49 protein-coding genes, 2 pseudogenes and 1 riboswitch are annotated in these 57,671 nt (G+C 40.7%); of the genes and pseudogenes, 31 read left to right on the top strand and 20 right to left on the bottom strand.

Going from position 1 to position 57,671, the window contains the following annotated elements:
* Nucleotides 1–26 precede the first annotated feature (26 nt).
* From NF418_RS06580 to serB, 5 genes are all read left to right on the top strand, one after another.
* The gene (locus tag NF418_RS06580) at nt 27–1,253 is read left to right on the top strand and encodes an FtsW/RodA/SpoVE family cell cycle protein (protein WP_256778923.1); all 1,227 of its coding nucleotides are present in this window, start codon (nt 27–29) and stop codon (nt 1,251–1,253) included.
* 6 nt (nt 1,254–1,259) lie between these two features.
* Nucleotides 1,260–1,799: a DJ-1 family glyoxalase III gene (locus NF418_RS06575; RefSeq protein ID WP_256778922.1), complete on the top strand. Its 540-nt coding sequence runs from the start codon at nt 1,260–1,262 to the stop codon at nt 1,797–1,799.
* Nucleotides 1,800–1,988: 189 nt separating this feature from the next.
* Nucleotides 1,989–3,941, top strand: coding sequence for a DNA topoisomerase (ATP-hydrolyzing) subunit B (gene gyrB, locus NF418_RS06570; RefSeq protein ID WP_256778921.1), 1,953 nt, complete (start codon nt 1,989–1,991; stop codon nt 3,939–3,941).
* Between the two features lie 89 nt (nt 3,942–4,030).
* Nucleotides 4,031–5,755 (top strand): septation ring formation regulator EzrA, encoded by a 1,725-nt coding sequence (ezrA, locus tag NF418_RS06565; protein WP_256778920.1) that lies wholly within the window; start codon nt 4,031–4,033, stop codon nt 5,753–5,755.
* Between the two features lie 49 nt (nt 5,756–5,804).
* Nucleotides 5,805–6,440: a phosphoserine phosphatase SerB gene (gene serB / locus NF418_RS06560; protein ID WP_256778919.1), complete on the top strand. Its 636-nt coding sequence runs from the start codon at nt 5,805–5,807 to the stop codon at nt 6,438–6,440.
* Nucleotides 6,441–6,823: 383 nt separating this feature from the next.
* Here serB and NF418_RS06555 read toward each other — a convergent pair.
* The 7 genes and pseudogenes from NF418_RS06555 to NF418_RS06525 form a co-directional block, all read right to left on the bottom strand.
* Nucleotides 6,824–7,006: pseudogene (locus NF418_RS06555) on the bottom strand (IS110 family transposase); the annotation flags it as partial.
* A 376-nt stretch (nt 7,007–7,382) separates the two neighbouring features.
* Nucleotides 7,383–8,873, bottom strand: coding sequence for a lysine--tRNA ligase (lysS, locus tag NF418_RS06550; RefSeq protein WP_256767901.1), 1,491 nt, complete (start codon nt 8,871–8,873; stop codon nt 7,383–7,385).
* Between the two features lie 88 nt (nt 8,874–8,961).
* The gene (locus NF418_RS06545; RefSeq protein WP_256778918.1) at nt 8,962–9,585 is read right to left on the bottom strand and encodes a histidine phosphatase family protein; all 624 of its coding nucleotides are present in this window, start codon (nt 9,583–9,585) and stop codon (nt 8,962–8,964) included.
* A 2-nt stretch (nt 9,586–9,587) separates the two neighbouring features.
* A complete protein-coding gene (locus NF418_RS06540; RefSeq protein ID WP_256778917.1) occupies nt 9,588–10,070 on the bottom strand; it encodes an aminoacyl-tRNA deacylase in 483 nt (160 codons plus the stop codon).
* Nucleotides 10,070–10,912 carry a DUF368 domain-containing protein gene (locus tag NF418_RS06535; RefSeq protein WP_256778916.1) on the bottom strand — a complete coding sequence of 281 codons (843 nt, stop codon included), beginning with the start codon at nt 10,910–10,912 and terminating at the stop codon, nt 10,070–10,072. The genes NF418_RS06540 and NF418_RS06535 overlap by 1 nt, the downstream gene beginning before the upstream one ends.
* Nucleotides 10,913–10,982: 70 nt before the next feature.
* Nucleotides 10,983–11,531 carry an energy-coupled thiamine transporter ThiT gene (gene thiT / locus NF418_RS06530; RefSeq protein ID WP_256778915.1) on the bottom strand — a complete coding sequence of 183 codons (549 nt, stop codon included), beginning with the start codon at nt 11,529–11,531 and terminating at the stop codon, nt 10,983–10,985.
* Between the two features lie 58 nt (nt 11,532–11,589).
* A riboswitch (TPP riboswitch) is annotated at nt 11,590–11,685 on the bottom strand.
* A gap of 16 nt (nt 11,686–11,701) precedes the next feature.
* The gene (locus NF418_RS06525) at nt 11,702–12,553 is read right to left on the bottom strand and encodes a glycoside hydrolase family 25 protein (protein ID WP_172000757.1); all 852 of its coding nucleotides are present in this window, start codon (nt 12,551–12,553) and stop codon (nt 11,702–11,704) included.
* 140 nt (nt 12,554–12,693) lie between these two features.
* On the opposite strand from NF418_RS06525, the gene NF418_RS06520 reads away from it, so the two are divergent.
* The 8 genes from NF418_RS06520 to tpiA all read left to right on the top strand — a co-directional run bounded on the left by NF418_RS06520 (nt 12,694) and on the right by tpiA (nt 21,510).
* Nucleotides 12,694–13,185, top strand: a complete 492-nt coding sequence (locus NF418_RS06520; protein WP_256778914.1) for a hypothetical protein — start codon at nt 12,694–12,696, stop codon at nt 13,183–13,185.
* Nucleotides 13,182–13,550, top strand: a complete 369-nt coding sequence (locus NF418_RS06515; protein ID WP_256778913.1) for a DUF4430 domain-containing protein — start codon at nt 13,182–13,184, stop codon at nt 13,548–13,550. Before NF418_RS06520 ends, NF418_RS06515 begins: the two co-directional genes overlap by 4 nt.
* Nucleotides 13,551–13,747: 197 nt before the next feature.
* A complete protein-coding gene (gene ftsW / locus NF418_RS06510; protein WP_256778912.1) occupies nt 13,748–14,959 on the top strand; it encodes a cell division peptidoglycan polymerase FtsW in 1,212 nt (403 codons plus the stop codon).
* A 20-nt stretch (nt 14,960–14,979) separates the two neighbouring features.
* Nucleotides 14,980–17,676 (top strand): phosphoenolpyruvate carboxylase, encoded by a 2,697-nt coding sequence (gene ppc, locus NF418_RS06505; protein ID WP_256778911.1) that lies wholly within the window; start codon nt 14,980–14,982, stop codon nt 17,674–17,676.
* Between the two features lie 115 nt (nt 17,677–17,791).
* Nucleotides 17,792–18,295, top strand: a complete 504-nt coding sequence (locus tag NF418_RS06500) for an RNA polymerase sigma factor (protein WP_256778910.1) — start codon at nt 17,792–17,794, stop codon at nt 18,293–18,295.
* Nucleotides 18,276–19,262: an anti sigma factor C-terminal domain-containing protein gene (locus NF418_RS06495; protein ID WP_256778909.1), complete on the top strand. Its 987-nt coding sequence runs from the start codon at nt 18,276–18,278 to the stop codon at nt 19,260–19,262. The genes NF418_RS06500 and NF418_RS06495 overlap by 20 nt, the downstream gene beginning before the upstream one ends.
* Before the next feature lie 123 nt (nt 19,263–19,385).
* Nucleotides 19,386–20,582: an elongation factor Tu gene (gene tuf, locus NF418_RS06490; protein WP_004298711.1), complete on the top strand. Its 1,197-nt coding sequence runs from the start codon at nt 19,386–19,388 to the stop codon at nt 20,580–20,582.
* Between the two features lie 175 nt (nt 20,583–20,757).
* Nucleotides 20,758–21,510, top strand: coding sequence for a triose-phosphate isomerase (gene tpiA / locus NF418_RS06485; protein WP_004298713.1), 753 nt, complete (start codon nt 20,758–20,760; stop codon nt 21,508–21,510).
* A gap of 565 nt (nt 21,511–22,075) precedes the next feature.
* Here the strand turns inward: tpiA and NF418_RS06480 are convergent.
* From NF418_RS06480 to NF418_RS06465, 4 genes are read right to left on the bottom strand one after another with little or no spacing between them, the layout of a single operon-like run.
* On the bottom strand, nt 22,076–23,053 hold the full coding sequence (locus tag NF418_RS06480; protein ID WP_256778908.1) for a FecCD family ABC transporter permease: 978 nt from the start codon (nt 23,051–23,053) through the stop codon (nt 22,076–22,078).
* Nucleotides 23,046–24,092 carry a FecCD family ABC transporter permease gene (locus NF418_RS06475; RefSeq protein WP_256778907.1) on the bottom strand — a complete coding sequence of 349 codons (1,047 nt, stop codon included), beginning with the start codon at nt 24,090–24,092 and terminating at the stop codon, nt 23,046–23,048. Before NF418_RS06475 ends, NF418_RS06480 begins: the two co-directional genes overlap by 8 nt.
* A 9-nt stretch (nt 24,093–24,101) precedes the next feature.
* Nucleotides 24,102–25,019, bottom strand: coding sequence for an iron-hydroxamate ABC transporter substrate-binding protein (locus tag NF418_RS06470; protein ID WP_256778906.1), 918 nt, complete (start codon nt 25,017–25,019; stop codon nt 24,102–24,104).
* A 20-nt stretch (nt 25,020–25,039) separates the two neighbouring features.
* Entirely contained in the window at nt 25,040–25,825 is a 786-nt protein-coding gene (locus NF418_RS06465; RefSeq protein WP_256778905.1) for an ABC transporter ATP-binding protein, read from the bottom strand.
* A 565-nt stretch (nt 25,826–26,390) separates the two neighbouring features.
* Between NF418_RS06465 and NF418_RS06460 the strand changes: the two genes are divergently transcribed.
* Both NF418_RS06460 and NF418_RS06455 read left to right on the top strand, forming a co-directional pair.
* Nucleotides 26,391–27,518, top strand: a complete 1,128-nt coding sequence (locus NF418_RS06460) for a glycerate kinase family protein (protein WP_256778904.1) — start codon at nt 26,391–26,393, stop codon at nt 27,516–27,518.
* Nucleotides 27,509–27,739, top strand: coding sequence for a hypothetical protein (locus NF418_RS06455; RefSeq protein WP_105117417.1), 231 nt, complete (start codon nt 27,509–27,511; stop codon nt 27,737–27,739). Before NF418_RS06460 ends, NF418_RS06455 begins: the two co-directional genes overlap by 10 nt.
* Before the next feature lie 6 nt (nt 27,740–27,745).
* On the opposite strand, the gene NF418_RS06450 is transcribed toward NF418_RS06455, so the two are convergent.
* Nucleotides 27,746–28,195 carry a DUF1694 domain-containing protein gene (locus tag NF418_RS06450; RefSeq protein ID WP_256778903.1) on the bottom strand — a complete coding sequence of 150 codons (450 nt, stop codon included), beginning with the start codon at nt 28,193–28,195 and terminating at the stop codon, nt 27,746–27,748.
* Between the two features lie 149 nt (nt 28,196–28,344).
* Between NF418_RS06450 and eno the strand changes: the two genes are divergently transcribed.
* Nucleotides 28,345–29,652, top strand: coding sequence for a surface-displayed alpha-enolase (eno, locus tag NF418_RS06445; RefSeq protein WP_099871461.1), 1,308 nt, complete (start codon nt 28,345–28,347; stop codon nt 29,650–29,652).
* A 423-nt stretch (nt 29,653–30,075) separates the two neighbouring features.
* Nucleotides 30,076–30,717, top strand: coding sequence for an HAD family hydrolase (locus NF418_RS06440; RefSeq protein ID WP_256778902.1), 642 nt, complete (start codon nt 30,076–30,078; stop codon nt 30,715–30,717).
* A gap of 32 nt (nt 30,718–30,749) precedes the next feature.
* Here NF418_RS06440 and NF418_RS06435 read toward each other — a convergent pair whose 3' ends face one another.
* The gene (locus NF418_RS06435) at nt 30,750–30,935 is read right to left on the bottom strand and encodes a hypothetical protein (RefSeq protein WP_105106809.1); all 186 of its coding nucleotides are present in this window, start codon (nt 30,933–30,935) and stop codon (nt 30,750–30,752) included.
* A gap of 55 nt (nt 30,936–30,990) precedes the next feature.
* Nucleotides 30,991–32,001 carry a lactonase family protein gene (locus NF418_RS06430; protein ID WP_256778901.1) on the bottom strand — a complete coding sequence of 337 codons (1,011 nt, stop codon included), beginning with the start codon at nt 31,999–32,001 and terminating at the stop codon, nt 30,991–30,993.
* 133 nt (nt 32,002–32,134) lie between these two features.
* Between NF418_RS06430 and NF418_RS06425 the strand changes: the two genes are divergently transcribed.
* From NF418_RS06425 to NF418_RS06410, 4 genes are all read left to right on the top strand, one after another.
* Nucleotides 32,135–33,304 (top strand): AI-2E family transporter, encoded by a 1,170-nt coding sequence (locus NF418_RS06425; protein WP_256778900.1) that lies wholly within the window; start codon nt 32,135–32,137, stop codon nt 33,302–33,304.
* On the top strand, nt 33,294–34,523 hold the full coding sequence (locus NF418_RS06420; protein WP_256778899.1) for a tetratricopeptide repeat protein: 1,230 nt from the start codon (nt 33,294–33,296) through the stop codon (nt 34,521–34,523). Before NF418_RS06425 ends, NF418_RS06420 begins: the two co-directional genes overlap by 11 nt.
* A gap of 3 nt (nt 34,524–34,526) precedes the next feature.
* Nucleotides 34,527–35,243, top strand: coding sequence for an acetolactate decarboxylase (gene budA / locus NF418_RS06415; RefSeq protein WP_256778898.1), 717 nt, complete (start codon nt 34,527–34,529; stop codon nt 35,241–35,243).
* A gap of 68 nt (nt 35,244–35,311) precedes the next feature.
* Complete coding sequence (locus NF418_RS06410; RefSeq protein ID WP_024413326.1) at nt 35,312–35,854, top strand: PASTA domain-containing protein; 543 nt, start codon at nt 35,312–35,314, stop codon at nt 35,852–35,854.
* Between the two features lie 37 nt (nt 35,855–35,891).
* On the opposite strand, the gene NF418_RS06405 is transcribed toward NF418_RS06410, so the two are convergent.
* Nucleotides 35,892–37,550 (bottom strand): Rqc2 family fibronectin-binding protein, encoded by a 1,659-nt coding sequence (locus NF418_RS06405; RefSeq protein WP_256778897.1) that lies wholly within the window; start codon nt 37,548–37,550, stop codon nt 35,892–35,894.
* Nucleotides 37,551–38,265: 715 nt separating this feature from the next.
* On the opposite strand from NF418_RS06405, the gene trpX reads away from it, so the two are divergent.
* The 3 genes from trpX to NF418_RS06390 are packed head-to-tail and all read left to right on the top strand — an operon-like array spanning nt 38,266 to nt 40,900.
* Nucleotides 38,266–39,264 carry a tryptophan ABC transporter substrate-binding protein gene (gene trpX / locus NF418_RS06400; RefSeq protein WP_306172681.1) on the top strand — a complete coding sequence of 333 codons (999 nt, stop codon included), beginning with the start codon at nt 38,266–38,268 and terminating at the stop codon, nt 39,262–39,264.
* Between the two features lie 14 nt (nt 39,265–39,278).
* Complete coding sequence (locus NF418_RS06395; protein ID WP_256778895.1) at nt 39,279–40,145, top strand: ABC transporter permease; 867 nt, start codon at nt 39,279–39,281, stop codon at nt 40,143–40,145.
* The gene (locus NF418_RS06390; protein ID WP_256778894.1) at nt 40,142–40,900 is read left to right on the top strand and encodes an ABC transporter ATP-binding protein; all 759 of its coding nucleotides are present in this window, start codon (nt 40,142–40,144) and stop codon (nt 40,898–40,900) included. Before NF418_RS06395 ends, NF418_RS06390 begins: the two co-directional genes overlap by 4 nt.
* Nucleotides 40,901–40,965: 65 nt before the next feature.
* Here the strand turns inward: NF418_RS06390 and NF418_RS06385 are convergent, their stop codons facing one another.
* Nucleotides 40,966–42,201 (bottom strand): DNA cytosine methyltransferase, encoded by a 1,236-nt coding sequence (locus tag NF418_RS06385; RefSeq protein ID WP_256778893.1) that lies wholly within the window; start codon nt 42,199–42,201, stop codon nt 40,966–40,968.
* 112 nt (nt 42,202–42,313) lie between these two features.
* Here NF418_RS06385 and NF418_RS06380 point away from each other — a divergent pair, with 112 nt between their 5' ends.
* The 5 genes from NF418_RS06380 (at nt 42,314) to NF418_RS06360 (ending at nt 47,303) form a co-directional block, all read left to right on the top strand.
* On the top strand, nt 42,314–43,297 hold the full coding sequence (locus NF418_RS06380) for a HaeIII family restriction endonuclease (protein ID WP_256778892.1): 984 nt from the start codon (nt 42,314–42,316) through the stop codon (nt 43,295–43,297).
* A 369-nt stretch (nt 43,298–43,666) separates the two neighbouring features.
* Complete coding sequence (locus NF418_RS06375; protein ID WP_172099689.1) at nt 43,667–45,328, top strand: ribonuclease J; 1,662 nt, start codon at nt 43,667–43,669, stop codon at nt 45,326–45,328.
* 59 nt (nt 45,329–45,387) lie between these two features.
* Nucleotides 45,388–46,164: an alpha/beta hydrolase gene (locus NF418_RS06370; RefSeq protein WP_256778891.1), complete on the top strand. Its 777-nt coding sequence runs from the start codon at nt 45,388–45,390 to the stop codon at nt 46,162–46,164.
* Nucleotides 46,165–46,229: 65 nt separating this feature from the next.
* On the top strand, nt 46,230–46,925 hold the full coding sequence (locus tag NF418_RS06365) for a M57 family metalloprotease (RefSeq protein WP_256778890.1): 696 nt from the start codon (nt 46,230–46,232) through the stop codon (nt 46,923–46,925).
* 9 nt (nt 46,926–46,934) lie between these two features.
* Nucleotides 46,935–47,303, top strand: coding sequence for a hypothetical protein (locus tag NF418_RS06360; RefSeq protein WP_256778889.1), 369 nt, complete (start codon nt 46,935–46,937; stop codon nt 47,301–47,303).
* 85 nt (nt 47,304–47,388) lie between these two features.
* Here the strand turns inward: NF418_RS06360 and NF418_RS06355 are convergent, their stop codons facing one another.
* Both NF418_RS06355 and NF418_RS10695 read right to left on the bottom strand, forming a co-directional pair.
* A complete protein-coding gene (locus NF418_RS06355) occupies nt 47,389–47,844 on the bottom strand; it encodes a helix-turn-helix transcriptional regulator (protein WP_256778888.1) in 456 nt (151 codons plus the stop codon).
* A gap of 132 nt (nt 47,845–47,976) precedes the next feature.
* Nucleotides 47,977–48,231: pseudogene (locus NF418_RS10695) on the bottom strand (cupin domain-containing protein); the annotation flags it as partial.
* Nucleotides 48,232–48,499: 268 nt separating this feature from the next.
* Between NF418_RS10695 and NF418_RS06350 the strand changes: the two are divergent.
* On the top strand, nt 48,500–49,414 hold the full coding sequence (locus NF418_RS06350) for a peptidylprolyl isomerase (protein ID WP_256778887.1): 915 nt from the start codon (nt 48,500–48,502) through the stop codon (nt 49,412–49,414).
* A gap of 13 nt (nt 49,415–49,427) precedes the next feature.
* The gene (locus NF418_RS06345) at nt 49,428–54,509 is read left to right on the top strand and encodes a discoidin domain-containing protein (protein WP_256778886.1); all 5,082 of its coding nucleotides are present in this window, start codon (nt 49,428–49,430) and stop codon (nt 54,507–54,509) included.
* A gap of 291 nt (nt 54,510–54,800) precedes the next feature.
* Here the strand turns inward: NF418_RS06345 and NF418_RS06340 are convergent, their stop codons facing one another.
* A complete protein-coding gene (locus NF418_RS06340) occupies nt 54,801–55,877 on the bottom strand; it encodes a hypothetical protein (RefSeq protein WP_256778885.1) in 1,077 nt (358 codons plus the stop codon).
* Nucleotides 55,878–55,985: 108 nt separating this feature from the next.
* On the bottom strand, nt 55,986–57,359 hold the full coding sequence (gene mnmE, locus NF418_RS06335) for a tRNA uridine-5-carboxymethylaminomethyl(34) synthesis GTPase MnmE (protein WP_256778884.1): 1,374 nt from the start codon (nt 57,357–57,359) through the stop codon (nt 55,986–55,988).
* Nucleotides 57,360–57,671: the final 312 nt, after the last annotated feature.

Raw genomic sequence — 57,671 nt, 5'->3', positions numbered from 1 at the left:
TCAATTTTGAAAGTTAGAGGTAAAGAATGAAGAATCGGGGTTCGATTGATAGTCGAATAGACTATGCATTGATATTACCAGTCTCTTTTTTATTAGCAATTGGTATAATATCTTTATATATTTCAGTAAACCAAGACTATCCTAATAGTGTATTCCAAATGGTGGGGCAGCAAGTGGCCTGGATTTGTATAGGAGTTATCCTTGCATTCTTAATAATGTTTTTTTCCACCAGATTTCTGTGGAAAGCAACTCCTTTCTTATACATATTGGGACTGGGGTTGATGATCTTGCCCTTATATTTCTATAGTCCAGAGTTGGTAGCTAGTACGGGTGCAAAAAACTGGGTAACGATTGCTGGAAAGACCTTGTTTCAACCTTCGGAATTTATGAAAATAGCATACATCGTTATGCTATCTAGGGTCATTGTCACCTATCATAAATTTAATCCGGTCAGAACCATAAAGCATGATTTTGCACTCATTGCTTATATGCTCCTGTTTACTGTGCCGATTTTGGGGCTGCTAGTTTTACAGAGTGACTTTGGAACTTCCATGGTGTTTTTGGCTATTTTCAGCGGAATGTTGCTCTTATCAGGTGTTTCCTGGAAAATTCTTCTACCAGCAGCTCTCACAGTGATTGTAGTTGTCGGTGGGTTTATGTTGATTTTTATTTCTCCAGGAGGAACAACATTCCTACATAATATGGGAATGGATACCTATAAAATCAATAGAATTTCTGCCTGGCTTGATCCATTTAAAAATGCACAATCAACGACTTATCAACAGGCACAAAGTTTGATTGCTATTGGTAGTGGCGGAGTGACAGGATTAGGATTTAATAAGACCAACTTGCTCATCCCTGTTCGTGAAAGTGATATGATTTTTACGGTCATTGCTGAGGACTTTGGATTTATCGGAAGTTCAATCCTTATCTTGCTTTACCTTTTGTTAATTTATAGGATGTTAAAAATTACACTGCTTTCGAATAACAGATACTATACCTACATTTCAACAGGTTACATTATGATGTTGTTATTTCATGTATTTGAAAATATTGGGGCGGCGACAGGTGTATTACCTCTAACTGGTATTCCATTGCCATTTATCTCGCAAGGGGGATCTTCAATGGTTTCAAATCTTATCGGTGTAGGTTTGATTTTATCAATGAGTTATCAGTATCATTTAGCAGATGAGAAAGAGCAGTTCAGAAAAAGAAGGCAGAAAAAAATTGTATTAAAAGGAATTGGGAGGTAGGTTTTGATGAAAAAGGTTGCAGTTCTATTTGCAGAAGGTTTTGAAGAAATTGAAGCATTGGTTCCAGTTGATATTTTTAGAAGAGCTGGATTTCAATGTGATATGATTGGCTTATCTGATTTAAAAGTGAACGGTTCGCATGCAATAACCATTTCGGTCGATAAGCTTTTTAATGGTGATTTATCAGAATATGATTTGATTGTTTTACCTGGGGGAATGCCTGGTTCGACTAATCTACGAGATGACGAGCGTTTGATTGCAGAATTGCAGAAAGCGGTAGCCAATGGTAAGCGGGTTGCAGCGATTTGTGCGGCGCCAATCGTTCTTGATAAAGCCGGGTTATTAGAAAATCGGAACTATACTTGTTTCCCAGGAAAGGAAAATGATATTCAATCCGGTATTCATTTGACAGATACAGTAGTTGTAGATGGTCAAATAATAACCAGTCGTGGTGCTGGTACTAGCTTTGATTTTGCCTATAAACTTGTAGAGTTACTTGGCGGTGATGGTGCTGGTCTTGCTAATGTCATGGTCTACAAAAGATAATTGAATGAAAATAAGGAGTTGAGTTGTTGAAATTCGGCTCCTTTTTTGGTGGGATTTTTGTTAAAAATATGGTATAATATTGGGTACGATTGTAGAGTTTTTAGGCTCTTTTTTCTTCAACAGTTTATCAATCTTTTGATAAAGTGTTGTGAAATTTTTAGTGCGTAGCTTAGAAATAAAGGATATAGAATGTCAGAAGAAATTAAAGATTTACAAGAAAAAGCACAGGAATATGACGCCAGTCAGATTCAGGTTTTGGAAGGTCTTGAAGCTGTTCGTATGCGTCCAGGTATGTATATCGGTTCGACATCTAAAGAGGGGCTTCACCACCTAGTTTGGGAAATTGTTGATAACTCTATTGATGAAGCGTTGGCAGGTTTTGCCAATAAGATTGAAGTTTTTATCGAACCAGATAATTCCATCACAGTTGTGGACAATGGACGGGGAATCCCAGTAGATATTCAAGAAAAAACGGGTCGTCCAGCTGTTGAAACAGTCTTTACAGTTCTCCATGCCGGAGGAAAATTTGGCGGTGGTGGTTATAAGGTGTCAGGTGGACTTCATGGCGTAGGTTCGTCAGTTGTAAACGCTCTGTCTACTCAATTAGACGTCCATGTTTATAAAAATGGTCAGGTTTATTTCCAAGAATACCGTCGTGGTGAAGTGGTTGCAGATTTGAAAGTTGTGGGTGAAACAGATCGCAATGGTACGACTGTTCATTTTACGCCGGATCCAGAAATTTTCACTGAGACGACAGAGTTTGATTTTGCGAAATTAAACAAGCGTATCCAAGAGTTGGCTTTCCTAAACCGTGGGTTAAATCTTTCAATCACGGATAAGCGTGAGGGAATGGAACAAACCAAAGAGTATCACTATGAAGGTGGTATTGCTTCTTACGTGGAATACCTCAATGAAAACAAGGATGTCATTTTTGAAACACCGATTTATACCGACGGTGAAATGGATGACATTACCGTTGAAGTTGCTATGCAATATACAACGAGTTACCATGAAAATGTGGTCAGCTTTGCCAACAATATCCATACCCATGAAGGAGGTACTCACGAACAAGGTTTCCGTACCGCATTGACGCGTGTCATTAATGACTACGCGAAGAAGAACAAAATCCTCAAGGAAAATGAAGATAATCTAACTGGTGAGGATGTTCGCGAAGGTTTGACAGCAGTTATTTCTGTTAAACACCCAGGCCCTCAGTTCGAAGGGCAAACAAAGACCAAGCTTGGAAATAGTGAAGTTGTTAAAATTACCAATAGACTTTTCTCAGATGCTTTTGGTGAATTTTTGTTGGAAAATCCTCAGATTGCTCGTCGTATTGTTGAAAAAGGGATTTTGGCAAGTAAGGCTCGTATTGCTGCCAAACGAGCGCGTGAGGTAACGCGTAAGAAATCAGGTCTTGAAATTTCTAACCTGCCAGGCAAGTTGGCAGACTGTTCATCCAACGATGCGACCAAGACAGAATTGTTCATCGTAGAGGGGGATTCAGCAGGTGGTTCAGCAAAATCTGGTCGTGACCGTGAGTTCCAAGCTATTTTGCCAATTCGTGGTAAGATTTTGAACGTGGAAAAAGCTAGCATGGATAAGATTTTGGCAAACGAGGAAATCCGTAGTCTCTTTACAGCTATGGGAACTGGCTTCGGCGCTGACTTTGATGTAACCAAGGCTCGTTATCAGAAATTGGTCATTATGACAGATGCTGATGTCGATGGAGCCCACATTCGTACCTTACTTTTGACACTCTTTTACCGTTACATGAGACCGATTGTTGAAGCCGGGTATGTTTATATTGCCCAACCACCAATTTACGGAGTAAAGGTTGGAAGTGAGATAAAGGAATATATCCAACCGGGTGCCAATCAAGAACAAGAATTGCAAGAAGCCTTAGAAAGACATAGTACAGGACGTTCTAAACCAACCATCCAACGATATAAGGGGTTGGGAGAAATGGATGACCATCAGTTGTGGGAAACAACGATGAATCCTGAGAATCGTCTGATGGCACGAGTTTCAGTAGATGATGCAGCTGAAGCAGATAAAATTTTTGACATGTTAATGGGGGATAAAGTAGAACCTCGTCGAGAATTTATTGAAGAAAATGCTGTTTATTCAACTCTGGATATCTAAAATCTAAAAAAACAAGTGCAAGAACTAGAGGAATATGGTATAATTAAGCGATATATTTCTAGTAATTACTATGATCTAAGGAGAATTACATGCCTACAGGAACAATCATCTTAATCGTTTCGATTGTTATTATTTTAATCATTGCCTATGTAGCTTGCTTGATTGTTCGCAAACGAAATGACAACCTTTTGGTTACACTTGAAGAACGTAAAGAAGAGCTATTTAACCTCCCTGTAAATGAAGAAGTTGAAGCGGTGAAATCCCTTCACTTGATTGGTCAAAGCCAGGTTTCTTTCCGCGAGTGGAATCAGAAATGGGTTGACCTGTCACTTAATTCATTTGCAGATATTGAAAATCATATTTTTGAAGCTGAGGGCTTCAACAATGCCTTTCGATTTATCAGTGCAAAAAATGCGATTGATAGCATAGAAAGTCAGATTGACTTAATCGAAGAAGATATTGATGCAATTCGACATGGCTTAATGGATTTGAAGGAGCAAGAAGAAAAGAATTCAGGTCGTGTGAAGCATGCATTGAATTTATTTGACAACTTGCAAGTGGCTGTTCATGAAAATGCCGATAGTTTTGGTGAAACATTACCTGAATTAGAGCGACAATTGAAGACAATCGAAGTAGAGTTTTCAGAGTTTGTCATGCTTAATTCTTCAGGTGATCCAATCGAAGCTTCTGAAATTCTTGATCGTGCAGAAGAACATATGATTGCTCTCAATCAAATTATGGAACGAATTCCAAGTTTGATTGAGAAAGTAACCAAAGATTTTCCGGATCAATTGGAAGATTTGGAATCGGGTTATCGTAAGCTTGTTGAGCAAAACTACTTGTTTACTGAATCAAATATTGAAGCTCAATTCCAGAATATTCGAGTTTCCATTCGTGAAAATACGGCTCTGATTGTATCTTTTGATTTGGATGCGGCAGAGGGAGAAAATCATGCCATTCAAGGCAAGATTGACTATCTCTACAAAGTATTTAACCGAGAAATTGAAGCTAATAGGGTTGTCACTCGAATTAGTAAAAACTTACCAAAATTCTTGGAACATGTTATGGAAAATACACGCGTCTTGGACGGTGAAGTTCAGCGTTTGAACAACCAGTACCTTTTAGCGGAAAGTAAACTAACTAGAATTAATCAATTGAAAAATCGTTTGAATTCTATTGAAATTGTAGTGACAGAAAGCGTTGAGGAAATTGATGCACCTCAGGTAGCCTATTCATTACTTGAAGAACGTCTAGAACATGCTCTTTCTATCTTGAAAGAGATAGAAGAAGAACAAATTGTTCTTGTTGACTACTTGAAGGCTCAAGAGCAATCAGAAAGCACAGCACGTAAGAAAGCGACTTTATACATCAATAAATTACATACTCTAAAACGCTTTATGGAAAAGAGGAACTTACCTGGCATTCCTGGTGAATTTTTAAGTAGATTCTTCAGTACGAGTGATCATGTCGAAAATTTGATTGCTGAATTGGATTATAAACGTATCAATATTGAAGCTGTCAATCGTTTGTTGGAAAATGCGACATACGATATGAATCAGTTGGAAGAGCTTGCATATTCGATAGTTCAGAATGCGACTCTAACAGAACAGTTGTTACAATACTCAAACCGCTATCGTTCCGCTGATGCATCAATTCAAGAAGCCTTTGCTCGGTCATTAGCTATTTTTGAAAAAGATTTTGACTATCAAGCAGCTTTTGAAGAGATTTCGTTTGCATTGGAAGTGGTGGAGCCAGGCGTAACAGAACGCTTTGTTCGTTCCTATGAGAAAACACGCGAAGCAATTCGTTACTAAATAGAAAGCCGTTTGGCTTTTTATTTTTATACAGGAAAGGATATGAAACATGACAAAAGGATTATTGGTTATGGATGTGGATTCTACACTGATTATGGAAGAAGGTATTGACCTTCTTGGCGAGGAAGCAGGTGTAGGGGAGCGAGTTGCAGCCATTACAGAGCGAGCTATGCGGGGGGAATTGGACTTTGAAGAAGCCTTGCGTGAACGAGTAGCCCTTTTGAAGGGCTTGCCGGTTACTGTGTTTGACCGTATCATGGAAAAGATTCATTTTACACCAGGAGCTGAGGACTTGGTTGCAGAATTAAAAAATCGTGGCTATAAGGTTGCCGTTGTTTCAGGTGGTTTTCATGAGACAGTTGATCGCTTGGCTACTCAGTTGGAGTTAGACTACGTTCGTGCCAATCGTTTAGAAGTAGTTGATGGATTCTTGACTGGTCGAGTTCTGGGGGAAATTGTGACTAAGGATACCAAGAGGGCGTGTTTAGAAGCTTGGGCTGCTGAAAATGGCCTAGCTCTATCTCAGACTATTGCAATGGGGGATGGGGCAAATGACCTACCTATGATTCAGCGAGCAGGAATTGGCGTGGCCTTCTGTGCCAAGCCAATTGTCCAAGAGCAGGCAACTTATCAAATCAATGAAAAAAATCTCTATAAGCTTATAGAGATTTTGGATGGTAAATAATATTGAAGTCAGCAATGTGCTGGCTTTTTCTGTATACTTATAGCAAGAGCTGTTTCAGGTTAGCTACCGTTTTGACGATACGAATAGCCCCTGACTCTTCCAGTTTTTTTATTGTACACAGCCATAATAGACAACGATAAAAGCTAGCTGGTTGGCTTAATTGGCTTCGATATCGTGTTAACTATCACTGACCATAATGGACTGAATATTTAACAGGAAAAGTCTACTAGCTCGTCCCTAGTAGACTTTTCCTGTTAAATATTCAGAATACGTTATCTGCTCTTTTAAGAGGATATAAGCTATTTTTAATAATTGATGTGCGAGTGCAATTGTTGCTTTTTGTGAACCACGCCGACTTTGAATCTGATAAAATCGGTCTGCTAGAGGACTTCCTTATGAAATTGACTGAGAAAATCGTGGCAAGCACGTAGGCCTTTAGTCGTTGTATCAAACGTAGCCATCTCACGCTTTGGACGAGTTGAGGTGAGTGGTCCGTGTAGGATACAGATAACGATATTGGCTTGATGGATATCAATATCTGCACAAGATTGATAGAGAAAATCCATGACAATTTCCTCCTTCTAAAAATATGAGAGCTTATCTACCGAATTTTAGTCGTATTTTTATACTCATGCCTATCGCAAATTTTGGGGGTACTCGTCAGTAGAGTGGATCAGTTATTCCCTCAATGAGTAACATCATTAACTCGTCAACTACAAAGCCCTCACTAAGATTATACACCTAGTGAGGGATTTATGTTCGTTTTTATTATTCTGTGGGTGAGGGCAGAGCCATCATGGATGTCTTTCCCAGCCTCTCGGCTAACTTCCTATTTCATAGTAGGAAGTGAAAAGGTCTGGGAGACCTTTTCAGCCAATCGCCAAGAAACTTGAAAGCGATTGGAACATCCTAGTGAAAACAATCCTAGCAAGCTACTCTTGCTTATTTCATCGTCGGAAATAGGAGTACATCCCGAATAGTAGTAGTATCTGTCAAAAGCATGCAGAGGCGGTCGATACCGATTCCGAGTCCGCCTGTTGGCGGCATACCGTATTCGAGGGCTTCGATGTAGTCGTAGTCCACACCTGTCGCTTCGTCATCACCCAATTCTTTGGCTTTAGCTTGGGCTTCAAAGCGTTCCAATTGGTCGATTGGGTCGTTCAATTCTGTAAATGCATTTCCGTATTCCTTGGTCATGATGAAGAGCTCGAAGCGGTCTGTGAAGCGTGGGTCTTCATCGTTTTTCTTAGCCAGTGGTGACACGGCTACTGGGTGACCATAGACAAAGGTTGGTTGGATAAGAGTTGCTTCAACGTACTCTTCAAAGAAGCTGTTGATGATTTGGCCCACTTCTGTGTGGTGTTTTTCCACAGGGACCTTGTGTTCAGTTGCAAGGGCTTTTGCTTCCTCGAAGCTCATCTCTTGCCAGAAGTCCACGCCAGTTTGTTCCTTAATGGCATCAACCATGTGGATACGCTTGAATGGTTCGTGGATGTTGATGACAGTATCCTGATAGGTCACAGGGCCATCGCCGACAACAGCCTTAGCTGTGTGCTGGATAATGCCTTCGGTCAAGTCCATGATGTCCAAGTAATCCGCGTAGGCTTGGTAAACCTCAATGGAAGTGAACTCAGGGTTGTGGGTCGCATCCATGCCTTCGTTACGGAAGATACGTCCGATTTCATAAACGCGTTCCATACCGCCGACAATCAAGCGTTTGAGGTGGAGTTCGGTCGCGATACGAAGCACCATGTCAATGTTTTGGGCATTGTGGTGGGTGATGAATGGACGGGCAGCCGCACCACCAGCTTCGTTGTGAAGGACTGGTGTTTCCACTTCCAAGAAACCAAGTCCGTCAAGGTAACGGCGGATTTCTGAGATGATTTTTGAGCGAGTTACAAAGCGGTCAAAGCTTTCACGGTTGGTAATCAAGTCCAAATAACGCTTGCGGTAGCGGGTTTCAATATCTGTTAAACCGTGGAATTTTTCTGGCAATGGACGGAGCGCTTTAGACAAGTGAGTCAACTTGCGAGCATGGATAGACAGCTCACCAACGTTTGTCTTGAAGACATCCCCCTCGACACCGATAAAGTCACCAAGGTCTGCTTTTTTGAAGATTTCATAATTTTCTTCGCCAACATCATCCTTACGAACGTAGATTTGAATCTGACCTTCGCGGTCTTGAATGTGAGCGAAACCTGCCTTACCCTTACCACGCTTGGTCATAATACGACCTGCGATGATAGCCGTTTGGCCCAATTCTTCTAAGTCTTCTTTCGATTTGTCTTCGTACTGGGCCTTCAATTCAGCTGAGTTGGCAGAACGCTCAAAACGTTTTCCAAATGGGTCAATGCCTTGTTCAGCAAGGGCCGTCATTTTCTCACGACGGACAATCTGTTGGTCATTTAATTCTTCAAAATGTTCAGTTGACATAAAATTTTCATTCCTCCAAAGTCTGTTCTTTCTATTTTATCATAGAAAAGAGAAAAAATCAGCAAAAAGAAAGCAGGTAACTGCTTTCTTAGTGAGATTTATAGCGAGTATCATTCCAAGCCAGCTCGGTAAAGTGTTCAAAGTCAGTTGTTTCCAAAATGCTTATGGAAGCATTATCCAAGCCACCGCGGTGACGGAGCTGGGCGGGTGTAAGTCCGAGCAGTCGGTGGATGGAAGCGGTTAGGATAGCTCCGTGGCTGACAATTAGGACCGTATCCATGTCTTGTCCTTTTAGTGATTGGACAAAGTCCACCATTCGTTGAGTTACCTGGCGAACGCTCTCAGCTTCAAATAAGTCATTGTTAAAAAGTGCTAGATTATGTTTGAGTGCCCAGGCTTGTTTGGGGTAGATGGCACGAAAAATTGCCATCTTGCTTCCTTCTAGCGTTCCAAAATTCCATTCACGTAGTTGTGGCGTGGTTAGAACGGTTTGGCAATGGTGATTGGCTTTAGCAATTTCTACGGCAGTACTATGTGCGCGCTGCAAATCACTAGAATAAATAGCATCAAAGGGGATTTCAGCAAGGTATTTGCCTAGTTTTTCTAAATCCTGATAAGATTCAGGCAAAAGAGCTGAATCACCAGAATAGCCTTGGAAACGCCCTTCTACGTTCCACTCTGTTTTTCCATGACGGACAAAATAGATTTTCAAGTCTAGTCCCTCCCCTCAATCAAATCGGCAAAGTCAGCTTTTACAAAATTAGCTAATACCTGACTGTCAATTCGAATCGACCGACCAATTTCTCCAGCAGACACAATCATCTGGCCTTTTTCGAGTGCAGACTGGTCAATGTAGATAGGGAAGTTGTGTTTTTGCCGTATTCCGACTGGATTGTTGGCACCGTGAACATAGCCAGTTGTCTTTTCCAAGTCCTTTTGTGGAATCATGCTGACTTTTTTATTGCCAGAAATTTTGGCTAATTTTTTCTCAGACAGGTGTTCTGTAATAGACACAATACCAATGACAGGTCCTGTCTTATCTCCTGTCAATGCCAGCGTTTTGTATATTTCGTGTTCTTCAATTCCTGGTGGAAGTTGACCTTCGAAGGCATTTAAAACAAGGCTATCATGATCGATCTTAGCCTTGTCTAATATTTGGTCCACCAAGGTTTTCTTTATTTTAACCTTTTTTGCCATTATTTATATTTTTCCTCAAGTTTACTCATCCAAAGCCCTAACCATGCTCCTAGTATAAATAGGACAATAGCAGCAATCCATGTAACAAAGTTCGCTCCAGCATAGGAAATTGACTCTTTATTATTTGCTTGTGGAATCAGAATCAGAAGAGTGGATGATGAGACGATACCAATAATAAAGTGATAAACACGTGAATGGTATACTTTCAGAGCATGATCCATGGCTTTTGAGAATGCGACCATTGCTAAGGCTCCACCAATAGCGATTGGCAAGAAGGTCCCCAACAAATCAAGTGACTTGAAACCATTTAGCATTGGCGTGTAGATACCTAAAATCAAGAGTAAGTTTGAAGGGCTAAGACCAGGTACTAGAATACCTAGTGCAATCAGCGCGCCTGCCAAAATAAAACTAGCAAAGTTTGCTGGAAGGGTTCCAACTAGGTTATTCAAATTATAGAGTAAGAGCCCAGAAATCACAAAAGTTCCGATCAACCAAGCCCAGTCAAGGCTATCCCGTAGGCTTTTAAGAGTTGACTCCTTTACCAAGCTTGGAACAGTTCCAACGATTGCCCCCGCAAAACCCCACAGTGTGATCACTTGAAAATGTTGTAAGAGATATTCAACAGGGAAGGAGAAGAGGGCAATTCCCAAAATACCACCAATTCCAACTGGAATAAAGTACAGCAGGTTTTCCTTAAAATCCTTGCGAATATTTGCCAAAAAACCAATCAGTCGTTCGTAAATTCCCAAAATAGCAGCCAAAACCCCGCCTGAGACACCAGGCAGAATGAAACCCAGAGCAATAATCATCCCTTTGATGATACGAGAAATCCAAGATGACATAAGACCTCCAAAAAATTTTTTTAACGCTTCATTATAACACAAAAATGAAAAAGGCCCTTAAAAGGAGGGCTTATTTCTTGAAGAAATTTGGTTGAGCTTTAAAGAGTAAGATGAGTAAGAAACAAGCTATGATGCTTGAAGGAAGAATATAGCTGATATTATAGGTAAAGGAATAGAGCCAGACAGGCACACCAGGTGTAGCGTAGTCAGCATAGAAGATGATACCAGATAGGAAGGTAGCAAGTAAGCGAATGCTACCACCAAGTAAACCAGAAAGGCTGATGATGAGGGAGGCTTCCTTCAATTCTTTTTGTTTCCTTAGAAGAGGAGACACTAACCCTGCTAAACCAATTCCTGCGTAAGAAAGCGCATAGTCAAGAAAAACTTGAAAGATATTCAAAAAGTAACCGCCATAGAAGAGTTGAATGGTTCCTACAATTCCACCTGTTAGCAAACCAGTCGTCAATCCATGTCTGAGGGCGACTAAGAGTATGGGGAGCATGACCAGTGAGACGGAACCACCTTGTGGCATGGTGAAGAGAGGTAACTTGTCAAAAACCAGAGCGATAGCAGAAAAAATAGCGATTTCTGTTAGAGTGGCAAGTTTAGATTTAGACATAAAAATACTCCTTTAATCTTGTTAGACAAAGGAGTGTTTATAGAGCAGTATCATCTCATTCTATAAAGCACACAATTCCTACGCTAGTTTTAACTAGATCAGGTTCGAGGATTTCGCAGTTGCGATCTCAGCCGAAGCACTCCTTTGTGTATATTTTTTATTAGAAAACTTTATTCAGGAACGGTGAATAATTTTTGATATACTTCATTAGGTTCCTTGAGAGTGGTGATGAGGTTGAGATCTAGATGGTATCCAAAACCATTAAGGTAACCTCGGGAAGTGTATTGGTGTAGGTCATAGTCTAGGTCTGTATTTGGTGCTGCATTGTAGTAACCGGAATCAGTTCCATATGTTGGAATCCAAAGAGCATCAAATTTATCAACATTAATACTATGATCTTCCATAAAGTAAGTACCTATGTAGATACCAATATTTTTAGCACCTAGTGTTTCTAGTTCCTTACGAAAGGCTTCAACACCAGCATTCATATCAGCCATGGTTTTTTCTTCGACATCCAACCAGTAGAAAGTTGGCTTAAACTTTTTGGACTTGTTATAAAAACTTCTGGCTTCTTCTTTCATATTTTCGATACTATTACCTGTGACATAGGCATAGACAGCTACAGGAATGTCTCGTTTTTGAAATTCAGTGATGTGTGTTTCAAACGCCTTATCAATTCCATTTGCATCTGTAGCAAGGTTGTCTTGCGTAGTATGTGAACCACTCTGAATACGTACAATTGCACCAGAGATATTTTGGCTTAATGTATCATAATCTATATCCGACGGACGCTGCCAAGCTGATACATCAATAATTGGTTTCATTTCTAATGCATTTTCGATGTAATAGCTAGAACTAGTACTTGTACTGGTTGAACTACTCGAACTTGTGTTAACTGTTACCGATTCGGTTTGTACGCTGGTTTTTTTACCTCCCTTACTCACAGTGCCGATTATAGCAATGAGGGCAAAGAAGGAAAAGAAAAATCCAATGACAATTAAGGGATCAATTTTCTTTCTCATCACAACTTATTTTAACGTAAAAATCAAAAAATATCAAAAAAAATAACTTTAAATTGGTAAAATTTTGTATAAAATATCGGTTGACAGCTAGTCTATAATAAGGTAGTCTATTTTTTAGAAAGAAAAGGATAGTAATCGGCATGTTGACAGCGAGACAGATTGGTAGAATTGTTACTTTAACAGCTCTATGCATAGTATTAAGGATTGTTTTTGGTCCTTTTCCAAATATCAAACCACTGGCGGCTATTTTCTTAGTTTCAATTAGCTATTTAGGCATTGTTGAGGCTACTTTGTTGATGGTGCTAACCATGATTTCGAGTGGTATATTATTTGGGTTTGGGATCCATATTCTTTGGCAGGTCCTTAGTTTTGCAGTTGTTCAAATTATATGGAAAGGTCTGCTTACTACTGGATACATAGACAAGGAGAGGACTATTCTTGTTCAAAGTATACTAGCGGGTCTGCTTGCATTTATGTATGGTCTAATTATCAGCATTTTTACAGCAATGCAATTTGGAATCTCTCTGATTCCTTTCTGGCTGAATGGTTTGTTCTTTGATATGATGCACGGTTTATCTACTCTATTTTTCTACCCAATTATTTTTCAAATTTTTAGGAGGTTCGACAAGTGAAAAAGATTATTGTATGTGTCACATTATTTTTGGTCAGCCTATTAACGGCTTGTTCAAATGGTGAAACAACTCCCTCTACGGATGTTCTGTATAAGGCGGTGATAGAGGTAACTGTCCAGGGAAATACATCAAGTAAAGAGGTCCAGTTTGAAAAAGGAGACACGGTTATGGATGTATTAGAAGACCATTATGAAATAGAAGAAGAAAGTGGTCTGGTAACAAGTATTGATGGTGTTAGTCAAGATGTAAGTACACAAACCTATTGGTTGTACAAAATTAATGGAGAATTCGCGGAAAAAGGTGCATCTCAGCAAGAGGTTGCCCAAGGGGATACAATCGAATTTTATCTAGAAAAGATGCAGTAAGAGGGACGAACGCTAGGTTCTGCCCTTTTCCTTTTGTAGCAATCTTGTTTTATCCCAGTTTTTCAAAGTTCACCCTTCCTCTGTTGTATCTAACCATTCCTTAAACCGTACATTTGGTGCATTTAACCATAGTCTACGGTAATTTTGATCAAATTGTGCTATAATGAAAGGTATACTCGAATGAAAGTTGGACAGGTATGAAGATTGATAAGCGTCATTTTTTAAACTATTCTATATTAATTCCATATATAATGCTGTCTGTCATTGGTCTTGTGATTGTATATTCTACGACCAGTGCTACTCAAATTATTAGTGGAGGCAATCCATTTAAGTCCGTGATAAGTCAAGGGGCTTTCTGGATTGTTAGCTTGATTTCTATCTATACGATATACAGAATGCGTATCAGCTTTCTGAGAAAAAATGTCGTTGTTTATTCTGTTCTCTTTATAGAAGTTTTTCTATTAGCGATTTCCCGCTTGTTTCCACAGGTTAAGGGGGCTCACGGCTGGATACCAATTCCAGGTGTGGGTAGTTTGCAACCAGCAGAATATCTTAAATTGATTATTATTTGGTACCTTGCCCATGAGTTCGCCAAGCAACAAGGTGATATTCGTGATAAGGATTATGAAGCTCTAACAAAAAATAAGTGGCTGCCTAGAAAATTTAATGATTGGCGAACATTGAGTTTCTTGATGTTGGCCTTGGTAATCACCCTTCCTGATTTGGGCAATGCTACCATTATCGCATTGGTCATTGTTCTGATGATTTCTGTCAGTGGTATTGCCTATCGTTGGTTTCTTGTATTTGTTGCGGGTATTGTTGCATTTTCAGCAGCTATATTGGGTTCAATCCGGATTCTAGGAGTGGAAACGGTAGCGAAAATCCCTGTATTTGGCTATATTGCGAGGCGTTTTGCTGCTTATTTTAATCCTTTTGAAAATGCGACAAGTTCTGGTTTGCAGTTAACGCATTCCTATTACGCCATGAGTAATGGCGGTTGGTTTGGTTTAGGTCTTGGAAATTCCATTGAGAAGAAAGGCTATCTTCCAGAAGCTCACAATGACTTTGTATTTTCGATTGTGATTGAGGAACTGGGTTTAGTCGGTGCCAGTCTGATACTTGCTATTTTGTTTTTCCTCATCATTCGTATTATCATTGTTGGTGTTCGTGCTAGAAGTCCCTTTAATTCTATGATGGCCTTGGGAATGGCTGGGATGTTACTGGTTCAAACCTTTGTCAATATTGGTGGTATTTCGGGAATGATTCCCTCAACAGGTGTTACCTTTCCTTTCCTATCACAGGGAGGATCCAGTTTGTTGATTATCTCTATTGGAATTGGGTTTATCCTCAATATTGATGCTACCGAAAAACGAAAATTACTAGAAGAACAGGAATATGGTTCTACTTAAAACAATGGGAGAGTTTGAAAATGTCGATTCAAAAATTAGAAAACTACAATAACAAAGAAACTATTCAAGAAGAAGTAGCGATTTTAACATCGATTTTAGAAGATGTTGCTTCTCAAATGATGCCTGCCGAGACCTTTAAAAAGATCATCGAATTATCTCAGTTGGCTCGTCAGGATGATTATCAAGCCTTGATTGCTATTATCAGTCAATTAAATAACGATGAACTAGCCGTTATTTCAAGATACTTTGCTGTTTTACCGCTTTTGATTAATATTTCAGAAGATGTGGATTTAGCTTACGAAATCAACCACCAAAACAATATTGATCAAGATTATCTTGGTAAAATTTCTACGACCATTGATATGGTTGCTAAACAGGACAATGCAGCTGAGATTTTGGAAAAACTCAATGTTGTTCCAGTTTTGACAGCACATCCAACACAGGTTCAACGTCAATCCATGCTGGACTTGACCAAACATATCCACGAACTGCTCCGTCGTTATCGTGATGTGAAAATGGGCTTGCTTAATAAGACTAAATGGGAAGATGAACTCCGTTGCTACATTGAAATTATCATGCAAACGGATATGATTCGTGAGAAGAAGTTGAAGGTGACCAACGAAATTACCAACGTCATGGAATATTACAATTCATCCTTCATAAAGGCTGTGACCAAGTTGCAACGTGAGTACAAACGTCTAGCAGCAGAGAAGGGAATTGAGTTGAACAATCCACGCCCAATTACCATGGGTATGTGGATTGGAGGAGACCGTGATGGAAACCCATTTGTTACAGCTGAAACCTTGAAACTTTCTGCTCTTACTCAGTGTGAAGTCATCATGAATTATTATGATGAACAACTGTATAAGCTCTATCGAAATTTCTCTCTGTCTACTTCTATTGTCAAGGTATCAACAGCAGTCAAAATGCTGGCTGAGAAATCAGAAGACAGTTCTGTCTATCGTGAAAATGAACCTTACCGCCGTGCCTTTCATTATATTCAGATGAAATTGGGCAACACACGTGATTACCTGGTACATAATAAGCCTTCTGAAATTCGCTATGAAAATGTCGGTGAATTTAAGGCAGACCTTCTTGCTATCAAACAGTCTTTGGTTGAGAATCGTGCAAGTGCCTTGATAAAAGGTGATTTCACAGAATTGCTCGAAGCCGTAGAAGCTTTTGGTTTCTACCTAGCAAGCATCGATATGCGTCAAGATTCGTCTATTCATGAAGCAAGTGTTGCAGAGCTTTTGGCATCTGCTCGCATTGTTGAGAATTATTCTAGCTTGTCAGAAGAAGCAAAATGTCACGTTCTTTTAAAACAATTAGAAACAGATCCACGTATTCTCTCAGCAACCCATGTTCCTAAATCAGAACAGTTGCAAAAAGAACTGGCGATCTTTGCTGCGGCTCGTGAATTGAAGGATAAGCTGGGTGAGGAAGTCATCAAACAGCACATCATCTCCCATTCTGAAAGTGTTTCTGACTTACTCGAGCTTGCCGTACTTTTGAAAGAAGTTGGTTTGGTGGATATGGACAAGGCGCGTGTGCAGATTGTACCATTGTTTGAAACCATCGAGGACTTAGACAATGCTTCAGCAACCATGCGTCAATACTTGCAACTTGACTTGGCTAGACGGTGGATTGCAGGCAACAAATATTACCAAGAAATCATGCTTGGGTATTCTGATTCCAACAAGGATGGCGGCTATCTTTCATCAGGCTGGACACTCTATAAGGCTCAAAATGAATTGACTCAGATTGGTCAAGAATTCGGTGTAAATATCACCTTTTTCCATGGTCGAGGTGGAACAGTAGGTCGTGGTGGTGGACCATCTTATGATGCCATTACTTCACAGCCTTTTGGCTCCATCAAAGATAGAATTCGTTTGACCGAGCAAGGTGAGGTAATTGGTAATAAATACGGAAATAAAGATGCTGCCTACTATAACTTGGAAATGCTTGTTTCGGCTACGCTTGACCGAATGACGACACAAATGATTACAGATGCAAACGAGATTGATGGTTATCGTGAGACCATGGACGAAATCGTAGCAGATAGTTATTCTATTTATCGTGATTTAGTCTTCAACAATCCTCATTTCTACAATTATTTCTTTGCAGCAAGTCCAATTCGTGAGGTATCTAGTCTAAATATCGGTTCTCGTCCAGCTGCTCGTAAAACCATTACGGAAATTGGTGGACTTCGTGCCATTCCTTGGGTATTCTCTTGGTCGCAAAACCGTGTCATGCTTCCTGGTTGGTACGGAGTAGGCTCCAGCTTTAAACGCTTTATTGACAAAGACCCAGCCAACTTAGCAAAATTACAGAAAATGTATGAAAGCTGGCCATTCTTCCGTTCACTCCTATCGAATGTTGACATGGTTCTGTCCAAATCCAACATGAACATTGCCTTTGAGTATGCGAAAATGTGTGAGAGCGAAGAAGTAAGAAATATCTTCCATATTATCTTAGATGAATGGCAGTTGACCAAGGATGTTATCCTGTCTATTGAGCAAAATGATGCGCTACTGGCAGAACTTCCTTTCCTCAAGGCCAGTCTAGACTACCGTATGCCATATTTCAACGTCCTCAATTATATTCAGATTGAACTGATTAACCGCCTTCGTCGTGGTGAACTCAGCAAGGAACAAGAAAACCTCATCCACATCACCATCAACGGTGTGGCGACAGGTTTACGAAATTCTGGTTAATCTTATTTAAGCAACTTCTTCGGAGGTTGCTTTTTTAATACGGTAAAGGATATAATATTTTTAAAAAATGTGTAACCAAATAAGATCCTGTTCGTTTTATTAGTGAAAGGAGGAGATGGGCATCAAATTAGATGAATATGAAAAAGAAGTCATCGGTATTGCCGAGGAGATTTCCTACTATTTACAAAAATCAGGCGCCACATTTGCAGATAGTCAGGATATAGCCCAGGATGTACTAGTGAAAATCTTAGAAGCAGAACTTGTCCTTCCTTTTGATAAATTACGAGCCTGGCTTTATCGTTCGGCAGTTAGAGCCTACATCGACAAATACAGGAGGGACAAGCACTATCATGAAATTCTACAAAGGGAATTTTTTACTAGAGAGCAAGTATTGGTTTATGACCAGGATGGTTATGAAGAACTCTATCAGGCGGTCGCAGACTTACCATCCAAGTATCAGCATATCATTGACCTTTATTATTTTCAGGATATGAGTGTCAAAGAGATTGCCCATATCTTAGGATATAGTCAGAGTTTGGTGAAAATCAATCTTTACCGCGGTCGAAAACTTCTAGCAAAAAACTTAAAAGAGAAAGGGTATGAATATGAAAACTTTTGAAATTGCAACAAAGAAAAGTAAGAAAAAACACTTATGGAAAACAGTTGGTCTATCTACATTAGGGCTCTTGCTGATAACGGGGGCGACCTTGAAGACCTTGCAGATTTTGACTGCCAATAATGGTGAAAAAATCTATCAAGAACACGAATTATTGTCACAAGTTGCCTATCCAAACATTGAATACTCAACCTACTATTATAAAGCGACCTCTCTATTTGCTGGAGCTGTCCATGCAGATCGCCACAAAGACTTAGCAGGGGTTCCAGTTGCCTTTGGTGACTATGAATACCACTATGATTGGTTGGGAACGTATTTGAATTTTTCTCAGGATGGACCTTCTTATAAGGGAGAAATTGCCTATGATCGTCAAACCTGGTCAAAACTCCCTCTCTTCTATAATACGGAGAAAGTTGACACAGATGACTTTGCAACTGTTCCAAGTCAAGAACTTTCTTTAGTGAAAGACATGCCCAATCAGCTAGTAGAAGTAGCCATCACCTTTGACAAAAAATATAGTTTTGGAGACTTGCAGACCATGCTTCCTCAAAATTTGAAAAAGAATTGGTACTGGATTGGAACAGCTTCTAAGGAGAACACAGCTGATTTCCGCATTGATCAGTTGTTTGGTTTTCAAGGAGAGGCTCTAAAGGTTTATGAACCAGATGCTGAATTACCAACAGAAGCAGCTGCATGGAATCCTTTAACACCTATGAAAAAAATGACTGAACAGTATAATCATTATATAGGGGAATACGCACTCGTCACAGATGTCAAAACTTTCTTGGACAAATTTGGTAAAACGGACTTCTCTAAACAAGAAGAGATTGACCAGTTGGAGTTTGCAGGCATTATCCTAACAGGCAAAGCAGAAGATTTTGCACAGCTTGAGGGCAAGGACTGGATCTATGCTTCGAGTATCGGAGCTAGCCTCCAAAATCAGCCCTATTATCAATTAGATTTAGAATAAATAATAAAAAAGATAGAAAATGCTTGCAATTCTGCCACAATTTGATAGAATAGTAAGGTAAAGTTAGACCGTATTGCCTACTGTCTATCTATAAAATATATTTTATTGGAGGCTTTTACCAAAATGGCAAAAGAAAAATACGATCGTAGTAAACCCCACGTTAACATTGGTACAATTGGACACGTTGACCACGGTAAAACTACTTTGACAGCAGCTATCACAACTGTATTGGCACGTCGCTTGCCTTCATCAGTTAACCAACCTAAAGACTATGCGTCTATCGATGCTGCTCCAGAAGAGCGCGAGCGCGGTATCACTATCAACACTGCACACGTTGAGTACGAAACTGAAAAACGTCACTATGCTCACATCGACGCTCCAGGACACGCGGACTACGTTAAAAACATGATCACTGGTGCTGCTCAGATGGACGGTGCGATCCTTGTAGTAGCTTCAACTGACGGTCCAATGCCACAAACTCGTGAGCACATCCTTCTTTCACGTCAGGTTGGTGTTAAACACCTTATCGTTTTCATGAACAAAGTTGACTTGGTTGACGATGAAGAATTGCTTGAGTTGGTTGAAATGGAAATCCGTGACCTTCTTTCAGAATACGATTTCCCAGGTGACGATCTTCCAGTTATCCAAGGTTCAGCTCTTAAAGCCCTTGAAGGTGACACTAAGTACGAAGACATCGTTATGGAATTGATGAACACTGTTGATGAGTACATTCCAGAACCAGAACGCGACACTGACAAACCATTGTTGCTTCCAGTCGAGGACGTATTCTCAATCACTGGTCGTGGTACTGTAGCTTCAGGACGTATCGACCGTGGTACAGTTCGTGTCAACGATGAAATCGAAATCGTTGGTCTTCAAGAAGAAAAATCTAAAGCAGTTGTTACTGGTGTTGAAATGTTCCGTAAACAACTTGATGAAGGTCTTGCCGGCGATAACGTTGGTGTGCTTCTTCGTGGTGTACAACGTGATGAAATCGAACGTGGTCAAGTTATCTCTAAACCAGGTTCTATCAACCCACACACTAAATTCAAAGGTGAAGTTTACATCCTTACTAAAGAAGAAGGTGGACGTCACACTCCATTCTTCGACAACTACCGTCCACAGTTCTACTTCCGTACAACTGACGTAACTGGTTCAATCAAATTGCCAGAAGGTACTGAAATGGTAATGCCTGGTGATAACGTTACTATCGACGTTGAATTGATCCACCCAATCGCCGTTGAACAAGGTACTACTTTCTCTATCCGTGAAGGTGGACGTACTGTTGGTTCAGGTATGGTTACAGAAATCGAAGCTTAATTCGATTGAGTTCCCAGATATAACAATTATTTGTCAGACAACAAAAATTGTAACTCTCTACTTTTGGGTAGAGAGTTTTTCTGTAAGTATTCATAAAATGTACGGAAATGCTTTATCCTTGCCTGATTTTATGCTATAATGGGCTTTGTAAAATAAAAAAGAAGAGGTATGTGAAATGTCACGTAAACCAATCATTGCAGGAAACTGGAAAATGAACAAAAATCCTCAAGAAGCGCAAGCTTTCGTTGAGGCAATTGCAGGAAAATTGCCTGCTGGCGACAAGATTGAAGCAGCTATCGCAGCTCCAGCTGTAGATTTGAACGCTCTTTTGTGGTTCGCTAAAGATTCTGAATTGAAAGTTGCTGCTCAAAACTGCTACTTTGAAGATGCTGGTGCCTTCACTGGTGAAACTTCTCCAAAAGTATTGGCTGAAATGGGCGTTAACTATGTGGTTATTGGTCACTCAGAGCGTCGTGATTACTTCCACGAAACTGATGAAGATATCAACAAGAAAGCACACGCTATCTTCCGTAATGGTTTGACACCAATCATCTGTTGTGGTGAGTCACTTGAAACTTACGAAGCTGGTAAAGCGGTTGAATTCGTAGGTGCACAAGTTTCTGCAGCCTTGAAAGACTTGACTGCTGAACAAGTAGCGTCACTTGTTATTGCTTATGAGCCAATCTGGGCAATCGGTACAGGTAAATCAGCTACTAAAGACGATGCACAAAACATGTGTAAAGCTGTCCGTGATGTTGTTGCAGCTGACTTCGGTCAAGAAGTGGCAGACAAGGTTCGCGTTCAATACGGTGGTTCTGTAAATCCATCAAACGTTGCTGAATACATGGCATGTCCAGACGTTGACGGTGCGCTTGTTGGTGGTGCTTCACTTGAAGCAGAAAGCTTCCTAGCATTGTTGAACTTCTAATATCACTCTCAAAACCATCCGTGTCTGCACGGGTGGTTTTTTGTCAGCAAAATATCATCCATCGATAAAAAGTACAGGGATAGCAATTCTCTATGTGCTATGATGTTGTAAGGAATTCTGAGAACTGGTTCTGAAGTTGAACAGAACCTTAGATAAAGATTGTTCAGACAAGCTATTTGTGTAAATTAGGAAAAGGATATATTTGAGTGATAGTGCCAGCAACTCGCTCTCAAAAAACTTCAGAGGTCTCAAATTTATAATTTTAGAGATGTCCTATTTTTAATTCAGTTTGCAATATTTTGGGGTTAGATATTAAAAAGCATCCATTCTTTTTTAGTGTTTGGATGCTTTTTGATTAATAGTGATTTTATAGTCTATTGAATTAGCTTTCAGAAAAATATCTGAGGGTAGGGTGCTAGTATGGTCTTGTGGTTGTAATAGGATGAAAGTGTAATTTGCAAATGAATTCGATTCTGTAGAGTAGTTCAAGACGAAAGTGACAATGAAATATATAAACGAAAATTCAAATGACTGCAGATGTGTTGATTCTCGGACAGTTCTTGTGTTATGCTTGCTTTGTCATCAAAAATAAGAAGTATGGTGATCCAATGGCCGTCACCACTAAACCTGTTGGAATTCCGGTTCCGACTAGAATCGATCGAGCAATCATGTCAGCTAGTAGCATAAGAATGGCACCAAGTAGCATTGATAGGGGAAGGCTATATTGGTGTTGTTTTCCAATTAATTTTTGAGCTAGGTGGCTGGCTACCAGTCCAACAAAAGCTGTATTTCCTACCAGAATAGATGATAGACTGGCTAAGCTTGTTGCTAGGATGAGTATGAAGAGTCTCTCTTGTTTCATTTTTAAACCAAGACCAATAGCTACCTGATTATCAAGTTGGAAAATATTTAATGGTTGATAGCGAATAATCGTAACAAACCATAAGAGTATGAGTAAGGGGGAAGTCAAAGTGATGAGTTGCCAATTATCTCCAACGTATCTTCCGGAGAGCCAGCCGATAAGGTTGTCTAATTTATATGGGTCAAATTGCATCATGAGATGAATGGTGCTACTCATTAGAAGGCTGGAAAGGCCCACTCCAGTAAGTATTAAACGGTGTGCTTGAAGAGTTTGCCTTGGTTTGATGGCTAGGAAGAAAACGATAGCAGTTGCCAAAGCTCCACCTGTAAGAGCCAGAAAGGGTTGAAATACTAGACTGTTTATGTTCCAAGTGGTTGCAAGGGTAAGGAGAAAACCCGCACCCGCATTTACCCCTAAGATGCCTGAATCTGCCATAGGATTGCGTGTTAGGGTTTGAAAGAGGTGGGCACTTAGGGCTAGGCTTCCCCCTGCCATAATGGAAACGACAAGTCTAGGTAATCGAATATTCAAAAATATTAATTGAGTGGTCCTGTTTGCATTTCCGAGTAGAAGGTGAATGAAATCTGGTATTCCTAATTTGGAATAAGCAAAAACAATTGATAGACAGGATAGAAGGGTGAATAATGAGAGAACAAGCCCGAAAATTTGTTTTTTAGTCATTTGTCCCTCCTGTTCTAATTAGCCAAATAAAAATGGGAAAACCAACGAGATGAATGATACTGGATAAAGGTATTTCATAGGGAGGGTTAAGGGTTCTACTCAACAAATCTACCCAGATGAGAAAACCGGCACCTGCTAGTCCAGATATAGGAAGTAAAAAACGGTAGTCTTTTCGCATAAATCTTAAAAATAGATTTGGTATGATGAGCCCAACAAAATATAAGCTACCAACCAATGCAACGGATGAGGCAGATAGTAAGACAACGATAAATAGAAAGACTAGCGTCATTCTTTGAGTGTCTTGGCCTAGAGAAGTAGCTAGGCTCTTATCTAAGCTGAGAATGGTTAGGGAATGAGCAAAAATCTGAATAATGATTAATCCAAAGAGAATTGGAAGACTGAACCAGCCTAGCTGTTGCCAGTTACTAGTTGTTAAACTGCCGGCCTGTAATCCTAAAATATGATTTGATAACTGATAAACCAGAGCTAGTGATTGACCAAGCGATTGGACCAGAGCGGTTATCATCAATCCGGCTAGTATTAATCTTAAGGGATTCTTGTTTCCTCCTGCTTGACCGAATAATATGACTAGTCCAGCTACCAGTCCAGCACCTATTATACTGACTAGAAGGGATAGGAGAGAGGAGGTATCTGGAAGGAGTATCATTTTTATTAATAAGAAGAGTCCAGCACCAGCAGGGATACCGAGTAAACTTGGGTCAGCTAATGGATTACGTGTAATGGCTTGCATGACTGTACCAGAAACGGCTAAACTAGCCCCGACCAAACCAGCAGTCAGTAATCTTGGGAATCGTAAATCGAAAATAATATCTTGAAGGCTAGAAGATTGGAATGGATTTTCCAATACAGAAAGTAGTTCTCCATGGGAGTAGTTTTTTGCTCCAAACCGCAAACTAAGATAGCTGCCAAGCAGGATGAATAAGATTAGAATGAAAAAAATAGGGAGAGGTGCTAGTCTGGCCTTTGAGCCAACTAGGACCAGTTCCCTATTTGTTTTCTCCAGTGGTTTATTTGCCATAGAGATTCCTTATTTTGATGTTATCATTTTTGTTAATAGCTCTAATTGGTATTCAAGTGAGATAGGGTCGTTGAAGTAAAAGGCTTTTGTATCAACCTTGAGAATATGGTTGTCTTGTACTGCTGGTAAATTTTTCCAACTGTCGCTATTTTCAAGACTGGTTGCCAAGCTTTGATCTTCAACTGCTAGAATAATATAATCTCCGGCATAGTCTGCAAGCACTTCTTGTGAAACAGCTAAGAAACCTGGTCCGAAAACTTCATCTTTTACCTTTTGTGGTGCGGTAAAACCAAGTTCCTGGTGAATGATCTCGCCACCACGTCCCCAGTTATTACCGAATAGATAGAGGTCTTTGCCCAAGTAACCCATAATGGTAAAGCTAGCATCTTGACCTGTTACTGCTTTGATTTTCTCGCTTGCAGTAGTGATTTTTTCCTTCCAGTTTGTTTGCCATTCCTGTGCTTGATCCTCTTTTGAGAAAATCTTACCGAACACAGTTAGAGTCTCTAGATAGGAATGTTTGCCATATTCAAGGGCAATTGTCGGTGCAATAGCAGCCAATTGCTCCAGTTGTTCATCAGTAGAAGAGGTAACGATGAGGTCAGGTTCTAAGGCTGTGATAGCTTCTAAATCTTCACTGGTGACAGTTTGAGTATTCTTCAACATATCCTTAAAAGCGGGGTTATTGATATCATAAGATGTAGCACCTACCACATCAAAACCTAGTTGTAGCAGGTAGCCGGTATTGGCAAAGTTTAGACTGACAACTTTTTTAGGTTGAGCAGGAATTTCACCGTAATAGGTAATGCCTTCGATCGTTGGCATGCTAGATACAGCTGTTTGGCTTTTATCTTGGGAAATAGCCGAGCAGGCAGTCAGTAAAATCAATCCGAGCAATAAGCTGATGAGTGTAAAAAAACGTTTCATAAAATCTCCTTTTAGTTTGTTTATTCTATGGGGAAATAGGTAGTGAGAAGGGGATAGCCGTAGTGACTTGCAGGTAGAATTTCTGCCTCAACTTGGAAAATCTGTCGCAGGTTGTCAGCAGTAATAACCCTTTCTGCCTGGCCTTGACAGACGATTTGTCCCTCTTTCATGGCAATGATATAGTCAGAAAAACGAGCAGCATGGTTAATATCATGGAGAACCATGACGATTGTTTTTTTGTATTGCTGGTTTAGTTCCTGCAATAAAAGTAGAACTTCAAGCTGGTGATGCATGTCAAGATAGGTCGTTGGTTCATCTAAGAAGATGAGGTCTGTATCTTGTGCGAGAGCCATGGCAATCCATACTCGCTGGCGTTGCCCACCAGAGAGTGACTGAATAGGGAGAGAGGCAAATTCTCTCGTATTTGTCTTATCAAGTGCCCAGTCAATCTTTTCTCTATCTATTTTTGTTAGACGACCAAACTGATTTTGATGTGGAAAACGTCCATAAGATACCAAATCATAGACTGAGATTCCTTCTATGCTATCTTGCATCTGTGGCAGGAGGGCTAATTTACGAGCGACTTCCTTTGTATCTAATCGGTGGATATCTCGACCATCTAATAGGACTACTCCTGTTTTCAGAGGTAGTATTCGACTGAGTGACTTGAGCAGGGTTGACTTGCCACAGCCATTTGGACCGATAATACTGGTAATCTTTCCTTCTGGCACGTCAATAGCTAAATCAGATAGGACCAACTTGTTATCATAGGCAACGGTCAAATCCTCAGCTAGTATATCTACCATATAGACTTTCTCCTTTTCGTTTGGACTTCCATTATATCATAGCTTTTTATTAAAAAGAAGAGTTTTCTGAAAATTTTAATATTGTTAAGAATGATTACAAAAAAGGGGAATGGTAATGAGATACCTGTAATATCATATATTAAATGGTATTTTAGGATATCTGTAACAACACTATAATATATTAAAAAAATATAATTGTAACACAAAGTGATAAATTTGATCATATATGTGACAATTCACTAATATATAATTGGTATGTAAAGAAGTATTTAGGTAGATTTCTTCACTAAAAATTTGGAAATATCTATGATATTTAGTATCTGTTTATGATGATTTAGAAAAGAAATATCGTCCTGACTTTGGACGTTGTGCCTATTCTTCTATCATGATGTTCAAGTAAATCCTATTGAAATACATCTAACAGTTGTCCGTCAAGGTCAAATAAAATAGTCTGATACATGGAAGCCTCCTTTTGTCCAGTATATCATGTTTTAAGGAAATACTCGAATTTTTCTTGAAAGACCTGGAAAGGAGTGCTACAATTATATAGAAAGGTGGGATATCTATGCGTATTCTAATTGCTCCAGATTCCTTCAAAGAATCTCTCTCAGCAGCAGAGGTTGCTAAAGCCATAAAGCAAGGGTTTTCAAAGGTCTATCCCCAGGCAAGTTATGATTTGCTTCCCTTGGGTGATGGAGGTGAAGGAACCCTCGACAGTCTGACACAAGCCTTGGGTTTAGAGAAATACCAGACAGAAGTGACAGGACCATTTGGGGATAGGATATGTATTACCTATGCAATGCGAGATGGTCTTGCTGTATTTGAAATGGCTGAGATAGTAGGACTAGCCAGTATTCCGCTAGAAAAAAGAAATCCTTTGCTAGTTTCTACTAGAGGAGTGGGTGAACTGCTGGTTGAACTGGTGCAGAAAGGTGCCGACCAGTTTTTCATCGGAATTGGTGGCTCTGCCAGCCATGATGGTGGCATAGGAATGGCAGCAGGTCTTGGTGTAAAATTCTATGACAGAGAGGATCAGGAACTGGAAGCCATCGGTGCCAATCTGGGTAAGATTGCGGACTTTTCCACAGAAGATATGGCCATTGAATTGTCTGCTGTTCAGATTGACTTGATAACTGATGTGGACAATCTACTCTGCGGACCTCAAGGAGCTACCTATATTTTTGCTGGTCAGAAAGGACTGGATTCTACGAAGTTTGAGCAAGTCGATAGAGAAATGGAAAGATTTTATCAACTTGTCAATCCAGCTATCTTGACACTGGCTGGTGCTGGTGCAGGAGGCGGTATGGCGGCAGGGTTGGTGCAATTTGCAGGTGCCCGCATCCAAACTGGCATAAACTTTGTTCTGGATCAATTAGATTTTGACAAGCGAGTAGCTGAGGCTGACCTAGTTATTGTAGGTGAGGGACGAATGGATGCCCAGAGTTTGGCAGGAAAAACACCTATCGGAGTGGCACGACGTACCCCAATAGGCATTCCAGTCATTGCCATTTGTGGTAGCTTAAAGGATAATCTTCCCGATTTTCCTTTTGAAAATATCTGCGCCGCATTTCCCATTATTGCTGAAGTTGATGACTTAGAAAATACGCTTAAAAAGGGAGAAAAAAACCTGGTCCGCACAGCAGAACAGGTGGCAAGAATTCTTCAGTTGGGAGGGCAACAAAGATGGAATTAGTGAAATATGTGGCTATTACCTTATTTATTTTTATTTGTCTTGCAAAGCTAGTATCCGTTTTGAGACTTTCCGAAAAAGAAAGAGGAATGGAAACGAATGTAATAAAGGCAAATGGAACAATGTTCTTTTTCAATGAAAAAAATGAAAGAGGCAGATTGCTAGGAATCCTTTGTCTAACCTGTATTATTTTTGCTTTAATATTAATACTGCTTTATCGATAAATAAGTTTAACCAAATAATTTTTTCCAGAAGGAAGGTTTGCTATCTTCCTTTTTTTCTTCCTTCTTGACAAGATTTGGAAAGATAACTTCTAAGTTAATTTCTTCTAAGTCAACTGCATGATCTGTATGGAAGACCAGAGCGTAGGGAGATTTACTAACTTTCTCATCGATGATGGAAGAAGTAATTCCAAGGGCTTGAGCGAGTTTCATCAGGGAAATTTGTTGCTTGTCCGCCAGGGAGGGAGAGAGTTTAAGAAAGAGAGGTATGTAGCTATTTGCTAGCTTTTGGCAGATGGTGTCGAATGCCGATATGACAAGCTCATTTGCTAAGTCCTCGAAGGTGAGAAGAAGAACAACGCGCTCGCGATAAGTTCCCATGTATAAGCGCTGTTCATCAGGGTTTAGGCGGGTTTCGCCAGAGGCTTTTTGTAGGATAGTAGTATGTAAATCAGTCATAATTTTAGTATAGCATATCCCAGTAAAAATGCAAAGGAAGGCGTTTACATTATTTCTTTCAGTAAAATAGCCTATTTTTTCTTGAAAAATCTCTTATTTTAGGGTATGATAGCAATGTAACTATTTTAAACTCAAAGGAGAGTAATATAATGTCAATTATTACTGATGTTTACGCTCGCGAAGTCCTTGACTCACGCGGTAACCCTACACTTGAAGTTGAAGTTTATACTGAATCAGGTGCTTTCGGACGTGGTATGGTTCCTTCAGGAGCTTCTACTGGTGAGCACGAAGCAGTTGAGCTTCGCGACGGTGACAAATCTCGTTACCTTGGTCTTGGTACTCAAAAAGCTGTTGACAACGTAAATAACGTGATTGCTGACGCTATCATCGGTTATGACGTTCGTGATCAACAAGCTATCGACCGCGCTATGATCGCTCTTGACGGTACTCCTAACAAAGGTAAATTGGGTGCAAACGCAATCCTCGGTGTTTCTATCGCTGTTGCGCGTGCAGCTGCTGACTACCTTGAAGTGCCACTTTACACTTACCTTGGCGGATTCAACACTAAAGTATTGCCAACTCCAATGATGAACATCATCAACGGTGGTTCTCACTCAGACGCTCCTATCGCTTTCCAAGAATTCATGATCTTGCCAGTTGGCGCTCCTTCATTCAAAGAAGGTCTTCGTTGGGGTGCTGAAGTATTCCACGCTTTGAAGAAAATCTTGAAAGCTCGTGGTTTGGTAACAGCTGTTGGTGACGAAGGTGGTTTCGCTCCTAAGTTCGAAGGAACTGAAGACGGTGTTGAAACAATCATCGAAGCTATCGAAGCTGCTGGTTACGAAGCTGGCGAAAACGGCATCATGATCGGTTTCGACTGTGCGTCATCTGAGTTCTACGACAAAGAGCGTAAAGTTTACGACTACACTAAATTCGAAGGCGAAGGCGCTGCTGTTCGTACATCTGCAGAGCAAATTGACTACCTTGAAGAATTGGTTAACAAATACCCAATCATCACTATCGAAGATGGTATGGATGAAAACGACTGGGATGGCTGGAAAGCTCTTACTGAGCGTCTTGGCAAACGCGTTCAATTGGTTGGTGACGACTTCTTCGTAACAAACACTGACTACCTTGCACGTGGTATCAAAGAAGGTGCTGCTAACTCAATCCTTATCAAAGTTAACCAAATCGGTACTCTTACTGAAACATTCGAAGCTATCGAAATGGCTAAAGAAGCTGGTTACACTGCAGTTGTATCACACCGTTCAGGTGAAACTGAAGATTCAACAATCGCTGACATCGCAGTTGCAACTAACGCTGGCCAAATCAAGACAGGTTCATTGTCACGTACAGACCGTATCGCTAAATACAACCAATTGCTTCGTATCGAAGACCAATTGGGTGAAGTTGCAGTCTACAAAGGCTTGAACTCATTCTACAACTTGAAAAAATAAAACAGTCTGGTAGACTGTTTTATCCCCGAGCTAGCATAGCGAGGGTTATAGTAAGAACAAGTCCGAAAATTTTCGGACTTGTTTTTCAATGTCTGGTAGACCGTTTTATCCCTGAGCTAGAATAGCGAAGGTTATAATAAGAACAAGTCTGGAAATTTCCAGACTTGTTTTTCGCAGTACAGTGTACTAATTTATCTCCGAGCTAGCATAGCGAGGGTTATCACAAGAACAAGTCCGAAAATCTTCGGACTTGTTTTTCAATGTCTTGTAGACTGTTTTATTCCCGAGTTAGAATAACAAGGGATAGTAAAACCTCTTGGTTTTCCTAGGAAGTTTTCTTTGCATTACTATAAAAATATGATATCCTAAAATGAAATAATACTAGTGTAAGTGTCCGTAGATTGAATGTAAATGGAGAGCGGGATGATAGAGTGGATATTTTTTGATTTAGGTTCGACGCTTTTAGATGAAGAGGCTGCTTATGGTTATTATATAGACAAGTGTGTGAAGAAGTTAGAGTCTCTGGATATAGAGGTTTCATCAGATTCTTATAAAAAGAAAATGGCGGAGTATGCTCATCAGTCGCTGGATCCAATTCGTGCGACCTGGCACTATTTTGCACCGACCGAGCCACGTCCTTTATGGACAAATGAAGGGATAAAGCTCTATTCAGAAGTACGAGAGGTTCTTGAAACATTATCAAAACACTATCGATTGGGGATTGTTGCAAATCAGTCTAGTAGTGTTAGAGAACTGCTTAAAGAGTGGGGAATTGAGTCATATTTTCAACTCATCATCCTCTCTGAAGAGGTTGGGCTATCTAAACCAAATACAGCTATTTTCACACTTGCCTTGCAAAAGGCAAACATCCCTGCTGATAGAGTTGTCTATGTTGGGGATAGGTACGATAATGATATTCTACCTGCTAAATCTTTGGGAATGAGGACTGTACGGATACTGACAGGTTTTGGAAAGCATGCCAGTGAAAATGGAAAAATGAAGAGTGATTGGGTAATACCTTCATTGCAAGAGATAACAAATATTTTTGAACAAATAAAAAACTAGACTGAATATTCTCTGCCTAGTTTTTCCATGTATTAGAACAAGCCTTTAACCTTGTCCAAAAGTCCGTTTACACCTTCAGAACCTGACAACAAGCCTTTTGCTTGCTCCAAGTATTCGCCGAAGTTATCTTTGTTTTCTTCGATGAATTGTTTTGCGCCGTCAAAGTCTTTATTCGCGATAAGTTCTTTAACTTGATTAAATAAATCTACTGGATTCATGTATCTCACCTCCTATAGATATATTAAACCAAAAGTAGAGCGATTTCACAAATAATTAGTCTTCAAAAAATGTGACACATACAGCTTCTGGAATGTAGAAATTATGAGAAAGTTCCGTTAATCTACCATTTTCAGTATCACGAACAAAAACTGTCGCATTATCAGAGTCTTGATGGACGGCGATTAAATGTTTCTCGTCTGGGCTTAGGGTAAAGTCACGGGGTGTCTTGCCATGGGTTGACACGATTTGGACCAATTCAAGACTGGCGTCACCAAGTGTTTTATAGACGGCAATTGAGTCGTTACCACGGTTAGAACCGTAGACAAATTTTCCATCTGTGGTGATACGAATAGCAGCTGCGCCATTGAAACCTGTATGGTTTTCAGGCAAGGTTGAGATAGTTTGCATGAGTTCAAATTGTCCACAACCGTCATAGATAAGGACTTCGATGGTTGAATTGAGTTCACAAATGAGGTAGGCAATTTTTGCGACGGGATGAAAAACAATGTGTCTTGGACCACTTCCTGGCGCAGCCTGATAGCTTGCGATTTTCTCTACTTTACCTTGGTCAGTTACTTTATAGGTTACAACTTGATCACAACCTAAATCACAGGTCACCAAAAACTTATCTGGTGTCAAATCAGAAAAATGAACATGGGCGGATGCCTGATTTTCATGTGGACCAGAACCTTCATGTTGCGCTATATCTGCAAGTTCTAGGTAGCCATTTTCTAGTTGTTTATAGACCAGAACTTGCCCCTTGTGATAATTGGCAGCATAAACTAGATTTCGTTCGTCATCTACGGCTACATAGCAGTGAGGTGCACCCTCGCTAACCACATGGTTTAGCAAGCTAAAATCAGTATCAAAAGCTACAATACCGCCTTGACCATTTTCAGCTCCAACTGAATAAAGTCGTCCAGTTTTGTCAAAAGCAAGGTAGGTTGGATTTGGTTCTTCAGTGACTAATTCTAAGTTGCTGAGTTGACCAGTTTCGTTGTCAAACTGAGCCTTATAGATTCCTTTTGAATCACGTTTGGTATATGTGCCGAAATAGATAGCCATATATATCTCCTTTGAAAATGATTGTAAAAATTATATCATATTTTTCCTGGAAAGTCTGAGAAATCCTATATTTCATTTGTCTAAAATATTCCATTACATGATACAATAGAGAAAAACGAATTGGAGAAATGATATGGATGAGCAGAATCAACGATTTAGACTGTCTTGGTTTTTTAAGTGGTTTTTAAATAATCAAGCTGTTACTTTCTTTCTAGTGACCTTATTGGTCTTATTGACTATTTTCGTCTTTACTAAAGTTAGTTTTTTGCTGAAGCCGATTGGAAGTTTTATCGAAATAATATTACTACCTATGTTGTTGACCGGTTTACTTTACTATTTATTGAATCCAATCGTGGACTGGTTAGAGAAGTATAAGATTTCACGGACAGCTGCTATTTCAGTCTTGTTTGTTTTGATAGGCTTGCTTCTAGTTTGGGGGTTGGCAGTAGCTATTCCAAGTATTCAAGAACAGGTAACTTCTTTCGCTCAAAATCTTCCTTCAAATATACAGAAGATTGAAAGTCACGTAACGACCTTATTGGAAAATGAGCAATTTGAACAGTTTCGTCCGACTGCCTTGGAAATGTTAAATAAGGTCAATGATCAAATTATTTCCTATGCACAGAAATTTTCATCTAGTGCGGTAAACTGGGCGAGTAGTTTGATCTCAACGGCCTCTCAGATAATTGTAGCAATCTTGATAATGCCTTTCATCCTCTTTTATCTATTGCGAGATGGTCAACAGTTAAATGCTCATGTTACGCAGTACTTGCCAACTAAATGGCGTTCATCCGTCAGCAAGGTTTTGACAGATGTCAATGCTCAGTTATCCAACTATGTGCGTGGTCAGGTAACGGTTGCTATTATTGTTGCTCTCATGTTTTCTGTCATGTTTTCATTGATTGGACTTAGTTATCCTGTAACCTTAGGTGTAATGGCTGGTTTCCTTAATCTGATTCCGTATTTGGGGTCATTTTTGGCTATGATTCCTGCTGTTATTTTAGGATTAATTGCTGGACCTGTTATGCTAATTAAAGTCTTGATTGTTTTTATGGTAGAACAAACTATCGAAGGACGATTTGTAACGCCTTTGATTATCGGTTCTTCCTTAAGTATCCACCCGATTACCATTTTGTTTGTCTTATTGACGGCTGGTCAGATGTATGGAGTACTGGGTGTGCTTTTGGGAATTCCAATTTATGCATCTATCAAGGTGGTCGTCAAGGCAATTTTTGAATGGTATAAGACTTATAGTGGTCTCTATGAAGAAGTGGGAGAAAGTGAAGTAGAACATGAACAATAGTGAAAAAATGTTGGCTTGTTTAGGCCAACAGGATTTAGACAAGGCAGATAAGTATTTCAAGCGCGCCTTGGCAGAAGATGATAATGATACACTCTTAACCTTGGCTATTTATCTGGAAAGTATTGGATTCTTTCATCAGGCACGGGATATTTATACTAAGCTCTTGTCTGAGTTTCCAGAGCTAGCTTTGCAACTGGCTCAGATTGCCTTTGAAGATGGCTTAGTTGAAGAAGCCTTCGGTTATTTGGAAGAAATTTCAGAGGACAGTCCTTTTTATACAGAAGCCTTGGTGGTCAAGGCGGACCTGTATCAGGCAGAAGGCTTGTCGGATGTGGCGCGTGAAAAATTGCTAGAAGCAAGTCACTTATCAGCTGAACCCATTATCCTCTATGGCTTGGCGGAATTGGACATGGAATTGGAATACTTTAAGGAGGCTATTTCCTATTATGCCCAGCTGGATAATCGTGAAATTTACGAATTAACTGGAGTTTCTACCTATCAGCGAATTGGTATTGCCTATGCAGGTTTAGGTAAATTTGAAGCAGCCATTGAATTTTTGGAAAAAGCTGTTGAATTGGAATACGATGATCAGACGGTTTTTGAGTTAGCAGCTCTGCTATTTGAACGAGAAGAATACCAAAAGGCCAATCTATATTTCAAGCAGTTGGATACTATCAATCCTGATTTTGAGGGCTATGAATATGCCTATGCTCAGTCGCTTCATGCCGAGCATAAATTAGAAGCTGCCTTGGCTATGACGGAAAAAGGCTTGGCAAAAAATGACTTTGATGCCAATCTATTGCTACAGGCTTCTCAGTATGCCTATGAATTGCATGACGAGGCGGGGGCAGAAGATTATCTTCTACGGGCAAAAGAGGTGGCAGATGATAGTAACGAACTAGCTCTGCGCTTGTCCAATCTGTATCTTGAGCAGGAAAGATTTGAAGAGGTTGTGGCTTTATTTGATGAAGAGGTAGATAACGTTCTAGCTCGCTGGAATATGGCCAAAGCCTATCAAGCTCTAGAAAGAGACGTTGAAGCTATTGAGCTTTACGATGAATTGGCTGGAGAATTGGCTGAGAATCCTGAATTTTTGGCTGATTACGTAGCAGTTTTACGTCAACTTGGTCGTTTGGATGAGGCAAAAGAGCAAGCTAGTCGTTATATCCAATTGGTGCCAGACGATTTAGCCATGCAAGAATTTTTGAATGAAGAGTAGGTTATGCAAGTAAATCGATTATTTCAATACAATACCTTAGGTGCCTTAATGGCTGGATTGTATGGCGGCACCTTGACGGTTGGCGAATTGTTGGAACATGGTGATTTGGGTTTGGGAACCCTGGATTCCATTGATGGCGAGCTGATTGTCTTGGATGGAAAGGCTTATCAGGCCAAGGGGGCAGGGGAGAAACCAGAAGTGGTTGAAGTTCCAGCTGATATGAAGGTTCCCTATGCGGCAGTTATTTTCCATGAAGCAGAAGTCATTTTCAAACAACGCTTTGAAATGACTAGCGATGAATTGCACCAGCGAATTGAATCCTATTATGATGGGGAAAATCTTTTTCGATCCATCAAAATCAAAGGGATGTTTTCGCATATGCACGTGCGCATGATTCCAAAATCGGCTTCTGATGTCCGTTTTGCGGAGGTGGCAAGTCGCCAGCCTGAGTATACCGCTGAGAATATTTCAGGTACCATTGTTGGGATTTGGACGCCAGAGATTTTCCATGGTGTCAGTGTGGCTGGCTATCATTTGCATTTTATTTCGGATGATTTGACATTTGGCGGGCATGTCATGGACTATGTTATCTCAGAAGGAATGGTGGAAGTGGGGCCAGTAGATCAACTAGACCAACGTTTTCCTGTTCAAGACCGCCAGTATCTTTTTGCTAAATTCAACGCTAAGGAAGTTAGAGAAGATATTGATAAGGCGGAGTAGGTTCATTATCGAGTTGAAAAAACAGTGTTATTGTGGTAAAATACATAAAAAAGATAAGGGGAATTGACATGTCTAAAAAAGGTCTTGGAAAAGTTGCTAAAGGTGTTGCAGTTGCAGTGGCAGCAGAAGTTGGAGCAGATTTGGTAAAAGGAGTTGCTCCAGCAGTTGAAAAAGCAATTGCTGCTAAAATCAGTCATAATAAAACGTTAGTTCAATTGCCAAATGTTCGTCGATTAAATGTTTATGAAGCCAAAGAAGTATTGGAAGCCAAAGGTTTTGTTGTTTTAACAATGCTAGTGAAGGCAGATAAAAAATATTTAGAGTATAGTGATGATTCGGTAGTTGCAATGAATCCAAAACCAGGAAAATATGAATCAGGAACCTTGGTGAAACTATCTTATGTCGATCATGATGTCTTAGAAAAGGCTCAGGAAATAAGAGTGCGTGAGAAACAAAAGCAAGAAGAGTTTCAAAAAGAGGTTGGTAGACGTATCGATAATTTTGGTAAGGAAGTCGGTAAACATGCAAATACCCTAAATAAAGAAATTGGTAAGAATGTAGGTAATCTAGCTAAGTTTGTTGCAAAACCATTTGGGAAAAAAGAAAAATAGGCAGTATTTTCTTTGAATAATTCAAAAAATCCATGAATTAGATTTTCATGGATTTTATTTTGTCTTCAGTTGGGGTGACACGGAGGGTTTTCTGACCGCGGTAGGTCACAAAACCAGGTTTGCCACCTGTTGGTTTATGGAGTTTTTTGGCTTCAATCATATCGACTTGGACCAAATTGGAATGTCTAGCCTTGGAGAAATAGGCGGCTAACTCCGCCGCATCGGTCTTGACCTCGTCGCTTGGATCCAAGTTGTCTGTGATAACCACATGACTGCCTGGAATGTCTTTGGCATGGAACCAGAGTTCGCCTTTTTTGGCCATTTTGAAGGTCAACTCATCATTTTGCAGGTTATTTTTTCCTACCAGAATAATAGTCTTCCCGTCCGTCGCCAAGTATCGCTCAGGTTTCTGACGCTTATGGATTTTCTCACGATGACGGCGTTTGAGGTAGCCTGTTTCAATCAATTCCTCACGGATTTCATCGATTTCTGCCAGACTAGCCTGTCCCAGCATGGTATCAACGGACTCCAGATAGATAATGGTCGCCTTGGTTTCCTCAATCAAGTTGGTCAGGTGCTTGACCGCCTCCTTGAGTTTCTGGTACTTCTTGAAGTAACGTTGGGCATTCTGGCTAGGAGTCAAAGCCACATCCAACTCAATCTCCAGCTCCTCGCCCGTATAGTAGTTGTCTAACCGCACACTCGACTGGTCATTGGGCACTTGATGCAGATAGGTGGTCAAGAGCTCGCCCTTTTGCCGCACCAACTCCGCCGTCTCCGTATCCGCCAATTCCTGCTCCTGCTTGACCAGTTTCTTGCGATTCTTCTCCAACTCACTGGCCACCCGCTTGATCAGCTCATTGGCCTGCTGGGCCACCCGGTCCCGCTCCGCCTTGTCCTGATAGTAGAAGTCCAGCAGACTGCTCAGGCTCTCAAAGTGTGGCTGGTTTTCAGGGCTATTGGCAAATGGCAGAGCAGCATAGGATTTGTCTGTCAGGCTAGGCTGAGTTGCCTGGTCAAAAAAGGCACGGAAGTTCTTCAGGCGGTCTGTCTGCAAATGACTTGCTAATTCAGAAGCCGTATCCCGACCCAAACCTTGAAAGACCTGTTGGAGATTTTTTGGACTCAGTTCCTGAGTCGATAATATTTCAAACAATTTCTCGTCAGACACCGTATAAGGATTGAGAGAATGCGTTTCCGGTGGACGAATATAGGTGGAACCTGGCAAGATGGTTCGGTAGGAATTTTGCGAGAAACCAACGTGCTTGATAGCCTCGATAATCTTCTGTTCAGACTTATCTACCAAGATGATATTGCTGTGCTTGCCCATGATTTCCACAATTAAGGTTGCTTGGATATGGTCGCCAATCTCGTCCTTGTTGGACACCGAAAATTCTAAAATGCGGTCATTGTCCAGTTGGCGAATGTCTTCGATAATGGCACCCTGCAAGTATTTTCGTAAAATCATGGTAAAGGTATTGGGCACCTTGGGATTGGTAAAATCCGACTGGGTCAGCTGAACCCGTCCGAAAACAGAGTGGGCAGACAGGAGCAACTTATGGCTCTGACGGTTGCTGCGGATATTGAGGACAATCTCCTGTTCAAAGGGCTGGTTGATTTTCTGAATCCGCCCACCTTCTAAATTGGCCTTTAACTCAGCCGTCATGTGATGTAAAAAAAATCCGTCAAAAGACATGGTGTTCCTCTTTCTAATCGCTATAACTCAGTCTAGTATATCATATTTTGATGTTTTTTGATGAGACTGGTAGTCCCTACTATCATAAAAAGTTTTCAGAAAATTTAATCAAAAGTATTGACAAAGACTGATGGATGCCGTATAATCGTCTGTAATCAGAAGAAGTAGTAAAGCAGAAGTCTTCAGGGAGCCTGTGGTACTGGGAACAGGTGGCGGAGTTTTATGAAATGGGCTGATGTGCATTTATGTCTATTTTATGACGTCGTTTGTCGGTCTTGCCGTACCACCAGTACTGCCTTCACCCGACTGCCTAGTCCTAAAATGCCCTAAATTCACAAGGATTGTTTGGCATAACATACTTTCAGTAATCAGCCAAAACAGTCACGCAAATGAACTTAAAACAATGATAGTTCGGTCCGCACACCTTACAGTGCAACTCCTTGTTAGAGGAGATGAGATATGGGAGGATTCTAGACAATTCCCATAAGTGAGGTGGCACCGTGTCATTGACGCCCTCGCGTACTGTTTTTCAGTATGTGGGGGCTTTTTCCTTGTCTTTGTAGACTGTTGTTCAATTGAAAAAACGGTATGCAGATAATGACATTCGACTTTGACTATGGTAGATAATACGAGGTAATCATGATGAAACGATGGCGATGGTGGAATAGTATACTGATGATGTAGGATTTGTTTATTAAAAAGGAGAAATGATATGATGAAAAATAAGAATTTACTTGCTACAATTGTTGCCCTTACTGTGATGGTGGTTGCCGCCCTGTTTATGACGCAAAAAGAGCAGACTAGTCAGTCTGCTAGCTCTGAAAAAGTTAAAATTGGTGTTCTTCAGTTTGTGACACATGACTCACTAGATGAGATTTACATGGGAATTAAGGCCGGACTAGAAGAAGGTGGCTATTCTACAACAGACAATTTGGAGATTGATTTTATGAATGCTGAGGCTGACCAGTCCCAAGTTCAGACCATGAGTAAAAAATTGGTGGACAATGGCAATGAGCTTTTGATTGGGATTGCAACACCTGCTGCACAAGGGTTGGCAAATGCGACGACAGAATTACCTATCATCATGGGAGCTGTAACGGACCCAGTTGGTGCTAACTTGGTATCTGACTTGAAAAATCCTGGTGGAAATATCACAGGGGTATCTGACCAAACACCAGTTGCGGATGCTGTTTCATTGATAAAAGAAATCACACCAGACGCTAAAACTATCGGTGTCCTCTACTCTTCAAACGAGGACAATTCAAAAATTCAAGTTGAGGAATTTAAGGCGGCAGCGGAAGAAGCAGGCTACACCGTTTTGGAGTATGCAGTAGCTTCAAGTAATGAACTAGCATCTACAGTAGAGGTGGCAACAAGTAAGACAGATGTTCTCTTCACACCAGTGGACAATACGGTCGCATCAGCCTTTTCAACTGTCGTTTCTGTGGCCAATAAAACCAAAACACCGATTTTCACCAGTGTAGAAGACATGGTAGAGGGCGGTGGTATCGCTTCTGTAACCCTTAGCCAATATGATTTAGGTGTGGCAACTGGTAAAATGGCTGCGAAAATTCTTGACGGTGCCAATCCAGCGGATACACCTGTACAAATCTTTAACGAAGGAACCGTTGTCGTTAACCAGAAAGTAGCTAAAGAATTAGGTATTACCTTGTCAGATGATGTAATCAATCAGGCAAGTAAGGTTATTGAATAAAACAAAGGAAAGTTATGATTGTATCAACAGTTTCACAGGCTCTCTTATGGGCTGTACTAGGAATGGGAATATTTGTCACCTTTCGGATTTTGAATTTTCCGGATATGACGACAGAGGGCTCTTTTCCACTGGGAGGAGCAGTTGCAGTGACCCTGCTGACACAGGGAGTTCATCCTGTCTTGGCAACGCTGGCAGCCGTTTTAGCAGGTTGCTTGGCAGGTTTGGTTACAGGCTTACTCTATACCAAGGGAAAAATTCCTACTCTATTGGCAGGTATCTTGGTCATGTCTTCCTGTCACTCCATTATTCTCTTTATCATGGGACGGGCAAATTTAGGCTTGTTAAATACCAGTCGCTTACAGGACTTGCTTCCATTTTCAGAGCAGGTGAATGGTCTCTTGCTTGGTCTGGGCAGTATTGCTCTAGTCATTACTTGTTTGATGTTCTTCCTTTATACACGACTTGGGCAGGCCTTTATCGCAACGGGTGACAATCCGGATATGGCTCGCAGTTTTGGTATCAATACCAGTCGAATGGAATTGCTAGGCTTAGTCCTCTCAAATGGCATCATCGCTCTTGCTGGTGCCTTGATTGCCCAACAAGAAGGCTATGCGGATGTATCACGTGGTATTGGGGTCATCGTGGTTGGTATGGCTAGTCTGATTATCGGTGAGGTCTTGTATGGAAACCTGACCATGTTAGAACGATTCTTGGCCATTGCTGTCGGAGCGATTTTTTATCAGTTCTTAATTTTGGTGGTTATTTCCCTCGGTATCAATACCAGCTACCTCCGTATCTTCTCAGCCATGATTTTGGCGGTCTGCCTCATGGTTCCTGAGCTGAAAAATAAACTTCTGAAAGGAGCCAGTCTGTCACGATGAAAGCAATTGTTGAATTAAAAAATGCCACCAAGGTGGTGACAAACGGTTTTGATGAAGAACGTGTGATTTTGGACAATGTCAATCTGACCATCTACCAGGGTGATTTTATTACCATTTTGGGTGGAAATGGGGCTGGGAAGTCGACCCTCTTTAATGTCATTGCTGGAACCTTGCCCTTGACCAGTGGTTCGGTCCATATTCTTGGTGAGGATGTGACCAATTGGCCTGCAGAAAAGCGTGCCAAATATCTGGCTCGTGTCTTTCAAGACCCGAAAATGGGAACTGCTCCGCGGATGACGGTGGCAGAAAACCTACTTATCGCTAAGTATCGTGGTGAGGGACGGAGCTTGGTGCCACGCAGATTGGCCCAGCAGACCGAAGAATTTGCCCAGCTTCTGCCGCGAGTGGGAAATGGTCTGGAAAAACATCTGGATACGCCAGCAGGTCTCTTATCAGGTGGCCAACGACAGGCATTGAGTTTGTTGATGGCGAGTTTGAAACAGCCTGAACTTTTACTCTTGGATGAGCATACCGCAGCCCTTGACCCTAAAACCAGCCAATCCTTGATGCACTTAACGGATGAGTTGATTGCGACCAAGGGAATGACAGCCCTCATGGTCACTCATCAAATGGAAGATGCTCTCCGTCACGGCAATCGCTTGATTGTCATGAAAAATGGTCAGATTATTCAAGACCAAACGGCTGAGGAAAAATCCAAGATGAAGCTGGAAGATTATTACAAGTTGTTTGATTAGTTTGATATTTATGTGTCAATAAAGGTAAAGAAAGAATCCTGTGTTTGTAGCAGGATTCTTATTTTTTATAGTAGATTTTTGTAGTAAAATTCGACAATAGGTCTAGCAATTTTTTCAGCCAGAATAACAGGGACTGCATTGCCGATTTGCTTATATTGTTCATTTAATCGATGGTTCTCTGTCACATTTCCTTTATTTCCGTTAGAAAATTCAAACCAATCCGGAAAGGTTTGAATGCGAGCACATTCTCTGGTAGATAGTCTACGATTATGGTTTCCTTGAAATACCCATGTTTCCTTGTCTATTTTTTTCATAGGTAATCCGTGGGGATGCTGGGGTGCCTGTCTAGCACTGGCTTGGATTGTAAAGCTTTGCTCTTCCCAAGATTTCTTGCGGTTACGGCTCATATATATAGAAGAATATGTTGAATCAAAGACATCGCTCGGCTCAAGAGGTAAATCTCCGATGGCATCTTTGAGTGTGACATATGCTTCTTTATCTGGTCCGTGTGTTGCTGGTGGCAGTTGATAGACATAGTTGAATTTTTTCTGAATATCTTTTCTTACACCAATAATGAAAACACGTTCTCTTAATTGTGGAACTCCATAATCTCGTGCATTTACAAGGTGGGCAGTAACGACATAGCCAGCCGCTGCAAAGTCTTCTGTAATTTGTTCTAGCACTTTTCCTTTTCCGAGTGTCATTAGACCTTTAACATTTTCTGCAATGAAGAACTCAGGTTTTGATTGCATGAGTGCACGGATGTAATGAATGTATAAAAAATTACGCTCATCATCAAGCAAGCGTGGACCTGCCACACTAAAGCCTGGGCAAGGAAATCCTCCGAGCATGATATTAGCTTTTGGAAAAAGGGAAACTTTCTGGATATTTTTAGAACTTTTGTAAATCGTATCAGGGAAGTTTTTCAGGTAAGACTGATTTGCTGATTCAAATAAATCATTTGAAAAAATGAAATTGATAAGCTTATTTCTGTGACTATCATAGGACAGCTTTGATTGGAATAGTTGATAGGCTTTTTCTTGACCGTACTGAACAACAAGGCCGGCTAATTCGACACCTAAATCAAGTCCACCACAGCCACTAAAGAGGGAAACAATATTGATTTTACTTTCATCGTATTGAATAGTATCAATAATAGCTTGTTCCTTATCTTTTTCCTCTTGCGTAATGGCCTCTTCGACTTTTTGAGTTTCTTCCTTGATTTTAGCCTGTAGTATTTCTTCAATTTCTTCCACAGTGAAGGTGGATGAAGATATGAATTGCTTGTCTGTTTTTTTCATAAGAACTCCCAACTGAATATATACTTTACAAGTATAACAAAAAAAAATAAACTTGGCCAGTAGAAACTATTGTGGGATAATAAAGCTAGTAAAAATATATAGGAGTAGTAGAATGGCTAAGCAGACAGTACAAGGAAAAGGATTTGAATATGCTTGTATTACAACTTTTTACAAGGCTTTGACAGAATTGGGGATGAGATGTGAAATTGAAGAGAGCAAGGCCTATCTAACTGCACGGGATAATTTCCAAAAATTAGATAGCGTTTTACAAGAAGATATGTTCCAAGCGGCTAAGGCGAGTCTAACTACTATTCTAAAGGCAGAACCAAATCTTTCTAATGGTCAGGAATTAGTAACCTTATCCATTTTAGTTGATAAAAGTGGCGGAGATGGTGATGTTAGGGATATTGTATTTATCAAAGGTGAAACTGATTGGGAGATTGGGATTTCTTGTAAACATAATCATCACGCCCTAAAACATTCTAGGCTATCCAATGATATAGATTTTGGTATGAAATGGTTGGGACTTCCAGTTTCTAGAGATTACTTTGAAGCCATCAAGCCTGTATTCACTAGGTTAGCAATGTTGAGGGATGAAACCAAGCACCTGGATAAAGCTGAGCAGCATAAGTGGACCATGTTTGAAAATAAAGAAGTGGAGATTTATTTACCTGTTCTTGAAGCTTTTAAATTTGAGTTGCTTCGTCTATACGAGCAAGATCAGGATGTCCCCAAACTTCTAATTGAGTATCTACTAGGACGAAAAGATTTTTATAAAGTCATCGCAAAGGATAAGGAACGGAAAACGATTGTTCAAGCATTCAACTTAAATGATACCTTATCTATCAATTATCAAACCATTCGTCCAAAGACAAAGGTTAAGGGCTTGTCAACTGTTTTACCAACAAGAATTTTCTCTTTAGACTACAAGAGAGGTTCTAAAAATACTCTGGAGTTGATTATGGATAATGGCTGGTCTATCAGTTTCCGTATTCATAATGCCTCTTCAAGAGTGGAACCTTCCTTAAAATTTGATATTCAGCTAATTGGTATCCCTCAGAGTGTGACAAATGTTGAAGAATATTGGGAAGATTGATTATTGAAATACAGCAATCTGTTTGACTAAAGTCTGGAGAAATCCAGGCTTTTAATATATCTTAAATTTTAGGAAGAACCGATATCTTAATACCAGACTGTAACTAGAATTTAATATGATGTGAGCTCTGTTGAATTTTAGCAGAGTTTTTGTAAATTTTCTTGAAAAAATGTATAATAGAAGCGATAGCTATTTAGGAATTTCTATTCAAAAGTTGCTTTGATGGCTGAATAAAATGTTGCATCCAAGTGTACCTTTTGCAAATAGAGCTCCGACATAGCAGACTGTAATTCGACTTGGGTATCCCAAGGACCGTTGGTAAGAAAAAATAAGTAGGACACCTGTGGGATGTCCCAAAAAGGAGAAAAAATGAGTAGCATAAAAATCATGGCTCTCGGTGGTGTACGTGAAAACGGAAAAAACCTCTATATTGCTGAAGTTAATGAACAGATTTTTGTCTTGGATGCGGGTGCCAAGTATCCGGAAAATGAACAGTTGGGTGTTGATGTTGTTGTTCCCAACTTTGACTATTTGGAAGAAAACAAGCACCGTGTAGCTGGAGTCTTTCTGACACATGGTCACGCGGATTCGATTGGAGCTTTGCCTTACCTATTGGAAAAAGTGAAAGTTCCTGTTTTTGGCTCACACTTGACCATTGAATTGGCAAAATTGATAGTCAAGAACAATAATGCAACCAAGAAATTCAAGGATTTTCATATCATCAATGCCGAAACGGAGATTGACTTTGGAGATTCAGTCGTTTCTTTCTTTAAAACGACTCACTCAATTCCTGAGAGTTTAGGAATTGTAGTCAAGACAGACCAGGGGAACATCGTTTATACAGGTGACTTTAAATTTGACCAGGCTGCTGATAAATTCTATCGTACTGACTTTGGTCGTTTGGCTGAAATTGGTTCAGAAGGCGTTTTAGCCCTCCTTTCAGATTCTGCCAATGCAGATAGCAATGTTCAGTCAGCAAGTATGCATGAAGCAGGCGAAGAAATTCTTAATACGATTGCAGACTGTGAAGGTCGTGTGATTGTAGCTGCCGTGGCAAGTAACATCGTTCGTATCCAACAGATTTTTGATGCAGCAGAGGCGACAGGTCGTCGTGTTGTTTTGACTGGTCATGATGTGGAAAATATTGTCCGTACCGCTATCCAATTGAAAAAACTTCGTTTGGTCAGCGAGCGACTTTTGGTCAAGCCAAAGGATATGGGTAAATATGAAGACCATGAATTGCTGATTTTGGAAACAGGTCGTATGGGCGAACCATTGAATGGACTTCGCAAGATGGCTATTGGTCGCCACCGTTATGTCGAAATCAAGGAAGGTGATTTGGTTTATATCGTTACGACACCAAGTATTTCCAAGGAAGCAGTCGTAGCTCGTGTAGAAAACTTGATTTACAAGGCTGGTGGAACGGTCAAATCCATTACTAAAAACCTGCGTGTATCTGGTCATGGTAATGCGCGTGATTTGCAGCTCATGCTCAATATCCTCCGTCCTAAGTATCTCTTCCCAGTTCAAGGGGAGTACCGTCAGCTAGATGCTCATGCCAAGGCTGCGCTTGAAATCGGCATGTTCCCAGAAAATATTATCATCGTTAAACGTGGGGATGTCATGGCCTATGAAGACGGTGATTTTGTCCATAGCGGAGCGGTTCCTGCTGGTGATGTCATGATTGACGGAAATGCCATGGGAGATGTTGGAAATATTGTTCTTCGTGACCGTAAAATCCTCTCAGAAGATGGTATCTTTATCGTAGCCATTACTGTTAACCGTCGTGAGAAGAAAATCATTTCCAAGGCCAAGGTCAATACGCGTGGATTTGTCTATGTTAAGAAGAGCAAGGACATCTTGCGTGAGGCTTCTGAATTAGTGAATACAACGGTAGAAAACTACTTTACAAAGGATAGCTTTGATTGGACAGAACTCAAGAGTGCTGTTCGCGATGATCTAGCGAAATTCCTTTTCGACCAGACCAAACGTCGCCCAGCTATTTTGCCGGTGATTATGGAAGTAAAATAAGTGAATAGTTTGTGAAGAGCCGAGGGGAACTCAGGCTCTTTACCATAAGGAGAACATTTATGGCAATAATGAAAATTGAATACCATTCAGACGTGTTGGATATGTCTAGACAGGTTACGGTCTTGTATCCAGATCGCAATCGTGTGGACAATCCTGATGATAAAGACATTCCTGTCCTATATCTCTTGCATGGGATGGGAGGAAATCAGGATTCCTGGCTCAATCGGTCGACTATTGAACGCTTGGTTCGTTATACCAATCTTATCGTGGTTATGGTTAATACGGACAAGGCTTGGTACACCAATACCACCTATGGTATGAATTATTATGATGCCATAGCGATTGAGTTGCCTCAAATCCTCAAGCGATTTTTCCCAAATATGTCTGATAAGCGGGAGAAGAATTTTATTGCTGGCTTGTCTATGGGTGGTTATGGGACCTTCAAGATTGCCATGATGACCAATCGCTTTTCTTACGCCGCCTCACTTTCAGGAGCCTTGCAGGTTGATTTTACCAGTCCATCTGCCTTGGAATTAGGTAGTCCTGACTATTGGAAGGGTGTTTTTGGAGATTTAGATAATCCAGAAAATCCAAATCTACTGACTAATATTTCTAGATTTTCGGACAAGAAAACCAAGTTTTATGCCTGGTGTGGTGAGGAAGATTTTCTCTTTGAAGGGCATCAAAAAGCAGTTCGAGAGCTGGAAGAGCAGGGATTTGATATAGAAGCTAGTTATGGGCCAGGTAAACATGAGTGGTATTATTGGAACCAGCAGATTGAGAAGGTCTTGGCTTGGCTACCAATTGATTTCAAATTAGAAGAAAGATTGTCCTAGAATTTAAGATAAATTTCAGAAAATAAGACTATACTGAAATCTATTTCTAGAGTGAGGTATAGTGTATGAAATTTTTTGCTTCAATTTTTAAATTTATCTGGCGAACGGTTTGGAGCATAGTTTGGCTCTCCATGGTTATAATCGCATGTGGTCTAGGTCTATTATTCTATTTTCAACAGGAAGCAGCGCCTCAGATGTTACAAACTCTAGCTCAAGAAGTGCAATTGATGGTCAAAGGACAGTCTGAAGTGACGATTGAAGAAGGTGTTAATACCATTAAGCACCTGACTACAGATACGGTTAATACAGCTGAACATGGCCGTTGGGAAAGCAATACTGCGACTGTCTATATTGAAACCCAAAATCCAACATTCGTAGCTGCCTATGAAACAGCCATCGCAAATTGGAATGCGACCGGTGCCTTTACCCTAGTCCTTACCACAGATCCGAATCAGGCGGATATCATTGCTACTGAGATGAATGATGGCAATACCCAGGCGGCAGGTGAGGCTAATTCAACGACCAATTTATTGACCAATTATTATAGTTCGGTGACAGTTCGCTTGAATAGTTATTATCTCTTGAATGAAGAGTATGGTTATGATATGGATAGGATTATCCATACAGCTGAACATGAATTGGGTCATGCCATTGGTTTGGATCATGATGATAGTCAAGCTTCTGTTATGGAATCGGCCGGTTCTAATCATGGTATTCAGCAGGCAGATATTGATGCAGTAGTGGCCTTGTATTCAGAATAGAGGAGAAACATGTTACGAACAATTACAAACACAATAAAACGTTACCCAGAGCAAGCCTTGCTCTTTCTCTATAATGCTGGGATTTTTGCATGGTTACAATCGACCAGTCATTCCATTATGGAACAAATCGGTATAGATAGCAACTGGTTTGATAAAATTCCAGAACCTATCAAGGCATGGACAGGGGCGAGCTTGGAGAGTATGCAGACCTTGCTCAATTCTTCGGCATGGGGCTGGCTGATTGTTTCGATGATTTTGATGATGGTCATCCGCTTTGTTAAGGGCTTGATTAAGTTTGTCATTATGCTGATTATTATCGGCGGTGGTCTTTATCTGCTCTGGCAGAATAAGGAATTGCTAAACGGTTTGGTGCCGTAGGTGAAACTGCCCTTACTCAAGTTAAAGATTGATTTCAATTAAATAGAAAAGCGAGCAAGCTGATTGATGGATCTAGCTTGCTTTTTTAGTATTTTCTCAGTAGTTGTCGGAAATCTCTGGGACTGGTATTAAAATATTTTTGGAAGGTTTTTGAATAGTGTTGCAAGTCGTGGAATCCAACTTCTTGGGCGATAAAGGTGAGGCTCCTATCAGACTCGCTCATCCATTCAATGGACCGATTGAGCCGATAAAGGGTCAAATAGTGTTTAATGGTTGTACCAGTATAGGATTTGAATAGTTTGTTTAGGTAGTGGTCGGACACATTTAACTCTTTAGAAATGGTTTCTAGTGTGATGGGATTACCATAATGTAGTTCTATGTAATGCATGACGGATTGGACATATTGGTATTTAGTCGATTGTTCTACTTTTACCAGTTGCTTAGTTTGGGTGAGGTGCTTGCTCAGAAAGAGGTAAAATTCTAATTCCCGTTGGAAGTGGAGGAGTTGGTCGCCTTCTTTCGTTTGGCTTAATTCAGACAAGAATAATCTTTCCTGATTATTCAGCAGTGGTTGGTAGAAGCTTGGAGCAGTATTTAAAAAATGTTGATAGCTTAAAATGGGTTCTGAATGATGGTTTACAATGCAGCTTGGAAAATGATAGAGATCAAAATGGATTTGAATAACATCACAGTTTTCATTATCTTTTAAGTAGAGGGAATGGAGGACAAAAGGGGAGAGAATGACACAGTCTCCCTTTTTGAATTGATAGTCTTGGTTGGCAATGTTCATATGACACGACCCTTGATTAATCAAATAAAGTTCAGCCAATTTGTGAGAATGAATGGGGAAGTGAAAATTTCCTGTAAATTCTTTATGGGAAATTTTATAGAGAATTGGGTTGGATAAGTTTATTTGATTAGAAATCATAGAACTAGTTCCTTTTTTTACAAGTTTTGAATGAAATAAAACGCTTTCTTACAATAATTTTACCACATATTAATATAAAATACTATTATAGAACTATTGTGGGGGATTGTTTGCTATGGTAAGAAAATACAGACGATACTCGTTGGTCCTATCTTTATTTTTAGGCTTAGCTACTTGTTTATGTGCATGTAGCCAAACAGATTCAAGTCAGACCTCACTGGTTATTGAGGGAAATGCAGTTCCAAAGCAGGAATTGCAAAGAGAAGTTTTGGACCAAAAGAATAGTGTTGGGCAATATTATTTCCAGAAATACCAGGCAGAGATTGATACGGAATTCTGGACTAAGGATTTTTCAGGTGAGAAACCTATAGAAGCTTTGTCAAAAATTGTCCTAGAAAATCTCCGTCATCAGTATGCTGCAAGAAGTCTAGCTGTTCAATCGCAAGTCATTGATAAGATTGATTACGCAGCATTCTATCAGCGTTTTCAAGATGCGAACAATCAGAGGCAGTCTGCTAGTCAAAGTGGCCAATTGGTCTATGGTGTCAATCAGTTTTCAGAGTCTATTTTTTTAGGGTATGAGTTGGACCAGTTTAAGTCAGCTTATACGGCAAATGAGCAATTGCCTGCTATGCAGGTCAGTGATGAGGATGCTTTAGCTTACTATGAGGCCGAAAAGGATCGATTATTTTGGTCTTACGATGATATGAATTTCCAGTACATTCGAGTCTATTATGGTTCGTTGGATCTTCGACCGGAAGAAGTAGATAAGATTCGGTCGGACATGGAATCCATTCGAACTCAGGTTGAGTCTGGTTTAGATATGGAAGTAGCCATTCAGAGTTATCCACATTTGGAAGTCTATTATTCAGAAGAAGACATAATGTCTGGAGAAGTTTCCTCTTACTATGACTATATAGGAGAGGTTTTGGATATAGCATTAGGGCTTCAAGCGGATGAAATTTCGCCTGTAACTGACCAGAATACTAGCCTAGTTTTGGTCAAGATGAAAAACAAGACTGAGCATGACTATGTCCCTTTTGAAGAGGTGCGTTCAGTCATTGATAAACATATCCGTGAAGAACGGTATCTTAAGTTGTTAGATAAAAAATCCAAGGAGCTAGAGGTCAAGGTTGACCAGGAAGTCCTTGAGAATGTCATAAAAAATATTGTAAACCCATAAAGGAGGTATGTGCATGAACAAGAAGGCGGTTATCGCTCTTGCAACCTTGAGTTGCTTGACCTTATCAAGCCTAGTCAGTGCTAATACAACAGAAGCTACTCCAGTCAGTGGCGGTAGAACTTTCTATGTAAGTAGTACTTCAGGAAGTGATACCAACAACGGTCTTAGTCAATCAAGTCCTTTTAAGACATTGAGTAAAATCAATGAAATCGAATTGCGACCAGGCGACACCGTTCTGTTAGAAAATGGATCTGTCTTCAATGACCAATTCCTACATATCAGAGGTTCAGGTAGCGAAGCTAGTCCTATTCGGATTAGTAACTATGGTGTAGAAGGCCAAGGACTTCCGACAATCAATACCAATGGTCAGGGTATCTGGTACCAGGACTATGGAAAACGTTTGGATAATCCCGGTCATAAATGGCAAGGAAATGTTTCCAGTTCCATTCTATTGAAAGATGTAGAATATATCGAAGTCAGCAACCTTGCCATTACCAACCAAGGACCGGATGGAGACAAGGCCTATAATGACCCAGACTTTATTAACCGTACAGGGGTAGCAGTTGTTTCACAAAACAAGGGAACGGTCGACCATGTCTATTTGAATGCCCTACACATTACAAATGTGCAAGGAAATGTCTACGATAAGCACATGAACAATGGCGGTATCTACTTTACAACCTTTAAGCCGACCAATGAAGCAGCGACAGGTATTTCACGTTATAACGATGTAAAAGTAACCAATTCTTATATTGAGAATGTCAATCGTTGGGGGATTGCCCTTGCTTATACAGCTTATTGGGATCAGTTCCAAGGACGAGAGATTTCTGAAGCTACCAGTCAGCAGTACGGTGCGACCAATGTATTAATTGAGAACAACTTCCTACGTGATGTAGGTGGTGACGCAATTACAACCATGTATGCTCACCGTCCGATTGTGCAAAGAAACGTAGCAGTTGAGGCAGCCAAACAGATCAATGACACTGACTATTCTCGTAGTCGGAATGGAGGTAAAGTAGCAGCAGCGATTTGGCCATGGAAGAGTAAGGACGCCCTCTTCCAGTACAATGAAGTATACGATACAAACTATAACCAAGATGGTCAAGCGTGGGATGCGGATTCTGGTGATGGAACAATCTACCAGTATAACTACAGCCACAATAATGAAGGTGGTGCGGTTATGTTCTGCTATCCAGAAGCCTATCGAAATACCTTCCGTTATAATATTTCCCATAAGGATTTGGGAGGCGTTCTTAGCCCATCTAATAACCCTGATGCAGCTATCTATAATAATACTTTTATTGTAGCTGAGAATACAGACTTGATTCGTACAGGTCAGGCTGGCGGTCAGATGGATTTTGAAAACAACATCCTCTACTACACAGGTAGTACACCAAAACAGGAAAATTGGACCAAAGGAAATACAGGCGCCCGATATAAGAATAACCTCTACTATAACTATGCAAACCTTCCAAATGATCCAAACGCTGTAACAGAGGATCCGAAATTTGCTGGTGATATTAGTCAAGCACCAGTAGCTCCTAATGGTACTTCTGTACATGATAGTACTGCTTTTGCCATGTTCAAATTGTCTGATGATTCTCCAGCGATTGACAGAGGTATTCGTCAAGCGAATCATCTGGCTCAGGACTACTTTGGTGTAGAGGTCGATGCACTTCCAGACTTGGGTGCCAGCGAAAGTTTAGTTGCTAGTCCAAATCTGATTCTTGCTTCTGCCGTCTATCGTATCAGTGAAACCAGTGTTTCAGAAGTACCTAAACGAACCAGTGTGGCAACTCTTAAGTCAAATTTGAGTGCTAGCCGTGGAGCTACAATCTCAGTTGTTTCAGCCGACGGCACTGTCAAAGCTGATGATGAGTTAGTTCGTTCTGGCGACAAAGTTCGATTGACAAGAGGTGAACAAGTTAAAGAATATACAATTGAACTTGGCAAGACCTTTGAAGAATATGCTCCAAATACAACTACTGCAGAAGTAGGAAGTTTCCAACCAAATAATGCCTCTGAGGGTGATGGCAGCAAGGCTTTGGATAATAGCATGTCAACCATGTGGCATACCAATTGGAATGGTGACAGCAGAGATAAAATGTGGATCAGCCTAGACTTAGGTGAGTCTAAGCAGGTTTCCATGTTCAAGTACGTCCCACGTTCTAGTGTTTCAAATGGTATTATTACTAAATATGAAATCCAAGTAAGTGATGATAAAACAACTTGGAGAACAGTTGCTAGCGGTGATTGGGCTAGAGATACAACCACTAAGATTGCGGAGTTCCCAAGCACTCAAGCTCGCTATATTAAGCTTCAAGCTGTGGAAAGCTATAGCAATCAATCTGGTAAGAACTTTGCATCTGCAGCTGAAGTTCGTACAGGCTACGAAATTCTAGAAGAGGGTGAAGTACGTCGGGACAGTAGCAAGAGTCTGGATTCATCAATCTATCAAGTTGTCAACCAGACCATGTACATTCCTTCGACAGAAGCCAATCCAACAACGGCAGAAGCTGTTTTAGCAGGTGTTACAGTACCAGAAAAAGCAACTAAGGCTATTGTTGATGGTCAAGGTAATCCTGTTACAGGAGCTATTGCGGCTGGTCAGACATTACGCATTACAGCTGAAAATGGTGAGACCAATGATTACCAATTGGAAATCAAGAATACCTATAGCTGGGCCATGGACTATGTCAATCGTCAACAAGGAAATGTATGGTTTGCCCAGAAAAAATCTGGTGAAAGCTATCAAGACTTAACAACCTACGATAACCGTTGGCCAAATTGGTCAGGTGGTAACTTTGGTACCGTAGGTATTGATGCACAGAGTCATGCAGAAACTCCAACAGAAAGTACTCACGGCCTACTAGCAGCGTCTCTAGGAGAAACAGATTCTTATGCTATGACCTACCGGGTGCCTAAAGCAGGAACTGTCACATTTACCCTCAAGGATGGAGAACCATACATCCGTCAGGCAGGAAATACAGGTGGCTCCGTTATTGTTAGTCTCAGCCATAATGGTCGCGAACTAGCAAGTGTGACCTTGACAGCAAGCAATCAGCCAGTTGCTATTCCGGCACAAACTCTTGAAGTTGCTCAGGGAGATTTTCTACGAGTTGAGGCACGCAATCTGAATTCTCCAAGTAAATTCTCTGTTCATGCAACTCCTATTATAAGTTATGAAAATATAGCGACAACTACTCCAGTAGTTGTGGACAAGGAAGCATTGCGGACCGAGGTTGCTGGAAAAGATGTATTGAAAGAAAGTGCCAACTATTCTCATGCAGAAACAGACAAAAAAGCGGCTTATAATACAGCCTTGACACAAGCTGAGCAAGTTCTTGCTAACGATGTAGCCACTCAAGAGGAAGTGAATCAAGCCTTGACTACCCTTCAATCGGCAAAAGAAGCACTAAATGGTGATGCTGTGGCAGAGGCAGTAACCAGTCTGATGACTCTTGTTGATAGTGAAGAAACTGTAAAAGCAAGTGCGGCTTATGTCCATGATACAGCTGAGAAGAAGGCGGCTTATGATACTGCGCTTGCAAGTGCTAAGACAAGTCTTGGTGCAGAACAACTCGTGTTGGCTAGCTTGTTGGAAAACTTTACTAGCCTAGATGCAGCTCAAAGTGCTCTTGCAGGTGTTGAGCCAATATCAGAGCAACCAGAACAGCCAGAACAACCAGTGCAACCAGAACAGCCTGTTGTAGTGGTTGATAAGTCAGCTTTAGCTACAGAAGTAGGGCTTGAACCTGCTACGAAGTTAGAAGTTGCCTACTTGCAAGCAGAGAAATCATTGAAAGAAGCTTACGAAACGGCTTTGGTAAAAGCCAAGGAAGTGCTTGATAATGCCACTGCGGATAAGACTGCAGTTGATACAGCCCTTGCCAGCCTGCAAGCTGCTAAGAATGCCTTGAATGGCCTTGAGAAAGTAGCAGTAGAAACCCGATTGACAACTTTATTGGCTGAACAAATTCCTCTTCTTACTCAAGTAGTCTATCTTCAGGCAAGTCCAGAGAAGAAGGCTACATACGATGTTGAACATGCCGCTCTTCAAACACTTCTTGCATCTGAAGAACGAACTGTGGCAGGATTACTAGCACAGGAAGAAAAATTACTAGCTGCACGTAGTCAATTAGACGGTAAGCAGGCTGAAAATCCAGAAGAGCCAGTAGTTGTGGATAAGACAGCTCTTGAAAATCTTCTTGCTCTATCTCAACAGGTGAAAAACTCTGAGAATTATACTCTTGCAGAAACAGGTCTTCAAGTTGCTTATCAAACAAGTTTAGATCAAGCGACAACCTTGTTGGCAAGTGCGGAAGCAACTCAGGAGGCGGTTAATGCTCAAGTTGAACTCATTCGGACCAGCCAAGCAAACTTGAATGGTTTGGAAATGAAAGAGTTGTTGGCTGAGTTGAACAAACTCTTAGAATCAGAAATCAAGCTCAAAGAATCAGCATTGTACCTCAACAGCACAGAGTCTGTAAGGGTAGGCTATGATCAAGCTAGTCAGGCCGCAAAAGAGCTGAAAGAAAGCCTAACTAAGACCAAGTTGACCTTGGCTGAAATCTTGAAGAATTTAAAAGAAGCTCATCAAGCTCTAGATGGAAAAGAAGTTGTTGAGGAAATCATTACCGAGAAACCGAAAGAAAACTTGGTGAATGATGCTCCACCAGCCTTTGAGGGAGGTATCACTCTAAATGAAAACTTGACGAATGCAGCTCCGCCAGCCTTTGAGGGAGGTATCACTTTAAATGAAAACTTGACCAATGCGGCTCCGCCAGCATTTGAAGGAGGAATCAGCTTGAATGAAAATCTTCTTAATCAAGCTCCACCAGCTTATACAGGTCAAGTGGTAGTAAGTCAAGAAAATCCAGTATCAAACAGCGACACAAGTGTTCAAACACCAACTTCTGAACAAGCTGTTGAGCAACAAAGTGGCGGTCAGTCTGTAACTGTTCGACCAAACAAGGGTGGCAATAAGAAGCTTCCTGGAACAGGCGACCAGCAACAACCATATCTATTTGTTCTTGCTGCGGGCCTACTAGCAGGTGCTGTCCGTCTATTCACTAGAAAAAATAAGGAAGATTGATGACTGATTGAAAGTCTAGTTTATCCTTCATTTTTATCTCATAGTATAAAACAAATCCCTCGTAGATTACGAGGGATTTGTTGATATTAGAGCATTTTCTTGAACAAAGCTTGTCAGTAAGAACTTGTATTCACAAGTGAAGAGGTTGTGAATAAATGATAGTTTTTCGTTTAACAAGGCAGTTTCTCGAGTGAATACGGACCGTATTTTGAAAAAACTGACGATGAGTAATAGAAAAACTAGCTTTAGACGGAAGTGTCGAATTGTGAGTACAGGTTATAAGAACGTGATTTACTTTGGTTTTACCCAAATTCCGGATATATTTTCTGAGGATAGGGTGGTTTGGCTGACAATCGTGGAAGTTTTGAAATTGTAGACCAGTAATTGGTCTCCATAGATAAACAAGAGGAGTTCAGCACCTAGGAGTTGAACCTTGAAAGAAGCTCCATAAGGTAAAGTAAGATTTGGAAATGGATGATAGCTTTCTTGTCCGGTCTCGGTATCATAGAGGGTAAAATGGGGATACTGGCTGATGTAGCTGTCATGTTCAATGAGTATCAACCTGTCACTCTGTAGATCATGGATTTGATAGGGAGTTGGGTTGGACAAGCTTATAATCTCTACCTCCTTAGAAACAGGGTGAAATCTGAGAAGATCATAGGAAATGTCCTGTTGCTCATCTCCATAATAGTAGCTAATTATAGGCTGGTAGACCATTCCATTTTTCATCAGTCCGGCATAAGTACGGTAACTGTAGTCGTATTCTACCTGATCTGTTAGATTAAATTCTTTTTTATTGATGATATATAAAAAATTTTTGGCGAGTTCAGGGTGGTCAACTACAATTTCTTCACCAGCTACAACTAGGAAATCTCCTCTATCTGTCATGATGTTTGGCATGGACATGAAGTTTTTTGGCAACTCTAAGTGCTTGACTTCATTTCCATTGGTATCAAAAGCTGTCAATCGATTTGCTGATAGGGTATAGAAGTGGTCTTGATCACTGCCGTTGATATAACTGAAATACTTGGTTGGGCTACGAGTAATCTTTCCTTCTTGAAAATCGATAGAAACAATATTTTCAGAGATTGATTTTGCTTCACTGTTTGAAAACATGAGATAACGGTCTTGTAGAATGCTAGTGCGTCCGCTACCAAAATAATCCTCATTTCCCATGTCCTGAACGGAGATGAGACTTGGCACGCCGTTGTTCAATTGGAAAGATTCGATTTTATCGGGATAGATAATGTAGAATGTGGCATTTTCTTGTAATTCAATGGTTGCTTGCTGATAGTTCAGCAGTTTAAAACCAATGAATCCAAGGACTAAAACAGTGATTAGAGTTAAAAGATAGATAAGTTTTTTCATGATAGCCCTCCTCTTCCTACTTAGTATATACTAATATTTAAATACAATCAACAATAAATATGTTGATATACCAAAAATCATGCAAATTTCCTTGCATGATACTGAATATTATTTTCCAAGACAGAATTGGCTAAAGAGTTGGGTGATGAGTTCATCTGGAGCTGCATCGCCTGTGATTTCTCCCAAAATCTGCCAACAGCGTGTCAGGTCAACCTGTAACAAGTCGACAGGCATGCCCATTTCCAGTCCATCGTTGACAGCTTGTAGGCTTTGGACGGCTTGCTCAATCAGGGAAATATGGCGAGAATTGGAGAGGTAGGTGGCATCTTGCTCTACCAGACCGGCATTTTCAAAGAAGAGCTGGTTGATTTTCTCTTCAATCTGGTCGATGTTCTGGTTTTTCAAGACGGAAATGCGGATGACATCCTCAGGCAGTTGGTCTGCCTCAATCTGTTCTTCTAGGTCGGTCTTGTTGAGCAGGACGATACAGTTTGCCAAATCTGAAATGGCTAGGAGATTGCGGTCTTGCTCGGTCAGGGGCTCAGATGCGTTGAGGACCAGCAGGATGAGGTCGGCCTCCTCAAGGGCTTTTTTAGACCGTTCAACGCCGATTTTTTCAACGATGTCGTCTGTTTCACGGATACCTGCGGTATCAATCAGCTTGAGAGGGACGCCTTTGATGTTGACGTATTCTTCGATAACGTCGCGGGTTGTTCCTGCGATGTCTGTAACGATGGCTTTTTCCTCGCGGAGAAGATTATTGAGCAGGCTGGATTTTCCCACATTTGGACGGCCGATAATGGCAGTTGCGATGCCTTCACGCAAGATTTTACCACGGCGGGCAGTGCGGAGGAGATTTTCCAGAAGCGCTTGGAACTGGAGGGTTTTCTCGCGGACCAGCTCTGTCGTCGCCTCCTCAACGTCGTCGTACTCAGGGTAGTCGATGTTGACCTCGACCTGTGCCAGCGTGTTGAGAATTTCCTGGCGCGTGTCGTTGATGAGCTGGGAGAGGGAGCCGTCAAGCTGGCGGACGGCATTGTGCATGGCCTTGTCGGTCTTGGCACGGATGACATCCATGACGGCCTCGGCCTGAGTCAAATCCACACGACCGTTGAGAAAGGCCCGCTTGGTAAATTCGCCCGGCTCAGCCATTCGAGCCCCTTGGCGAATCAGGAGCTGGAGGATTTCGTTGGTAACGGCAATCCCCCCGTGGGTGTTAATCTCAATGACATCTTCGCGTGTGAAGGTCTTTGGAGAACGCATGGCTCCGATCATAACCTCGTCCAGAATCTGATTGGTTGCGGGGTCGATGATATGGCCGTAGTTGAGGCTGTGGCTGGGTACAGTCGCAAGGTCTTTTCCTTTGAAGACCTTGCTGGCAATGGCAAATGCATCCGTCCCAGACAGGCGGACAATTCCGATAGCCCCCTCACCGAGAGGAGTAGAAATAGCGGTAATGGTGTCGAATTCTTTGGTGATCATATATCTTTCTTTCTAAAATCGTCTTATCTATTAGTGTATCATGGAATGATGAAAAAAGCACATTTTAGGAACACGGATGCAAATATATGTATTGAAAACGGTTTAAAATTTGATATAATAAAATAAAAACAAAAAAAGCACCGAATCGGTGCGCAAAATTGGGTACGGACTAAGCCTTATTTTAACGGCTCTATAATTTCTGTAGTGGGTAAATCCACCATGGAAATTATGGAGCCTTTTTGAGTATAGAAAAAAAGTCCCATATGACCTATAATGAAAAGTGCTCAAACTATCATTTTAGAAAGACTCATA

Origin of the sequence: Streptococcus suis, from assembly GCF_024509555.1 — a bacterium.
Lineage (GTDB): Bacteria > Bacillota > Bacilli > Lactobacillales > Streptococcaceae > Streptococcus > Streptococcus suis_AD.
The sequence above is the reverse complement of the archived record's forward strand: the minus strand, read 5'-3'. Positions and strand labels throughout refer to the sequence as shown.

Excerpts from the sequence above, each read along its gene's own strand:
- NF418_RS06395 (WP_256778895.1), top strand. The coding sequence starts at position 39,279 with ATGATTGTATCAACAGTTTCACAGGCTCTCTTATGGGCTGTACTAGGA.
- NF418_RS06430 (WP_256778901.1), bottom strand. The coding sequence starts at position 32,001 with ATGGCTATCTATTTCGGCACATATACCAAACGTGATTCAAAAGGAATC.
- trpX (WP_306172681.1), top strand. The coding sequence starts at position 38,266 with ATGAAAAATAAGAATTTACTTGCTACAATTGTTGCCCTTACTGTGATG.
- NF418_RS06385 (WP_256778893.1), bottom strand. The coding sequence starts at position 42,201 with ATGAAAAAAACAGACAAGCAATTCATATCTTCATCCACCTTCACTGTG.
- NF418_RS06470 (WP_256778906.1), bottom strand. The coding sequence starts at position 25,019 with ATGAAACGTTTTTTTACACTCATCAGCTTATTGCTCGGATTGATTTTA.
- NF418_RS06480 (WP_256778908.1), bottom strand. The coding sequence starts at position 23,053 with ATGACTAAAAAACAAATTTTCGGGCTTGTTCTCTCATTATTCACCCTT.
- NF418_RS06425 (WP_256778900.1), top strand. The coding sequence starts at position 32,135 with ATGGATGAGCAGAATCAACGATTTAGACTGTCTTGGTTTTTTAAGTGG.
- NF418_RS06410 (WP_024413326.1), top strand. The coding sequence starts at position 35,312 with ATGTCTAAAAAAGGTCTTGGAAAAGTTGCTAAAGGTGTTGCAGTTGCA.
- NF418_RS06500 (WP_256778910.1), top strand. The coding sequence starts at position 17,792 with ATGGGCATCAAATTAGATGAATATGAAAAAGAAGTCATCGGTATTGCC.
- NF418_RS06405 (WP_256778897.1), bottom strand. The coding sequence starts at position 37,550 with ATGTCTTTTGACGGATTTTTTTTACATCACATGACGGCTGAGTTAAAG.
- NF418_RS06495 (WP_256778909.1), top strand. The coding sequence starts at position 18,276 with ATGAATATGAAAACTTTTGAAATTGCAACAAAGAAAAGTAAGAAAAAA.
- mnmE (WP_256778884.1), bottom strand. The coding sequence starts at position 57,359 with ATGATCACCAAAGAATTCGACACCATTACCGCTATTTCTACTCCTCTC.
- NF418_RS06340 (WP_256778885.1), bottom strand. The coding sequence starts at position 55,877 with ATGAAAAAACTTATCTATCTTTTAACTCTAATCACTGTTTTAGTCCTT.
- NF418_RS06365 (WP_256778890.1), top strand. The coding sequence starts at position 46,230 with ATGAAATTTTTTGCTTCAATTTTTAAATTTATCTGGCGAACGGTTTGG.
- NF418_RS06520 (WP_256778914.1), top strand. The coding sequence starts at position 12,694 with ATGTTGACAGCGAGACAGATTGGTAGAATTGTTACTTTAACAGCTCTA.
- NF418_RS06465 (WP_256778905.1), bottom strand. The coding sequence starts at position 25,825 with ATGGTAGATATACTAGCTGAGGATTTGACCGTTGCCTATGATAACAAG.
- ftsW (WP_256778912.1), top strand. The coding sequence starts at position 13,748 with ATGAAGATTGATAAGCGTCATTTTTTAAACTATTCTATATTAATTCCA.
- NF418_RS06375 (WP_172099689.1), top strand. The coding sequence starts at position 43,667 with ATGAGTAGCATAAAAATCATGGCTCTCGGTGGTGTACGTGAAAACGGA.
- NF418_RS06450 (WP_256778903.1), bottom strand. The coding sequence starts at position 28,195 with ATGACTGATTTACATACTACTATCCTACAAAAAGCCTCTGGCGAAACC.
- NF418_RS06380 (WP_256778892.1), top strand. The coding sequence starts at position 42,314 with ATGGCTAAGCAGACAGTACAAGGAAAAGGATTTGAATATGCTTGTATT.
- eno (WP_099871461.1), top strand. The coding sequence starts at position 28,345 with ATGTCAATTATTACTGATGTTTACGCTCGCGAAGTCCTTGACTCACGC.
- NF418_RS06360 (WP_256778889.1), top strand. The coding sequence starts at position 46,935 with ATGTTACGAACAATTACAAACACAATAAAACGTTACCCAGAGCAAGCC.
- budA (WP_256778898.1), top strand. The coding sequence starts at position 34,527 with ATGCAAGTAAATCGATTATTTCAATACAATACCTTAGGTGCCTTAATG.
- lysS (WP_256767901.1), bottom strand. The coding sequence starts at position 8,873 with ATGTCAACTGAACATTTTGAAGAATTAAATGACCAACAGATTGTCCGT.
- ezrA (WP_256778920.1), top strand. The coding sequence starts at position 4,031 with ATGCCTACAGGAACAATCATCTTAATCGTTTCGATTGTTATTATTTTA.
- NF418_RS06370 (WP_256778891.1), top strand. The coding sequence starts at position 45,388 with ATGGCAATAATGAAAATTGAATACCATTCAGACGTGTTGGATATGTCT.
- NF418_RS06525 (WP_172000757.1), bottom strand. The coding sequence starts at position 12,553 with ATGAGAAAGAAAATTGATCCCTTAATTGTCATTGGATTTTTCTTTTCC.
- NF418_RS06420 (WP_256778899.1), top strand. The coding sequence starts at position 33,294 with ATGAACAATAGTGAAAAAATGTTGGCTTGTTTAGGCCAACAGGATTTA.
- ppc (WP_256778911.1), top strand. The coding sequence starts at position 14,980 with ATGTCGATTCAAAAATTAGAAAACTACAATAACAAAGAAACTATTCAA.
- NF418_RS06455 (WP_105117417.1), top strand. The coding sequence starts at position 27,509 with ATGGAATTAGTGAAATATGTGGCTATTACCTTATTTATTTTTATTTGT.
- serB (WP_256778919.1), top strand. The coding sequence starts at position 5,805 with ATGACAAAAGGATTATTGGTTATGGATGTGGATTCTACACTGATTATG.
- tpiA (WP_004298713.1), top strand. The coding sequence starts at position 20,758 with ATGTCACGTAAACCAATCATTGCAGGAAACTGGAAAATGAACAAAAAT.
- NF418_RS06575 (WP_256778922.1), top strand. The coding sequence starts at position 1,260 with ATGAAAAAGGTTGCAGTTCTATTTGCAGAAGGTTTTGAAGAAATTGAA.
- NF418_RS06390 (WP_256778894.1), top strand. The coding sequence starts at position 40,142 with ATGAAAGCAATTGTTGAATTAAAAAATGCCACCAAGGTGGTGACAAAC.
- NF418_RS06440 (WP_256778902.1), top strand. The coding sequence starts at position 30,076 with ATGATAGAGTGGATATTTTTTGATTTAGGTTCGACGCTTTTAGATGAA.
- NF418_RS06345 (WP_256778886.1), top strand. The coding sequence starts at position 49,428 with ATGAACAAGAAGGCGGTTATCGCTCTTGCAACCTTGAGTTGCTTGACC.
- tuf (WP_004298711.1), top strand. The coding sequence starts at position 19,386 with ATGGCAAAAGAAAAATACGATCGTAGTAAACCCCACGTTAACATTGGT.
- NF418_RS06535 (WP_256778916.1), bottom strand. The coding sequence starts at position 10,912 with ATGTCATCTTGGATTTCTCGTATCATCAAAGGGATGATTATTGCTCTG.
- NF418_RS06540 (WP_256778917.1), bottom strand. The coding sequence starts at position 10,070 with ATGGCAAAAAAGGTTAAAATAAAGAAAACCTTGGTGGACCAAATATTA.
- NF418_RS06435 (WP_105106809.1), bottom strand. The coding sequence starts at position 30,935 with ATGAATCCAGTAGATTTATTTAATCAAGTTAAAGAACTTATCGCGAAT.
- NF418_RS06580 (WP_256778923.1), top strand. The coding sequence starts at position 27 with ATGAAGAATCGGGGTTCGATTGATAGTCGAATAGACTATGCATTGATA.
- gyrB (WP_256778921.1), top strand. The coding sequence starts at position 1,989 with ATGTCAGAAGAAATTAAAGATTTACAAGAAAAAGCACAGGAATATGAC.
- thiT (WP_256778915.1), bottom strand. The coding sequence starts at position 11,531 with ATGTCTAAATCTAAACTTGCCACTCTAACAGAAATCGCTATTTTTTCT.
- NF418_RS06475 (WP_256778907.1), bottom strand. The coding sequence starts at position 24,092 with ATGGCAAATAAACCACTGGAGAAAACAAATAGGGAACTGGTCCTAGTT.
- NF418_RS06460 (WP_256778904.1), top strand. The coding sequence starts at position 26,391 with ATGCGTATTCTAATTGCTCCAGATTCCTTCAAAGAATCTCTCTCAGCA.